This is a genomic window from Mycobacterium basiliense, from assembly GCF_900292015.1.
GTDB lineage: Bacteria > Actinomycetota > Actinomycetes > Mycobacteriales > Mycobacteriaceae > Mycobacterium > Mycobacterium basiliense.
In genome coordinates this window covers 5,234,986-5,292,656 of sequence record NZ_LR130759.1, presented here as the reverse complement: position 1 = coordinate 5,292,656, position 57,671 = coordinate 5,234,986, and the positions used below count along the sequence as shown (strand labels likewise).

At 67.8% G+C, this 57,671-nt stretch carries 47 protein-coding genes, 1 tRNA gene, 1 other RNA gene and 1 pseudogene (2 of these 50 only partly in view); 27 read left to right on the top strand and 23 right to left on the bottom strand.

Annotated elements, in window-relative coordinates; translation table 11 throughout:
- The 9 genes and pseudogenes from MB901379_RS22595 to MB901379_RS22560 all read right to left on the bottom strand — a co-directional run.
- On the bottom strand, nt 1-294 hold the beginning of the coding sequence (locus MB901379_RS22595) for a PPE family protein (RefSeq protein ID WP_158018636.1). It extends 888 nt beyond the left edge of the window; 294 of the gene's 1,182 nt are visible here — the first part of the coding sequence; it begins with the start codon at nt 292-294; the stop codon falls past the left edge of the window.
- A 75-nt stretch (nt 295-369) separates the two neighbouring features.
- Nucleotides 370-1,563 (bottom strand): PPE family protein, encoded by a 1,194-nt coding sequence (locus MB901379_RS22590; protein ID WP_158018635.1) that lies wholly within the window; start codon nt 1,561-1,563, stop codon nt 370-372.
- A 716-nt stretch (nt 1,564-2,279) separates the two neighbouring features.
- The gene (locus MB901379_RS25460) at nt 2,280-6,830 is read right to left on the bottom strand and encodes a PE family protein (RefSeq protein WP_456319955.1); all 4,551 of its coding nucleotides are present in this window, start codon (nt 6,828-6,830) and stop codon (nt 2,280-2,282) included.
- A 1,416-nt stretch (nt 6,831-8,246) separates the two neighbouring features.
- Nucleotides 8,247-11,825: pseudogene (locus tag MB901379_RS25455) on the bottom strand (PE family protein); the annotation flags it as partial.
- Between the two features lie 310 nt (nt 11,826-12,135).
- Nucleotides 12,136-13,284 carry a hypothetical protein gene (locus MB901379_RS22580; protein ID WP_158018633.1) on the bottom strand — a complete coding sequence of 383 codons (1,149 nt, stop codon included), beginning with the start codon at nt 13,282-13,284 and terminating at the stop codon, nt 12,136-12,138.
- The gene (locus MB901379_RS22575) at nt 13,281-14,636 is read right to left on the bottom strand and encodes a hypothetical protein (RefSeq protein WP_158018632.1); all 1,356 of its coding nucleotides are present in this window, start codon (nt 14,634-14,636) and stop codon (nt 13,281-13,283) included. Before MB901379_RS22575 ends, MB901379_RS22580 begins: the two co-directional genes overlap by 4 nt.
- 230 nt (nt 14,637-14,866) lie before the next feature.
- A complete protein-coding gene (locus MB901379_RS22570; protein ID WP_158018631.1) occupies nt 14,867-16,228 on the bottom strand; it encodes a CHAT domain-containing protein in 1,362 nt (453 codons plus the stop codon).
- Nucleotides 16,225-17,967, bottom strand: coding sequence for a hypothetical protein (locus tag MB901379_RS22565; protein ID WP_158018630.1), 1,743 nt, complete (start codon nt 17,965-17,967; stop codon nt 16,225-16,227). Before MB901379_RS22565 ends, MB901379_RS22570 begins: the two co-directional genes overlap by 4 nt.
- An 84-nt stretch (nt 17,968-18,051) precedes the next feature.
- Entirely contained in the window at nt 18,052-18,492 is a 441-nt protein-coding gene (locus MB901379_RS22560; protein ID WP_158018629.1) for a lipoprotein LpqH, read from the bottom strand.
- Between the two features lie 192 nt (nt 18,493-18,684).
- On the opposite strand from MB901379_RS22560, the gene MB901379_RS22555 reads away from it, so the two are divergent.
- A complete protein-coding gene (locus MB901379_RS22555) occupies nt 18,685-19,425 on the top strand; it encodes an enoyl-CoA hydratase/isomerase family protein (RefSeq protein WP_174237058.1) in 741 nt (246 codons plus the stop codon).
- A 32-nt stretch (nt 19,426-19,457) separates the two neighbouring features.
- Here the strand turns inward: MB901379_RS22555 and MB901379_RS22550 are convergent, their stop codons facing one another.
- Nucleotides 19,458-20,315 carry a hypothetical protein gene (locus MB901379_RS22550; RefSeq protein WP_158018628.1) on the bottom strand — a complete coding sequence of 286 codons (858 nt, stop codon included), beginning with the start codon at nt 20,313-20,315 and terminating at the stop codon, nt 19,458-19,460.
- 144 nt (nt 20,316-20,459) lie between these two features.
- Nucleotides 20,460-20,545, bottom strand: a tRNA-Ser gene (locus MB901379_RS22545).
- 80 nt (nt 20,546-20,625) lie between these two features.
- On the opposite strand from MB901379_RS22545, the gene ffs reads away from it, so the two are divergent.
- The 3 genes from ffs to MB901379_RS22530 all read left to right on the top strand — a co-directional run bounded on the left by ffs (nt 20,626) and on the right by MB901379_RS22530 (nt 23,951).
- An RNA gene (gene ffs, locus MB901379_RS22540) (signal recognition particle sRNA small type) lies at nt 20,626-20,720 on the top strand.
- A 72-nt stretch (nt 20,721-20,792) separates the two neighbouring features.
- Nucleotides 20,793-22,070, top strand: coding sequence for an aminotransferase class I/II-fold pyridoxal phosphate-dependent enzyme (locus MB901379_RS22535; protein ID WP_158018627.1), 1,278 nt, complete (start codon nt 20,793-20,795; stop codon nt 22,068-22,070).
- Between the two features lie 66 nt (nt 22,071-22,136).
- Nucleotides 22,137-23,951, top strand: a complete 1,815-nt coding sequence (locus MB901379_RS22530; protein ID WP_158018626.1) for a DNA polymerase III subunits gamma/tau — start codon at nt 22,137-22,139, stop codon at nt 23,949-23,951.
- Between the two features lie 27 nt (nt 23,952-23,978).
- Here MB901379_RS22530 and MB901379_RS22525 read toward each other — a convergent pair whose 3' ends face one another.
- Entirely contained in the window at nt 23,979-25,298 is a 1,320-nt protein-coding gene (locus MB901379_RS22525) for a class I SAM-dependent methyltransferase (RefSeq protein ID WP_197717842.1), read from the bottom strand.
- A complete protein-coding gene (locus MB901379_RS22520; protein WP_158018625.1) occupies nt 25,295-26,671 on the bottom strand; it encodes an FAD-binding oxidoreductase in 1,377 nt (458 codons plus the stop codon). The genes MB901379_RS22525 and MB901379_RS22520 overlap by 4 nt, the downstream gene beginning before the upstream one ends.
- An 81-nt stretch (nt 26,672-26,752) precedes the next feature.
- On the opposite strand from MB901379_RS22520, the gene MB901379_RS22515 reads away from it, so the two are divergent.
- Nucleotides 26,753-27,196, top strand: coding sequence for an SRPBCC family protein (locus tag MB901379_RS22515; protein WP_158018624.1), 444 nt, complete (start codon nt 26,753-26,755; stop codon nt 27,194-27,196).
- On the opposite strand, the gene MB901379_RS22510 is transcribed toward MB901379_RS22515, so the two are convergent.
- Nucleotides 27,189-27,950, bottom strand: coding sequence for an Rv3717 family N-acetylmuramoyl-L-alanine amidase (locus tag MB901379_RS22510; RefSeq protein ID WP_197717841.1), 762 nt, complete (start codon nt 27,948-27,950; stop codon nt 27,189-27,191). The two genes, MB901379_RS22515 and MB901379_RS22510, sit on opposite strands and share 8 nt — an antisense overlap.
- Nucleotides 27,951-28,048: 98 nt before the next feature.
- Between MB901379_RS22510 and MB901379_RS22505 the strand changes: the two genes are divergently transcribed.
- From MB901379_RS22505 to MB901379_RS22495, 3 genes are all read left to right on the top strand, one after another.
- Nucleotides 28,049-28,471: a YbaB/EbfC family nucleoid-associated protein gene (locus MB901379_RS22505; RefSeq protein WP_158018623.1), complete on the top strand. Its 423-nt coding sequence runs from the start codon at nt 28,049-28,051 to the stop codon at nt 28,469-28,471.
- A gap of 12 nt (nt 28,472-28,483) precedes the next feature.
- Entirely contained in the window at nt 28,484-29,095 is a 612-nt protein-coding gene (gene recR / locus MB901379_RS22500; protein WP_158018622.1) for a recombination mediator RecR, read from the top strand.
- A 95-nt stretch (nt 29,096-29,190) separates the two neighbouring features.
- Entirely contained in the window at nt 29,191-30,036 is an 846-nt protein-coding gene (locus MB901379_RS22495) for a hypothetical protein (protein WP_232022165.1), read from the top strand.
- Here the strand turns inward: MB901379_RS22495 and MB901379_RS22490 are convergent.
- Nucleotides 30,033-30,752 carry a type 1 glutamine amidotransferase gene (locus MB901379_RS22490; RefSeq protein WP_158018620.1) on the bottom strand — a complete coding sequence of 240 codons (720 nt, stop codon included), beginning with the start codon at nt 30,750-30,752 and terminating at the stop codon, nt 30,033-30,035. The two genes, MB901379_RS22495 and MB901379_RS22490, sit on opposite strands and share 4 nt — an antisense overlap.
- Complete coding sequence (locus MB901379_RS22485; RefSeq protein ID WP_158018619.1) at nt 30,745-31,986, bottom strand: Mur ligase family protein; 1,242 nt, start codon at nt 31,984-31,986, stop codon at nt 30,745-30,747. The genes MB901379_RS22490 and MB901379_RS22485 overlap by 8 nt, the downstream gene beginning before the upstream one ends.
- A gap of 98 nt (nt 31,987-32,084) precedes the next feature.
- Between MB901379_RS22485 and MB901379_RS22480 the strand changes: the two genes are divergently transcribed.
- From MB901379_RS22480 to MB901379_RS22470, 3 genes are read left to right on the top strand one after another with little or no spacing between them, the layout of a single operon-like run.
- Nucleotides 32,085-33,074 (top strand): DEDDh family exonuclease, encoded by a 990-nt coding sequence (locus tag MB901379_RS22480; RefSeq protein WP_158018618.1) that lies wholly within the window; start codon nt 32,085-32,087, stop codon nt 33,072-33,074.
- A 45-nt stretch (nt 33,075-33,119) separates the two neighbouring features.
- A complete protein-coding gene (locus MB901379_RS22475) occupies nt 33,120-33,572 on the top strand; it encodes a hypothetical protein (RefSeq protein WP_174237057.1) in 453 nt (150 codons plus the stop codon).
- Nucleotides 33,572-34,135 (top strand): TetR/AcrR family transcriptional regulator, encoded by a 564-nt coding sequence (locus tag MB901379_RS22470; protein ID WP_158018617.1) that lies wholly within the window; start codon nt 33,572-33,574, stop codon nt 34,133-34,135. Before MB901379_RS22475 ends, MB901379_RS22470 begins: the two co-directional genes overlap by 1 nt.
- On the opposite strand, the gene leuA is transcribed toward MB901379_RS22470, so the two are convergent.
- Nucleotides 34,132-35,943, bottom strand: a complete 1,812-nt coding sequence (gene leuA, locus MB901379_RS22465) for a 2-isopropylmalate synthase (protein WP_158018616.1) — start codon at nt 35,941-35,943, stop codon at nt 34,132-34,134. The genes MB901379_RS22470 and leuA overlap by 4 nt on opposite strands.
- 435 nt (nt 35,944-36,378) lie before the next feature.
- On the opposite strand from leuA, the gene MB901379_RS22460 reads away from it, so the two are divergent.
- From MB901379_RS22460 to egtE, 13 genes are all read left to right on the top strand, one after another.
- Nucleotides 36,379-37,644 (top strand): aspartate kinase, encoded by a 1,266-nt coding sequence (locus tag MB901379_RS22460; RefSeq protein ID WP_012396734.1) that lies wholly within the window; start codon nt 36,379-36,381, stop codon nt 37,642-37,644.
- A gap of 1 nt (nt 37,645) precedes the next feature.
- The gene (locus MB901379_RS22455) at nt 37,646-38,704 is read left to right on the top strand and encodes an aspartate-semialdehyde dehydrogenase (RefSeq protein ID WP_158018615.1); all 1,059 of its coding nucleotides are present in this window, start codon (nt 37,646-37,648) and stop codon (nt 38,702-38,704) included.
- A gap of 8 nt (nt 38,705-38,712) precedes the next feature.
- Nucleotides 38,713-39,855: a DUF4185 domain-containing protein gene (locus tag MB901379_RS22450; RefSeq protein WP_158019383.1), complete on the top strand. Its 1,143-nt coding sequence runs from the start codon at nt 38,713-38,715 to the stop codon at nt 39,853-39,855.
- Between the two features lie 61 nt (nt 39,856-39,916).
- Nucleotides 39,917-40,270, top strand: coding sequence for a hypothetical protein (locus MB901379_RS22445; protein ID WP_408632398.1), 354 nt, complete (start codon nt 39,917-39,919; stop codon nt 40,268-40,270).
- Nucleotides 40,271-40,384: 114 nt separating this feature from the next.
- Nucleotides 40,385-40,789: a hypothetical protein gene (locus MB901379_RS22440; protein WP_158018613.1), complete on the top strand. Its 405-nt coding sequence runs from the start codon at nt 40,385-40,387 to the stop codon at nt 40,787-40,789.
- 274 nt (nt 40,790-41,063) lie between these two features.
- Nucleotides 41,064-42,512, top strand: coding sequence for a catalase (locus MB901379_RS22435; RefSeq protein WP_158018612.1), 1,449 nt, complete (start codon nt 41,064-41,066; stop codon nt 42,510-42,512).
- An 82-nt stretch (nt 42,513-42,594) separates the two neighbouring features.
- Complete coding sequence (locus MB901379_RS22430; RefSeq protein ID WP_174237056.1) at nt 42,595-43,023, top strand: organic hydroperoxide resistance protein; 429 nt, start codon at nt 42,595-42,597, stop codon at nt 43,021-43,023.
- Between the two features lie 5 nt (nt 43,024-43,028).
- Nucleotides 43,029-43,676, top strand: coding sequence for a sensor domain-containing protein (locus MB901379_RS22425; protein ID WP_158018611.1), 648 nt, complete (start codon nt 43,029-43,031; stop codon nt 43,674-43,676).
- A 148-nt stretch (nt 43,677-43,824) separates the two neighbouring features.
- Nucleotides 43,825-45,114, top strand: coding sequence for an ergothioneine biosynthesis glutamate--cysteine ligase EgtA (gene egtA / locus MB901379_RS22420; protein ID WP_158018610.1), 1,290 nt, complete (start codon nt 43,825-43,827; stop codon nt 45,112-45,114).
- Nucleotides 45,111-46,409, top strand: coding sequence for an ergothioneine biosynthesis protein EgtB (gene egtB, locus MB901379_RS22415; RefSeq protein WP_158018609.1), 1,299 nt, complete (start codon nt 45,111-45,113; stop codon nt 46,407-46,409). Before egtA ends, egtB begins: the two co-directional genes overlap by 4 nt.
- Nucleotides 46,409-47,119 carry an ergothioneine biosynthesis protein EgtC gene (gene egtC / locus MB901379_RS22410; protein ID WP_158018608.1) on the top strand — a complete coding sequence of 237 codons (711 nt, stop codon included), beginning with the start codon at nt 46,409-46,411 and terminating at the stop codon, nt 47,117-47,119. Before egtB ends, egtC begins: the two co-directional genes overlap by 1 nt.
- Nucleotides 47,119-48,084 (top strand): L-histidine N(alpha)-methyltransferase, encoded by a 966-nt coding sequence (egtD, locus tag MB901379_RS22405; protein WP_158018607.1) that lies wholly within the window; start codon nt 47,119-47,121, stop codon nt 48,082-48,084. The genes egtC and egtD overlap by 1 nt, the downstream gene beginning before the upstream one ends.
- Nucleotides 48,081-49,220 carry an ergothioneine biosynthesis PLP-dependent enzyme EgtE gene (egtE, locus tag MB901379_RS22400; RefSeq protein ID WP_158018606.1) on the top strand — a complete coding sequence of 380 codons (1,140 nt, stop codon included), beginning with the start codon at nt 48,081-48,083 and terminating at the stop codon, nt 49,218-49,220. The genes egtD and egtE overlap by 4 nt, the downstream gene beginning before the upstream one ends.
- A gap of 18 nt (nt 49,221-49,238) precedes the next feature.
- Here the strand turns inward: egtE and MB901379_RS22395 are convergent, their stop codons facing one another.
- Both MB901379_RS22395 and MB901379_RS22390 read right to left on the bottom strand, forming a co-directional pair.
- Nucleotides 49,239-49,922, bottom strand: coding sequence for a class I SAM-dependent methyltransferase (locus MB901379_RS22395; RefSeq protein WP_158018605.1), 684 nt, complete (start codon nt 49,920-49,922; stop codon nt 49,239-49,241).
- A gap of 20 nt (nt 49,923-49,942) precedes the next feature.
- Nucleotides 49,943-51,427 carry a glutamate--cysteine ligase gene (locus MB901379_RS22390; RefSeq protein ID WP_158018604.1) on the bottom strand — a complete coding sequence of 495 codons (1,485 nt, stop codon included), beginning with the start codon at nt 51,425-51,427 and terminating at the stop codon, nt 49,943-49,945.
- A 70-nt stretch (nt 51,428-51,497) separates the two neighbouring features.
- On the opposite strand from MB901379_RS22390, the gene glpK reads away from it, so the two are divergent.
- Nucleotides 51,498-53,069 (top strand): glycerol kinase GlpK, encoded by a 1,572-nt coding sequence (glpK, locus tag MB901379_RS22385; RefSeq protein WP_162334493.1) that lies wholly within the window; start codon nt 51,498-51,500, stop codon nt 53,067-53,069.
- Nucleotides 53,070-53,095: 26 nt separating this feature from the next.
- Here glpK and MB901379_RS22380 read toward each other — a convergent pair whose 3' ends face one another.
- Nucleotides 53,096-53,788, bottom strand: coding sequence for a PadR family transcriptional regulator (locus MB901379_RS22380; protein ID WP_158018602.1), 693 nt, complete (start codon nt 53,786-53,788; stop codon nt 53,096-53,098).
- 146 nt (nt 53,789-53,934) lie between these two features.
- Here MB901379_RS22380 and MB901379_RS22375 point away from each other — a divergent pair, with 146 nt between their 5' ends.
- Complete coding sequence (locus MB901379_RS22375; RefSeq protein ID WP_158018601.1) at nt 53,935-54,276, top strand: hypothetical protein; 342 nt, start codon at nt 53,935-53,937, stop codon at nt 54,274-54,276.
- Here the strand turns inward: MB901379_RS22375 and MB901379_RS22370 are convergent, their stop codons facing one another.
- Nucleotides 54,277-55,143, bottom strand: coding sequence for an RDD family protein (locus tag MB901379_RS22370; RefSeq protein ID WP_158018600.1), 867 nt, complete (start codon nt 55,141-55,143; stop codon nt 54,277-54,279).
- Between the two features lie 63 nt (nt 55,144-55,206).
- Between MB901379_RS22370 and MB901379_RS22365 the strand changes: the two genes are divergently transcribed.
- Nucleotides 55,207-56,199, top strand: a complete 993-nt coding sequence (locus MB901379_RS22365) for a stage II sporulation protein M (RefSeq protein WP_158018599.1) — start codon at nt 55,207-55,209, stop codon at nt 56,197-56,199.
- Nucleotides 56,200-56,278: 79 nt separating this feature from the next.
- On the opposite strand, the gene MB901379_RS22360 is transcribed toward MB901379_RS22365, so the two are convergent.
- The gene (locus MB901379_RS22360; RefSeq protein WP_158018598.1) at nt 56,279-57,601 is read right to left on the bottom strand and encodes a DUF58 domain-containing protein; all 1,323 of its coding nucleotides are present in this window, start codon (nt 57,599-57,601) and stop codon (nt 56,279-56,281) included.
- Nucleotides 57,601-57,671 carry the 3' portion of an AAA family ATPase gene (locus tag MB901379_RS22355; RefSeq protein ID WP_158018597.1) on the bottom strand. Its footprint extends 907 nt past the window's final position, so the window shows 71 of its 978 coding nt (coding positions 908-978); its start codon lies off the right edge, out of view — the gene reads right to left on this strand; it ends in the stop codon at nt 57,601-57,603. Before MB901379_RS22355 ends, MB901379_RS22360 begins: the two co-directional genes overlap by 1 nt.

Sequence of the window (57,671 nt, the reverse complement as noted above, 5' to 3'; positions counted from 1 at the left end):
ATAGGCGGCTGCGGCCGCCCTCGCCTGACTTGCAGATTGCTCGGCCTGCATGGCGGTCGCAGTTGCCCAGGTGGCTTGCGGTGTCATGGCGTTGGACATAGCTATGGACGCTGCTCCGCTCCACGTCTGTCCCTGTAACGCCGACAGCACGGAATAGCACCCCGCGACATACCGCTCAAGTTGCGCGGCAAGCTCATCCCATGCCGTCGCCGCAGCCAACATGGGCGCTGAGCCGGGGCCGTAATACATTCTGGCCGAATTTATCTCAGGCGGTAGTAACCCGAAATCGTCCATCGGGCGGCCTTTCTCAATCTGAGCAACCTTCGCTCGTAACGATGTAGGACTTGACGTTGTGTGCCGAGACGGCCACTAGCCGCCGAAGGCGGGGCGCGGGATTTGGAACTTGCGTGGCGCCACACGCAGTGCGTTGCTGACCGTGGGACGCAGTGACGAGCCCGGCGAGCTCCCGACTCCGGTTGACGGCACACCGTGCCACACGTTGGGATCCGAGACTTCGTGCCAGGACGGGCCAGCCTCGCCGGCTGCCTCGGACAGCCAGTTCGGCTGGGTCGCAGAGCTGGCCGCTGATGCTGTCACTGCCCAACTCTGCGGGACAGACAACGCCCCAACGCTAGTCGCGCTACCGGTGGTGAGAAGCGCAGCACCGGGCGTGCTAGCTGAAGCGGCCGCAGTGCTGGCCGCTTTTGCGGCGCCTTGCGCAGCCGCAGCCGCGGTCCCGGCCGACTGGGCGCTGGATCGAAGAAGTGCGGACACGTAGCTTCCTGCTGACGTGTATGTACGACTGAGTCCGTCGGCGAGGTTGATTGGTCCGACAAATGTGTTGAAATCGCTGAATAGTTTGAGCAACAGCGATTCCAACTCCTGCCAAGGGGCGGAAGTGCTCGAAATTCCCGCACCGGCAAGCGCTTGTAGCTGCTGGGGTGCGCTTGCGGTCAGCTGAGCCAGGGTTGACTGAGTGAAGCCGGCGGTCGAACTGCTCACTGCGGCGCAGACCGCGGCGGATTGCCCGGCGGCGCTTGTGGTCTGTGGCGGGTCGCTGAACGGAGTCAGAGTAGCCGCGGCCGCCGAGGACGCGGCATATTGATACATCGCTGCGACGTCCTGAGCCCACATCTCCTGATATGCAGCCTCGGTAACCCCGATCATGGTCGTGTTCTGCCCGAATATGTTGGTCTCGACCAAAGTTGCCAATCGAGTCCGATTGGCCGTGACCAACGATGGCGGCACCATTGCACCGAGCGCCGCCTCGTACGCCGCCACAGCGGCCCGAATCCGCCTACCGGCATCCTCGGCTTGGGCCCTTGCCGTTGTCGCCCAGGCCGCATACGGAGCTACCGCGCCAGCCATGGCTTCTGCCGCGCTACCCGACCAACCCTCGCCGTGCAGCCGAGAGAGCAGTGAGCGGTAGCCGCGAGAGAAAGACTCCAACCCCGTGGCGAGTAGATCCCAGGCTGTGGCGGCCGCCAGCATCGACCCGGGTCCAGGGCCGGAATATATCCGGGCCGAGTTGATTTCTGGCGGCAGTAATCCGTAATCCAGCACCTCGACAATTCACCTTCTCTGGCCGATGTAATCCGACGGGCCGCTACGGTAAGTCGGTCGCCGAGTTTGGGTCAAAGTGCACCGGCGCAAAAGGCTTGACTGTCCCGTCGCCATGTCGGCGTAAAAACATCGACCGTGCTGATACCCAGGGGGCCCACGCGGTATCGGTCACATTGCCGCCGGCTTAGCCGTTCCGCAGGGCTGCATCGGCCGCGAGCATCGGCGACTCTATTGAGGATTATCACGAAAACCCAACGGTTACATTGCCATTGATCACCACGTTTCGCGGTACTGGCGGCTAGCCGGCTATCGACCCCGCGCGCGTGGGGCTGGTTCGCCGAACGTTCGTCGAGCCGGTACGGGCGTCCCCTTCGGGTGCGGCCCGTTTAGGTCTTCGGTTGGGGGATGGTATTTAAACACTCCTTGATCGGATATTCCCCTTCGCCAATTACCCGCCGGGTCACTACACATTCACTAAGTTCTGGGACTCGCGACAGCGGCACAAAGTTAGCCGACTGTCTTTATTGTCCGGGCTTCCGCCGCGGCGGCCTGCTTAGAGAATTCCATTGTGACGAGCCGAGGTCGACGCGACAAAGATTTGGCGACAACCTCGCGCATCGGATGCCCGGCGGAGATATCCGGGATCACAGCACGCTACGGCTGGCCTCCGCCGACAGTGAATTTGACGACGCGCCGCCGGTGGGGCGTTGCGGGATTCAGGGGAGGATGACCGGGTTCCCCGGGTCGCCGTCGCTGCCATCGCTGCCGTCGTTTCCGGCGTCGCCGTCGGGGGTGCCGCCGGCGCCGCCGCTACCCCCGCTGCCGAAGCCGCCGCCGGCGCCCGGAGGTGCGCCTTCGCCGCCGGTGCCGCCGTCGCCGCCGGTGCCGCCGTCGCCGCCGGTGCCGCCGGGCTCGCCGGGGGCCGTGCTGGTGCCGCCGGTGCCGCCGGTCCCCCCGTTGCCGCCTCCGCCGCCATCACCGCCGGCGCCGCTGCCGCCGCCATTGCCACCCAAACCGCCCCTGCCGCCGGTGCCGCCAACGCCGCCATCGGCGCCGATTCCGTCGCTGCTGACCCCGCCTTGGCCGCCTTGCCCGCCGTTGCCGCCGTTGCCGCCGTTGCCGCCGTCGAAGTCGGTATCGCCGGCCCCCCCGGTGCCGCCGTTGCCGCCGGTACCGCCGGTACCGCCCTCCCCGCCGGCGCCGGCCGCGCCGAGGCCAGAACCTGCGTTCCCACCGTCACCGCCCTTTCCGCCAACACCCCCGACACCGGCGTCTTGGCCATCGCCGCCGACGCCGGCGGCACCGAAGCGACCCTGCCCGCCGCGTCCGCCTTCGCCGCCTTGGCCTCCGTTGCCGTTGGTTCCACCGATGCCTGCGTCGCCGCCGTTTCCGCCGATCCCGCCGTCGCCGCCGGAAAGTCCTGGTAGCAAGGTGCTGGGGCTGGCGCTGCCGGTGCCGCCGCCGCCACCGGTGCCGCCGTCACCGCCGATGCCGGCGTCGCCGACGGCACCCCCATTGCCCCCGCCGCCGCCGGCGCCCGCGGCCCCGCCAGCACCGCCGTCGCCACCATCACCAGCAATGACAAGGCCGCTGCCGTGACTGCCTCTGCCGCCGTCTCCGCCGGTGCCGCCGTTGCCGCCGGTGCCACCGTCTGCGCTGATACCGTTGCTGCTCAGCCCGCCGAGGCCGCCTTGGCCGCCCTGGCCCCCGGCCCCACCGGTGCCACCCTTTTCGTTGGCACCGAGGCCCCCGAATGCGCCTGGACCGCCGTTGCCGCCATTGCCACCGGTACCGGCGGCGCCGCCGCTTCCGTCGGCCCCGATGCCGGTGCCCGCGTTACCGCCGTTGCCGCCCGTCCCGCCTGCACCGCCGGTGCCGGCGGCAGTAATGGAGGATCCCAAATCGCCGTCGCCGCCGTTCCCGCCGATGCCACCGGCCCCGCCGTTGCCATTGGTGCCGCCGGCGCCCGCGTTGCCGCCGTCGCCGCCGTCGCCGCCGGTGCCGCCCATGCCTCCGTCACGGCCGAGGGCGCCCCCGAACGGTTCGCCGGGTTTGCCGTCGCCCCCGTGGCCGCCTTGACCACCGTCGCCGCCGACGCCGGCGTTGCCCGCCATCCCGCCGTTGCCGGCCGCACCGCCCTCACCGGCATCGCCACCAGCACCGCCGACACCGCCGTTGCCTCCGGTGCCCACGGTGCTGTCACCGCCGGTGCCGCCCTTGCCGCCTTGCCCGCCATTGCCGCCTTGGCCGCCGTCGGCGTTGATGCCAGAGCTACTGGCGCCGCCGAGGCCGCCCTGGCCGCCCTGGCCGCCCTTGCCGCCCTGGCCGCCGTTGAAGTCGTCGCTGCCGGTGCCGCCGTCGCCGCCGGCTCCGCCATTGCCGCCGGTGCCCGCGGCACCGCCGTCGCCATCGGCGCCCAAACCGATCCCGGCGTTGCCGCCGTTTCCGCCGTCGCCGCCGGCTCCGCCGTCGCCGCCGGTGTCGCCGTCAGAGCCCTGGCCCGCGGCGCCGGAGCGCCCGTCGCCGCCGTCGCCGCCGCTGCCACCGGCACCGCCGGCGCCGTTGGTGCCCCCGGCACCTGCATCGCCGCCGGTGCCGCCGTCGCCACCGAGGCCGCCGGCAAACCCGGCGTCACCGGTATTGAGGCCGCTCCCGCCGTTGCCGCCGTCGCCGCCACGGCCGCCGTCGCCGCCGATGCCGGCGCTACCGGTGTTGCCGCCGTTGCCGCCGCCACCGCCCGCGCCCGCGGCGCCGCCGTCGCCGCCCCGACCACCGGAGCCGGCGTCGAAGCCGGTCCCGGCTCCGCCGTCGCCGCCCTGGCCGCCTTGGCCGCCGTCCCCGCCGGTACCGCCATCGGCGTTGATGCCGGCGGTGCTGGCGCCGCCGAAGCCGCCTTGACCGCCCTCACCACCGGAACCGCCGTGGCCACCGCTGAAGCCGCCGTCGCCGTTGCCCCCATTGCCGCCGTTGCCGCCGTTGCCGCCGGTGCCGGCCGCGCCGCCGTCGCCGTCGGCGCCTAAGCCGATACCGGCGTTGCCGCCGTTGCCCCCGGTCCCGCCGCTGCCGCCGTTCCCGCCGTTCCCGCCAGCGGCGAATTGACCGGCGCCGGAGGTGCCGACGCCGCCCGTCCCACCGGTCCCGCCGCTGCCTCCAGCGCCGCCGCTGCCGTTGGTGCCGCCCAGGCCGGCGTTGCCGCCGGCGCCACCGTCCCCGCCGGCCCCGCCGGTAAAGCCCGAGAATCCAGCGGCGATACCGTCGCCGCCGGTGCCGCCATCGCCGCCGCGGCCACCGTCACCGGCGATGCCGGCGTCGCCGGTGGTGCCGCCGTTGCCGCCGGCCCCGCCGGCTCCGGCGTCGCCGCCGTTGCCGCCGTTGCCGCCGCTTCCGCCGTCGCTGAAGTCAACGGCCCCGCCGGTGCCGCCTTGGCCGCCGGTGCCGCCGTTGCCGCCTTGGCCGCCGTCGGCGTTGATGCCGGCGGTGCTGGCGCCGCCTAGGCCGCCCTGTCCGCCCTGGCCGCCGGCGCCGCCCTGGCCGCCGGCCATGTCGTTGCCGCCGTTGCCGCCGGTGCCGCCGTTGCCGCCGTTGCCACCGGTGCCCGCCGCGCCGCCGTCGCCATCGGCCCCAGCGCCGATGCCGGCATTGCCGCCGTTGCCGCCGTTTCCGCCGGCGGCGCCGTTGCCGCCGTTGCCGCCGGTGTCGGCCACGCCTGGGGCTCCGATGCCGCCGTTTCCGCCGTTGCCGCCGTTTCCGCCGGCGCCGCCGCTGCCGTTGGTGCCGCCCAGGCCGGCGTTGCCGCCAGCGCCGCCGGAGCCGCCGTCACCGCCGTCGTACCCGATGCCGCCATCGCCGTCACCGGGCACGACCGCCGACACGCCGTCCTTACCGGCGCCGCCATCGCCGCCGCGGCCGCCGTCGCCAGCGATGCCGGCGTTGCCGTTGGTGCCGCCGTTGCCGCCGCCGCCGCCGGCTCCGGCGTCGCCGCCGTCGCCGCCGGAGCCGCCCATTCCGGCGGTAGCGCCCAGGGTGTCGGCGCCTTGGCCACCTTGGCCGCCGGTACCGCCGTTGCCGCCTTGGCCGCCGTCGGCGTTGATGCCGGCGGTGCTGGCGCCGCCGAAGCCGCCCTGGCCGCCTTGGCCGCCGGCGCCGCCCTGACCGCCGGTACCGGACGCGCTGAAGCCAGTGCCACCGGTGCCGCCGGTGCCGCCTTGGCCGCCGTTGCCGCCGGTGCCCGCCGCGCCGCCGGTGCCGTCGGCGCCTGCGCCGATGCCGGCGTTGCCGCCGTTGCCGCCGAGTCCGCCGGCTCCGCCGTTGCCGCCGTTTCCGCCGGTGTCGGCCAGACCGTTGGTGGCGTTGGCGCCGTTGCCGCCGCCACCGCCTTGTCCGCCGTTACCGCCGGCGCCGCCGCTGCCGTTGGTGCCGCCGAGGCCGGCGTTGCCGCCGTCGCCGCCGGAGCCGCCGGTCCCGCCGGCATACCCGATGCCGCCGTCGCCGTCACCGGGAAAGATTGGGGAAATTCCGCCGCCACCGATGCCGCCGCCACCGCCTTGGCCACCGTCACCGCCGATGCCGGCGTTGCCGGTGGCGCCGCCGTTGCCGCCGCCGCCGCCGGCCCCGGCGTCGCCGCCGTCGCCGCCGGTACCGCCCATTCCGGCGGAGGCACCGAGGCCTAAGCCGCCGTCACCGCCTTGGCCGCCGGTGCCGCCGTTGCCGCCTTGGCCGCCGTCGGCGTTGATGCCGGCGGTGCTGGCCCCTCCGAAGCCGCCCTGGCCGCCTTCGCCGCCGGCGCCGCCCTGACCGCCGGCGAGGTTGGTGTCACCCTTGCCGCCGGTGCCGCCTTGGCCGCCGGTGCCGCCGGCGCCGGCCGCACCGCCGTCGCCGTCGGCGCCTGCGCCGATGCCGGCGTTGCCGCCGTTGCCGCCGAGCCCGCCGGCTCCACCGTTGCCGCCGGTCCCACCGATATCGGCCAGGCCTTGGGCGCCGTTGCCGCCGTTGCCACCTTGGCCGCCGGTGCCCCCGGCGCCGCCGGAGCCGTTGGTGCCGCCCAGGCCGGCATTGCCGCCGGCGCCGCCGGCCCCGCCGTCACCGCCGTCATACCCGATGCCGCCATCGCCGTCACCGGGAAAGATCGCCGACAGACCGTCACTGCCGGTGCCGCCATCGCCGCCGCGACCGCCATCACCGGCGATGCCGGCGTTGCCGGTGGTGCCGCCGTTGCCGCCGCCGCCGCCGGCCCCGGCGTCGCCGCCGTCGCCGCCGGTACCGCCCATTCCGGCGGTAGCGCCCAGGCTGGCGCCGCCGTCACCGCCTTGGCCGCCGGTGCCGCCGTTGCCGCCTTGGCCGCCGTCGGCGTTGATGCCGGCGGTGCTGGCCCCGCCGAAGCCGCCCTGGCCGCCTTCGCCGCCGGCGCCGCCCTGACCGCCGGCGAGGTTGGTGCCACCGGTACCGCCGGTGCCGCCTTGGCCGCCGGTGCCGCCGGCGCCGGCCGCACCGCCGTCGCCGTCGGCGCCTGCGCCGATGCCGGCGTTGCCGCCGTTGCCGCCGAGTCCGCCGGCTCCACCGTTGCCGCCGGCCCCGCCGATATCGGCCAGGCCTTGGGCGCCGTTGCCGCCGTTGCCACCTTGGCCGCCGGTGCCCCCGGCGCCGCCGGAGCCGTTGGCGCCGCCCAGGCCGGCGTTGCCGCCGGCGCCGCCGGAGCCGCCGTCACCGCCGTCATACCCGATGCCGCCATCGCCGTCACCGGGAAAGATCGCCGACAGACCGTCACTGCCGGTGCCGCCATCGCCGCCGCGACCGCCATCACCGGCGATGCCGGCGTTGCCGGTGGTGCCGCCGTTGCCGCCGCCGCCGCCGGCTCCGGCGTCGCCGCCGTCGCCGCCGTCGCCGCCCATTCCGGCGGTAGCGCCCAGGCTGGCGCCGCCGTCACCGCCTTGGCCGCCGGTGCCGCCGTTGCCGCCTTGGCCGCCGTCGGCGTTGATGCCGGCGGTGCTGGCGCCGCCGAAGCCGCCCTGGCCGCCTTCGCCGCCGGCGCCGCCCTGACCGCCGGCGAGGTTGGTGTCACCCTTGCCGCCGGTGCCGCCTTGGCCGCCGGTGCCGCCGGTGCCCGCCGCGCCGCCGGTGCCGTCGGCGCCTGCGCCGATGCCGGCGTTGCCGCCGTTGCCGCCGAGTCCGCCGGCTCCGCCGTTGCCGCCGTTGCCGCCGATATCGGCCAGGCCTTGGGCGCCGTTGCCGCCGCCACCGCCTTGTCCGCCGTTACCGCCGGCGCCGCCGCTGCCGTTGGTGCCGCCGAGGCCGGCGTTGCCGCCGTCGCCGCCGGAGCCGCCGGTCCCGCCGGCATACCCGATGCCGCCGTCGCCGTCACCGGGAAAGATTGGGGAAATTCCGCCGCCACCGATGCCGCCGCCACCGCCTTGGCCACCGTCACCGCCGATGCCGGCGTTGCCGGTGGCGCCGCCGTTGCCGCCGCCGCCGCCGGCCCCGGCGTCGCCGCCGTCGCCGCCGGTACCGCCCATTCCGGCGGAGGCACCGAGGCCTAAGCCGCCGTCACCGCCTTGGCCGCCGGTGCCGCCGTTGCCGCCTTGGCCGCCGTCGGCGTTGATGCCGGCGGTGCTGGCCCCTCCGAAGCCGCCCTGGCCGCCTTCGCCGCCGGCGCCGCCCTGACCGCCGGCGAGGTTGGTGTCACCCTTGCCGCCGGTGCCGCCTTGGCCGCCGGTGCCGCCGGCGCCGGCCGCACCGCCGTCGCCGTCGGCGCCTGCGCCGATGCCGGCGTTGCCGCCGTTGCCGCCGAGTCCGCCGGCCCCGCCGTTGCCGCCGGTCCCACCGATATCGGCCAGGCCTTGGGCGCCGTTGCCGCCGTTGCCACCTTGGCCGCCGGTGCCGCCGGCGCCGCCGGAGCCGTTGGTGCCGCCCAGGCCGGCGTTGCCGCCGGCGCCGCCGGCCCCGCCGTCACCGCCGTCATACCCGATGCCGCCATCGCCGTCACCGGGAAAGATCGCCGACAGACCGTCACTGCCGGTGCCGCCATCGCCGCCGCGACCGCCATCACCGGCGATGCCGGCGTTGCCGGTGGTGCCGCCGTTGCCGCCGCCGCCGCCGGCCCCGGCGTCGCCGCCGTCGCCGCCGGTACCGCCCATTCCGGCGGTAGCGCCCAGGCTGGCGCCGCCGTCACCGCCTTGGCCGCCGGTGCCGCCGTTGCCGCCTTGGCCGCCGTCGGCGTTGATGCCGGCGGTGCTGGCCCCGCCGAAGCCGCCCTGGCCGCCTTCGCCGCCGGCGCCGCCCTGACCGCCGGCGAGGTTGGTGCCACCGGTACCGCCGGTGCCGCCTTGGCCGCCGGTGCCGCCGGCGCCGGCCGCACCGCCGTCGCCGTCGGCGCCTGCGCCGATGCCGGCGTTGCCGCCGTTGCCGCCGAGTCCGCCGGCTCCACCGTTGCCGCCGGCCCCGCCGATATCGGCCAGGCCTTGGGCGCCGTTGCCGCCGTTGCCACCTTGGCCGCCGGTGCCCCCGGCGCCGCCGCTGCCGTTGGTGCCGCCCAGGCCGGCGTTGCCGCCGGCGCCGCCGGCCCCGCCGTCACCGCCGTCATACCCGATGCCGCCATCGCCGTCACCGGGAAAGATCGCCGACAGACCGTCACTGCCGGTGCCGCCATCGCCGCCGCGACCGCCATCACCGCCGATGCCGGCGTTTCCGGTGGTGCCGACCGTCCCGCCGGTGCCTCCGGTGCCGGCCGCTCCACCGGCTCCGCCGGCGCCCGCGTCGCCACCGGCGCCGCCTTGGCCGCCGTCTTGGCCTATGCCGTTGGGGTTGTCGGCGCCGGAGCCGCCGGTGCCGCCTATGCCGCCTTGTCCGCCGGTGCCGCCAGCGCCGCCGGAACCGTTGGTGCCACCGGTGCCGCTGTTGCCGCCGGTGCCGCCGGCGCCGCCCTGACCTCCGGCGAACCCGGCGGTTCCGGTGGCGCCGCTGCCGGCGGCCGCGTCTTGGCCGTTGCCGCCGAGCCCGCCTGCTCCGCCCTGGCCTCCGGTGCCGCCGATGCCGGCGTTTCCGGTGGTGCCGACCGTCCCGCCGGTGCCTCCGGTGCCGGCCGCTCCACCGGCTCCGCCGGCGCCCGCGTCGCCACCGGCGCCGCCTTGGCCGCCGTCTTGGCCGATGCCGTTGGGGTTGTCGGCGCCGGAGCCGCCGGTGCCGCCTATGCCGCCTTGTCCGCCGGTGCCGCCAGCGCCGCCGGAACCGTTGGTGCCACCGGTGCCGCTGTTGCCGCCGGTGCCGCCGGCGCCGCCCTGACCTCCGGCGAACCCGGCGGTTCCGGTGGCGCCGCTGCCGGCGGCCGCGTCTTGGCCGTTGCCGCCGAGCCCGCCTGCTCCGCCCTGGCCTCCGGTGCCGCCGATGCCGGCGTTTCCGGTGGTGCCGACCGTCCCGCCGGTGCCTCCGGTGCCGGCCGCTCCACCGGCTCCGCCGGCGCCCGCGTCGCCACCGGCGCCGCCTTGGCCGCCGTCTTGGCCGATGCCGTTGGGGTTGTCGGCGCCGGAGCCGCCGGTGCCGCCTATGCCGCCTTGTCCGCCGGTGCCGCCAGCGCCGCCGGAACCGTTGGTGCCACCGGTGCCGCTGTTGCCGCCGGTGCCGCCGGCGCCGCCCTGACCTCCGGCGAACCCGGCGGTTCCGGTGGCGCCGCTGCCGGCGGCCGCGTCTTGGCCGTTGCCGCCGAGCCCGCCTGCTCCGCCCTGGCCTCCGGTGCCGCCGATGCCGGCGTTTCCGGTGGTGCCGACCGTCCCGCCGGTGCCTCCGGTGCCGGCCGCTCCACCGGCTCCGCCGGCGCCCGCGTCGCCACCGGCGCCGCCTTGGCCGCCGTCTTGGCCGATGCCGTTGGGGTTGTCGGCGCCGGAGCCGCCGGTGCCGCCTATGCCGCCTTGTCCGCCGGTGCCGCCAGCGCCGCCGGAACCGTTGATGCCACCGGCAACAGCATTGCCGCCCTGACCGCCGCTACCGCCGGCGCCGCCGGCGAACCCGGAACCACCCATCGCAGCGCTGCCGCTCGCCGCGTTAGCACCCGCAGCGCCCGTACCGCCCATGCCTCCTTGCCCGCCGGTGCCGCCGACGCCCGCGCTACCCGCCGCGCCGCCAGCGCTAAAGAGCAGGCCGGCTTCACCGCCGGCCCCGCCCTGGCCGGCGCCGCCGCCGATACCGCCGTTGCCGCCGGTGCCCCCGATGCCGCCCATGCCGACCGCGGCGCCATCGCCGCCGGTCCCGCCCACACCGCCCACGCCACCGGATCCACCGGCGCCACCGACGCCGCCGGTGCCGAACAGCAGTGCCCCGCGGCCGCCGACCCCGCCGTCGCCGCCGACACCGCCGTTCCCGCCGGTACCTCCGATAGCGCCGCCGTCGCTGCCCACGCCGCCGGCACCCCCGGCACCACCGGCGCCACCGGCACCACCGCCGGCCAACCATCCGCCTCCGCCGCCGGCGCCGCCTCGGCCGCCGGTGCCGCCCATACCGGCGGGACCGCCATCGGTCCCCGCCCCGCCGGCCCCGCCGACACCGCCAGAACCAAGCAGCATCGACGCCTGGCCGCCGGCCCCGCCGGCGCCGCCGCCATAACCCCCGGTGCCACCGGCCCCGCCCCCGCCAAACAACAACCCACCAGGCCCACCGGCCCCACCAGTCCCGCCACCACTGCCGCCGACGCCGCCGGTCCCGCCCGCACCGGTTAGCCAGCCACCGGAGCCACCGGCTCCGCCGGTCGCCCCGAGCCCGCCAGCTCCGCCGGCCCCGCCGTTACCGATCAGGCCCGCGGACCCGCCGGCGCCGCCGGCCGCACCGGGGGTGGTGCTGGCCCCACCGCTACCGCCATTGCCGAACAGCAGCCCACCGGCTCCACCGGGTTGGCCCACACCACCGACCGTTCCACCGTTGGCGCCGTCGCCGACCAACGGCCGCCCCAGCAGCGTCTGGGTAGGCGCGTTGATCAGGTTCAGCAAAAGCTGCTCGACGCTGGTGGCTTCGGCCGATGCGTATGAGGATGTCCCCACCCGCAGCATCTGTACGAACTGGTCGTGATAGGCCGTCACCTGCGCACTGATGGCCTGGTATTCCTGACCGTATCCGCTGAATAACGCCGCAATCCGGGTCGAAACCTCGTCGGCGCCTGCGGCCAGCATCTCGGTCGTCGAGGCCGTCGCCGCCGCGTTGGCTGCGTTGATGGACGAGCCCACTCGCGCCAAATCTCCCGCAGCTGCCGTTACAAGTTCCGGCGATATCGACACGAACGACATCGGCTGGCTCCTCACCGCTGCCGCACTCATACAATTGCTGCAGCAAATAATTTACGCAGTGGTGAATGCGGAGTTTATTCACCGCCGGCAGATATGTCCGCGTTTTCGGGCAGTCGCATATCGAACGCACGGCCCCTGGGAATCGGCGCCGGGTGCGCTCGTCGGGCGTGGTTCGCTAGGCCCCGTCCAGGTCTAGCGCTCGCCGGTGCGCCGTTGTTGATTCCTGACGAGTGGGTCGCTGCGCCCGCCGGCATCGGCGTGTTGGGATAAAGACCCGCTTGACCAGGTCGACGGCGCTAGCGACCGTGGATTAGTACGCGGACTCACTGGCCAGGATCTCGGCCAGGAAGGCGTCCTCGGGGGGTTGGTCCAACCGCGACCGGACCCAACGCCGGACCCGTTCCCGGGTTTGGCGAGATTCCGCCGTACTTGAGATGCGCGCTCCGATGACCACTGACGTCGTCGGCCAAGGGTGGTTCCAGGCGACATGTTCGGCCAGCGCGCGCCGCTGCGCGTCAAGCAAGGGGACCGTCGCGCGGCCGCCGGCATCGAGGGCGCCGGTGCCGTGCACGTCGCCGGACCGAACTTGCACCGGGATGTCGGTGGCCGGGCGCGGCCCGATGACCGCTGCATGCACTATGGCAACCACCGCCGGGCCGGTCTGCTCGACGCTCCATTCGACGGTGTCCTCGGCCGCGTCGAATATCCCGGGCGGCACCGCGCTCCAGATGATCGATGCAATGCCCCCGCCAATCGGGGACGCGGGCCCCGGACCGGTACCAGGACCGGCCGCCAGTGCGTAATCATCGCGACGTCGGCTCGGCATGGTCAGGATCACCGGGGAGCCGTCCACCGCAGCCGACAGATCGACCCATCGGGCGCCGTCGAGGCCCACCTCTTCGGCGAGCCGAGTGCCGGTTTGCACCATGTCGCGGATACGGGGATCGTCGGTCCGCGCGTGCGGCAACAGATCGGCGGCATGTGGCGCCAACAGCCCGGCAACATCCGAATCCAGGGTCTCGTCGGTGAAAAAGCCTTGCGCCTCGAGTGTGAGCAGCGCGACCTCGACGTCGAGCAGGGCCCGATCAAGTTCGGCGATGCCGTCCCGCTGACTGGTCGGCCACCAGCGCCGCATCCAATGGCCCAGGGCCAGTCGCCGCAACCCGGCCACTGACCTCGGCGCAATGTCGACCTCACTGAGTTCGAAGTCGCCGGCGGTGCGTTCGGCCAACGCGGATGCGAGAGCCACGTGCCCTGACTCACCGACCACACGCCAAAGCCAGTCCGCGCGGGACACATCGGTGAAGGTTATTTGGGTCGCGGCGTCGGCAGCCGGGTCGTCGATGGTCCAGGAAAACACCGCGCCACTCACCTCGAGCACCGCCGCCAGCGGTGACGTCGGCTGTGCTGGAAGGGAAGTAGCGGTGGTCCATAAGCCCGACTCGGCAACCAATCTCATCTGGCCACCTGCATTTCCAGCTGCAGTTCCAGCATGGCCTTGATCCGTTGCCGGTGGTCGAGGCTCACCGATCGGGCGACACCGTCGAGCAGCGTTCGGACGTCGTCGGGGTCGTTGCACGGCTCCTGCCAGACGTCGCGTCCGTGCAGCCGTGCCCACAGCCTGCTGAGGTACGGCTGTGCGAATCCAGCGAGCTCGTCGACCACCTGTTGTTGGCGCGGATGGATCGGGCCACCCTCGGCCAGGTAGCGCCTGGCATGCAGGACGTATGCCTCCTTGCGCAGCCGAGCCTGAATCTGCGCGGCCAGTGCATAACGGCCGGTCGCGGATCGGTCCAGGGGTGCCAGCTCGACCGCCACCTCAATGCCGGCCACCAAGGTTGTCTGCTTGTCCTCGCCCAGCAGTCCCCACGGCGCGCACGCCCGGTCGACCTCCTCGGCGCACAACAGCGGGACATCGGGCAATGCGTCCCGGTCGAGGGCGCGGCGCAGGGTAGCGCGCACCCGGTCTACCACGGTCCGATCCAGCGGGCGGTCACCGTCGGAGTCACCCTGAACTTTTGGCGGCCTTTGTGGCGCAACCGAACTCAATCCCAGTTCGACAATCGACCACGGCAGCTCCGCGGCGGCCACCCGGATCAGCGCACCCAGATCGTGCGGCGTCGTTTCGGCTATCAGGACGGCCCACCCACGCCGGCGAGCCGCTGCGGCCCCATGGTTGTCGGGCTGCCGGTTGGCCGGTCCCAATACGGTGCCGAGCTTGGTCCGGAATGGACCAATCGCGCTGGCCGCGTCGATTTTCGGGGCTGGGACATCACGCCAGCTGCGCTCGAGTTGGGCGGAAAGTTCGGCGATGACCTCGGAATCTGCCACGTAGTGTCGCAGCACCTCGATCGCGGTGCGGTCCCGACCCTGATGGACCTCGCGGAGCACCGTCGCCGCAGTGGCGTGGTCATCCGGCGCGGGTGGACCTTTCGTCACCGCCAGCTCGAAACAGACCGGGAAGTACAACTCCTGGGCATTGCCGCTACGAATCCGTTGCCGGCGCCGCTCAATCTTGAGCATCTCGAACCAGGCTGCCGTGAACCGCAATTGCGGACCGCTATCAACGATCAGGTCATGCATTGCCGCGGCGATTTCGGCGGCAACCACCGGTGCGGAATATTGGGGGTTGGAGCGCAACCGCAGCACCAGTGGATCGATGATGCGTTTGATGGTGCGACTCAGTGGCGCCCCGTCGTCGCCACTGAGGACTTCTACGCCGGTGCCGATCTCGCGCCATGCGTGTTCGATCACCGCCCGGCGAGGATGACTCACCGCTGCGGCCGCTGTCGGCTGCGGATCCGCATGCATGTCAACAGGATAGAGGCACCGTCGGCGATATCGATATCCCAATAGTTGGGTTCGGTAGCCGGTTGTGGGACTGCTGGCGGGTTGGTGCGCGATGATCAAGGTCGGGGCGTACCCATGTTGCGCCTTAGCCTTGTCCCGCCGTTCTCGTTTGATTCCGCTGGCCCCGAACATCTTTAACCTCCCGACGACAAGTTTGTCGCGCACGCCCGCGGTCTGCTGGTGCTGGACCACTAGCGCGCCCCGTCAACGGCGAACGTGACCAAGGCGCCCCAATACAGCGGGTTGGCGTCAACGTTTCCGTCTCGCCAGCGCCGCATTTGTGCACGCTGCCAGCGATTTACCGCGCATCCGGAATCCGCGGATTGGTGAGCGAGGTCAACCGCGGTGACCACCTCGGCCATCGGATCGATCAGATCGGCATCGCCGTCGGTGAATTGTCGATAGGCTGCCGTGGTAGGAAGTGACCACAGCGTGGCGGTCACCAGTTGAGCGCCGCACAGAATCATCGCAGAAACCAGACCGGTGGCTTCGTCGAATTGGTAGTCACCTCCGGACGCACACGCCAGCAGCGCCACTCGTGGCGGCATCGGCGGCCGCAGCTTGATCAGATCCGACGCGGTAAGCGGCCGGTGGTCGCCAATGGCGGAGCCGTCTCCGGTGATCGCTGCCGCACAGGCCAGGTGCAGCGACGCGCGGTCGGCGTGACCCAGATCGCCATCCGCCGAACTCGCGTGGCCGACGTACAATATTCGACTCGGGTTCTGCGTCAACTGCTTCGATAGCCACCGGCGGTCGGCGTCTTGACGGCGGAACAGCTCTGCCACGTTATCCACCGGGGGGAGCACGGCGCGGCGTTGCATCAGTTCCGCGAAATGCCTCGCTACCGGGGTACGGTCGGATGGCCTGCCCAACACCGAACCAAGCGGTGAATCGGGCCGCTGCCCCGGCACCCGAGGATCCAAGACAAGTAGGGGAGGATCATCTTGCCTGCTGGCCCAGCTCGCCGGTGTGCGTGGTGCGTGCACGATGTTCTGCGGTACCGCGATCAGCACGTCAACCAACTCCATCAGTCGAAAACCGTCGGTGTGCTCTGCGATATCGGCTAGCTGCCAAGGGATTTGCGCCGCGGTCCGTCCGCTTCCGGTAATGGCCGGCTGGCGGGCACGCACCAATTCTTCCCGGCTCGGTCCCGATTTCGGCACCGCGAGCAAGCCCCAGGGAACACGCGCAAGGCGGGCGCTGGGCGAGATGAACAGAACGGGGCGCGGTGATGCCACGCAGTCGGCCAACAGCCGCCATCCGGGTGGACCGATCAGCAGGACCCCTAGGATGAACGCGACCGTTAGCTCAGTATCCGGGGCCGCGAACGGCCCTCGGGTCAGCGCACGCTCAATGGCATCGCGCCGGCTCTCCGAGCCATACGGCTCGGGCAATGCGTCGATGAGTTCTTGCAAGGCCGCCAGCAGGATCGGTTCGTCCACTACCCAGTTGGCAGTTCTCGATGGTTGGCCGACTATTCGCAAACTGGCGTACGTAGCGATGCCGACATCGGCGTATCGCAGGACCAGTGTCGGTCGGTCCGAATGGTTCATGGCCAGGTAGACCAGGTGGCTTCGGCCGCAGTGACGGCGCGACCGTAGCGTTGCAACGCCAGGGCCCGATAGTGGCTCAGGATCGCCCCGCCGTCAGGGTGCATCTGCAGAGGTGGCAGCGGGCCCAGCCGGGTCAGCGAATTCCGTATCGGCGATGACGGCCCCGATGCCGCCTGGGCCGGCTGCGGCGCCAGGTCCTCATCGGGAGGGGCGATCGCTGGTGTCGTTGCGGTGGAAGCCCACTCGTCGATTGCCCTCCGTTGCGGTACCGCGTTGAAAGTTCCGCGAGCACTGTGATATTCGATCAGCTCGCTGACCAACTCGGTGTTCTCCCATTCCCACGCGACAGCGAAGGCGCCTGCCAGAATAGGTGCCGAAACATGATTCGCCCAGCGTGATCTCGCATCCGCGTCGGCGATCGAATAGCGCACCGAGTCGACGGCTAGCGCCGCTGGGATTTTGAGATCGGCTGACTGTTCAAGCTTGGCCATCGCGCGCAAGTATTGCCCAGTACCAACCTCCCCGCGTAGCACGCCCAATGACTCGACCTGCCGCGCCTCGGTTTCCCGCACGGTTTCGTCCGGATCACCGGAACCGTCGAACCCCAAGTCCGCCAGCGCATCCGCACGCCACACGGTTCCTAGTTGATTGTCAAGCAGGGCATACTGCAGCCAGCTGCTGCGCGGTGAGGAGTCGAGCAGATCCCGCGCCTGAGCGATCATCTCGACGGCTTCAGCGAATCGGCTCCGGAATATTGCTATCCAGCTGCGTTGCAACAAAATGCGATGAAGGTGCAATGGCTTTCCCAGCTCACGCCAATGGCGCTCGGCATGCTCCCAGCATTCGTCGGCGGCTGCTAACGCGCCGGCGGCCAGCCTGGTGAGGCCGAGGTAGAGCCAACAGCGCGAGACGTCGTGGGCCCGCGCATGTCGGGCGACTACTGGGTAGGCATCCGACACCAGTTGCTCGGTGGCACTTTGGTCGCCGACTAGCCAGCTCGCCGCGGCGCGTTCCAATTGCGTTCTGGCAAATGCTAATTCCCAGCTATTTGACTGTGCCCGGGCGCCGGCGCGACGCAGCCAGGGTTCTGCTTCCGTCAGCCGGCCGGTCTCGACGCAGAATCTGCCGTAGGCAGTGGCGCCGAAAGTCAAAAGGTAGTCACCGTATTCGGTGTTGGAACCAAGCAGTCGGTTCAGGGCATCGATTACGCGTTCCCATAACGGTAGGGCTCGAGCATGCAGGTCGTCATCGCATAACGCGCTCGCACAGATGATTTGCGCGTGGGTGACCAAGTTGGCGTGCTCGTCGACGTGATCGGGAAGGCTTGTGTCCGAACGAGCCAATTCATCAAGCGCGATCTGGGCAAGCTCATGGTTACCCTGCGCTGCGGCCAGACCGGTTTGCAGAAGCTGGGCGCGACGCGAATAGCGGCTGATCATGTGCGCAATCTGGGCATCGGAGAGCTGTACTTGACCGGCTGCCTTCGGGTTCTTGCCGCCAAGAATTGCCGAATAGATCGCCAAGCAGTCACGAATGCGCCGCATGCACTCCCGCACCCCGTCGCTGGCTCCGCGGGCAAGATAAACCTCGCCGAGTTGAGCGAACACTTCGAGGAGCAAGTCGTCGCGATCGGCCCGCTCGATGTGCGGTACGAGGGAGATCAGCAGATCTCGGGCTCCGTCCTCGTCGGCCGCGAAGGCCAGCCCGCGCGCGCGTTCGAGTTCGTGTGAGATCGACACGGCTGCATCATAAGTCCGCTGGGGTGCCGGATATCCCTGACCGGCGGACATGCATCGCATGCCCGCCGGGTGGGATCCCTTGCACTAGCCGCACGTCACCGTGATGCTGAAGTCCTTGGTGATCATGCCGGCCATCGGGTTCTTCAGGTCGGCTCCTTGCGCCTGACCGGTGATGGTGTAGGTCTTGCCCTCCACTGCGACCTTGGCCGAGCCGACCTTGGCGCCCATGTTGTCGCTAACCGACAACGCGTTGCCGTCGACCACCAGTGCGAGGGACTCGACTCGCGGAGTGGCCTCGTCGGTCATCACCACGGCCAGCGCCTGCTGCTGTCCGCCCGTGGAGCCACTACCGATGTCGATCTTGCCGGCCTGCCTGACGCACGTCACCGACTCCGGGTTTAGGCCCGGAAGGTCAGTGCCGGCCACTTTGACCTGGGGGCCGCCACCACCGACGGAGACGCTTGACGCCGGGCTGGCCGTGTGGCCGCTGCTGGAGCAACCGACCAGCACTGAGGCGCAGCCCATGGTTCCGATCGCAGCCGCGATGACACGTTTCACTGGATTTCCTTCCCTCATGCGCCGCCCCGCTGGCGTCGTCATGCGAGCAAGTACAGAACGTCCGAGTCGCTACCGATCCCAACTATTCGCAACCATCGTCGCGGGGCCTGCGCGCCGCCGGTGGTGGCGTCCGGTCGTTTGGTGGTGGACTGTGTCACTGTGATCGAGATTGAGACCATCGATGCGGTGCGAGTGCTGACTCTGTCGTCGGGTCGGGTGAACGCCCTCGACGTCGAGTTGCTGAATGAGCTGTCCGACGCGCTGCGCGAGTTGCAGCGGTCGGGCGTGGGTGCGCTGGTGGTCACCGGCGCCGGTCGGGTGTTTTGCGCCGGGGTGGACCTCAACCGCGTTGTGCAGGGCTCGACCGGCTACACCGATCGGCTGATCCCCGCCTTGTCCGATGCGTTTGTCGCGCTGTTCAGCTACCCGGGGCCGACGGTGGCGGCGGTCAACGGCGCCGCCATTGCCGGTGGGTGTGTGTTGGCGTGCGCCTGCGACCGGCGGCTTGTCAGTCCCGACGCGGGGATAGGTGCGACCGAGGTGCATGTCGGGGTTCCGTTTCCGGCTGCCGCGCTGGAGGTCATGCGCTACGCATGCGCAGACCGGGCCGAGGACGTGGTGCTCGGTGGCCGCACGCACAGGGGGGAGGAGGCTATCGCCAACGGACTGGCGCACCGCGTCGTCGCCGAGGATCTGATGGGGGCGGCCGTTGCGGAGGCGTCAGAGCTTGGTGGCATCCCGGCCGAGGCCTATCGCCACACCAAAGCTCAGTTGCGTGCTCCGACGCTGGCGCGAATCCGCGAGGCCGGTGATGTCGATCACGAAGTCCGCGAGATGTGGGGCGCGGACCAAACTCAGCGACGCATCGCTGCCTATGTGGAGCGTCTTCGGCGGCGCTGATGTTGCTGCGCTGCTTCGGCTGCAGGGTCTGGCTATTCTTCGACCGCAACCCCGCGCCGCGTCCGTCTGCGGCGATGTGAGGTCTTGCCGGTCGGCCGGCGATTTCGTAGTCCGCCCCGAGCTTGCTCGTCCCCGGTGGTGCCGTTGGTCGCGCCGGGAGTTCGGACGGGAGCTTCCTCGTCGTCCGTTGGTTCAGGTTCGGTCTCGGGGCTCTCTGCGGGGGCCTCGACCGATTCCGCTTCCGCTTGCACGTCCGGTTCGGCGTCTTCGTGGGTTTCTTCTTGGGCTTCGTCCGCCTCGTCGGCGGGCACAGGGTCGCCGTCCTCAGCTTCGGTGTCTTCGGCGTCCTGGGCGTCTTGGGCGTCTTGGGCGTCTTCGGTGTCGTGGGTGTCGGCGTCGGTGCCTTTCTTGCGCTTACGACGTCGCTGTTTGGGCTCTTTCGACTTGAGCGGTTTCGGCGGTGGTGGCGGCAATTCTGCGATGAATGACAGATAGAACGCGAAGAAGCCGAGCACCGCGATGGCTGCCGCGGCGCCGTAGATCGCGAACAACCACGGTCCGACGGAGTCCAGGCTAAGCCAGATCTCGCTGATCGCGGTGCCGACGATGAGCACCCCGGCCAGCACGTGTGCCACGATCGACCAGATCCGTAGCGACAACGCGAGTTGTGGGGTGCCGAGTTCCGGCTTGCGGCTGCGTAACAGGGTGAATACCACCGGCAGCGCGGTCAGGCCGATCAGTGTGCCGGTCACGATGCGCAACGCGGTGCCCCAGGAGTGTGGGACATCGCCCATCAGCTCGTGCCAGCGGGGCAATACAAAATAGAAGTAGAGGACGCCGGCGCCAACCGAGAACAACAGGTGCCACAGCATGGCGACTTTGCGTCCCATACCCCTCCTCATGCTGGTGGGTTCGAGTCAGCCCCGAGCCGTCCTGCCAGCCGTCCTGCCAGCCGTCCTGCCAGCCGTCCTGCCAGCCTAGGTGATCGAAGTCACAACCCGGTGTGGCCGCGCCTCGAATGGTGCGTCCAATTGCGGAGGATGCGGGATTTGAACCCGCGAGGGCTATTAACCCAACCCGCGTTCCAGGCGAGCGCCATAGGCCACTAGGCGAATCCTCCGCCGCTATGGTAGCCGCTGATTGGGGCCGTGTGTCCCGCGGTCGCGGTCGAACGTTTCAGCTCAGGTATTAGACTCGCCCGAAGGACCCCGCGCGGCGTCTATCCTGTGAACTCCCCCAGGGCCGGAAGGCAGCAAGGGTCAATGGGCTCTGTCGGGTGCGCGGGGTCCCCTTCGGTCAGGGGCAGCGCAACCGCTCGAGCCCCATACGCGTGATCCATTGGTGTTCGACGGTGAAAGGGCCGCCCGGTGTCGTTCGATTCCCTCAGCCCTGAAGAGCTAGCTGCTCTGCACGCTCGCCACCAGCGGGATTACGCAGAGCTCACCGCAAAGAAGCTGGCCCTGGACCTCACCCGTGGCAAGCCGTCCCCAGAGCAGCTCGATCTGTCCAACGGGCTGCTGAGTTTGCCCGGAGACGACTACCGAGACTCGGAGGGTGTTGATACCCGAAACTACGGGGGCTTGCACGGCCTGCCGGCACTGCGCGCCATCTTCGGGGAGCTGCTCGGTATTCCGGTGCCGAATCTGATCGCGGGAAACAACTCCAGCCTGGAGTTGATGCACGACGTGGTGGCCTTCTCGATGCTGTATGGCGGTGTGGATTCGGTGCGGCCGTGGAAGGACGAACCCAGCGTCAAGTTCCTCTGTCCGGTCCCGGGCTATGACCGTCACTTCGCTATCACCGAAACGATGGGCGTCGAGATGATTTCGATCCCGATGCTTGCCGACGGTCCCGACGTCGATTTGATCGAAGAACTGGTCGCCGCCGACCCGGCGATCAAAGGGATGTGGACCGTCCCGGTGTTCGGCAACCCGACCGGGGTCACCTATTCGTGGGAGACGGTGCGCCGGCTGGTGCTGATGAAGACGGCGGCGCCCGACTTCCGGTTGTTCTGGGACAACGCCTACATGGTGCACACGCTGACCCATGACTTCATGCGCCAGGTCGACGTGCTGGGGTTGGCTGCCAAGGCCGGCAACCCGAACCGGCCGTACGTCTTCGCTTCCACCTCGAAGATCAGTTTCGCCGGCGCGGGCGTCAGCTTTCTGGGCGGATCGCTGGGCAACATCGCGTGGTATCTGCAATACGCGGGCAAGAAGTCGATCGGTCCGGACAAGGTCAACCAACTACGGCACGTGCGGTTCTTCGGCGATGCCGACGGTGTACGCCTGCATATGCAGCGTCACCAGCAGATACTGGCGCCCAAATTCGCGTTGGCGCTCGAGATTCTGGATCGGCGGCTCAGCGATTCCAAGATCGCCTCCTGGACGGAGCCAAAGGGGGGTTACTTCATCAGCCTCGATGTGATGCCGGGGACGGCTCGGCGCACGGTGGCCCTTGCCAAGGACGCCGGTATTGCGGTTACCGATGCGGGTGCGTCGTTCCCTTATCGAAAGGATCCGGAGGACAAAAACATCCGGATCGCCCCCTCGTTTCCGTCGATACCGGACCTGCGCGACGCCGTCGACGGCCTTTCGACCTGTGCCCTGCTGGCGGGTACCGAGGCACTGCTGGGTGGGGCTTAGTGGCTTCGGTGGTTCGCGGAGCACTGGGTTCCGCACTAGTCCGCCAGCCTGAGTAGCCTGCTGACCGTGGCCCTCTACCGCAAATATCGTCCGGCAACCTTCGCGGAGGTGGTGGGACAGGAGCACGTCACCGAGCCGCTGTCCGTCGCCCTGGAATCGGGCCGGATCAACCATGCGTACCTGTTCTCCGGGCCCCGCGGCTGCGGGAAGACGTCGTCGGCGCGCATTTTGGCGCGGTCGTTGAACTGCGTGCAGGGCCCCACGGCCGCGCCGTGTGGGGAATGTGAATCGTGCACGGCGCTGGCGCCCAATGCGCCCGGCAGCATCGACGTGGTGGAGCTGGATGCCGCCAGCCACGGTGGCGTGGACGATACCCGCGAACTGCGGGATCGCGCGTTCTACGCGCCCGCGCAATCACGCTACCGGGTGTTCATCATCGACGAGGCGCACATGGTGACCACCGCCGGCTTCAACGCGTTGCTCAAGATCGTCGAAGAACCGCCCGAACATCTCATCTTTATCTTTGCCACCACCGAACCGGAAAAGGTGCTGCCCACGATTCGGTCGCGCACCCATCACTACCCATTTCGGCTGTTGCCGCCGCGCACCATGCGAGGGTTGATCGGGCGGATCTGTGAGCAGGAGGGCGTCGTCGTTGACGACGCGGTGTATCCATTGGTGATCCGCGCTGGCGGCGGTTCGCCCCGCGACACACTATCGGTGCTGGACCAGCTGGTCGCTGGAGCCGAAGGCAATCACGTGACCTACCAGCGCGCGCTGGGTCTGCTGGGCGCCACCGACGTGGCATTGATCGATGACGCAGTCGACGCGCTCGGTGCTGGGGATGCCGCGGCTTTGTTCGGGGCGGTCGAATCGGTGATCGACGCAGGGCACGATCCACGGCGTTTCGCGACCGATCTGCTGGAACGATTCCGCGATCTCATCGTCTTGCAGGCGGTTCCGGACGCGGTGTCTCGTGGAGTGGTGGATGGCCCCGAGGACGTGCTGGAGCGGATGCGTGAGCAAGCGGCGCATCTGGGGTCGGGGACCCTGACCCGCTACGCCGAGGTCGTTCAGGCCGGGCTGGGCGAGATGCGCGGTGCAACGGCGCCCCGCTTGCTGCTGGAAGTGGTGTGTGCCCGGCTGCTGTTGCCCTCGGCCAGTGACGCCGAATCGGCGTTGCTGCAACGTGTCGAGCGAATCGAGACCCGCCTGGCCATGTCGATCCCCACTGCCGGGCAGGCGCCGGCGGGTGAGGCACCGCCGCGGGTGACTCCCGTGCGGTCGGAAACTCGGCCGGCGGACAAGCCGGCGTCGGCACCCGAGCCCGCTCCGGCACCCGAGCCCGCCCCGGTCCCCGAATCGGCCTCGGTACCCGAATCGGTCCCCGCATCCGAACCCGGCTCGCCTCCGGGTGAACTCAATGCGGCGGCGGTTCGCACCATGTGGCCGACCGTGCGCGACAAGGTACGCCAGCGCAGCCGGACCACCGAGGTGATGCTGGCGGGCGCCACCGTTCGCGGGTTGGAAGACAACACGCTGATCCTTACCCACGATTCGGCGCCACTGGCCCGGCGGTTGTGCGAGCAACGCAACGCCGATGTCATCGCCGAGGCGCTCAAAGACGCGTTGGGGGTCAACTGGCGGGTGCGGTGCGAGGTTGGCGCTGTGGAACCTGCCAGAAGCAATGCGGCGGTAGCTAAAACGCCCGCCCCGGCGGCCGACCCCGTCGTGGTGGATTCCGCTCAGCGTGAGGAAGAGGAAAGCATGCTGGCCGAAGCCGGCCGCACCGACCCGTCGGCTCCGCGACGCGACCCCGAGGAGGTCGCGCTGGAGCTGCTGCGCAGCGAGCTGGGGGCCCGGCGCATCGACAACGCGTGAGGCGTTGAAGTGGGGTGGATCCGGCTTTTAGCCCGCCCACCACGGCCGCAGCGGCAGGTCGTCGTCTCCCCAGGTGTCGACGTTGGCGGCCAGCACGTGATGTAACTGGATGTTGTTGCGTTCGAAGGCCACTCGGGATGCGGCCATGTATAGCCCCCACACTTTGGCGACGGGCAGTCCGACCTCTTCGACCGCTTCATCCCAATGGTCGACCAGGTTGCGGCACCAGTCGCGCAGGGTCATCGCGTAGTGGTGTCGGAGATTTTCCTCGTGCAACACCTCGAGACCGACCTCTTGCATCTCGGTGATGATGCGCCCCGAGCCGGTCAGCTCACCGTCCGGGAAGACGTAGCGATCGGTGAATCCGCCCGCAAAGGATGTCGACCGGTTGTCGTGTCGGGTAATGCAGTGATTGAGCAGCAGTCCACCGGTCCGCAACTTGGATTTGAGGAACCCGAAGTAAGCGGGGTAATTCTTGACGCCGATGTGCTCGGTGAGACCGATCGAGGAGACCGCGTCGAACCCCGTCTCGGTCACATCGCGGTAGTCGGAGTGGCGCACCTCGGCCAGGTCAGCCAGCCCTTCGTCCGCGATCGCCCGTTGCGCCCAGCTGGCTTGTTCGGCTGACAGCGTTGCGCCGATGACCCGGACCCCATGTCGGGCGGCGTAACGCACCATGCCGCCCCAGCCGCAGCCGACGTCGAGCAGGCGATCGCCCGGTTGTAGCCGCAGCTTCTCGAAGATGAGCCGGTACTTGTTTTCCTGAGCTTCTTCCAGAGTCGCATCGGCGTTCGGATAGACCGCGCAGGTGTAGGTCATCGACGGCCCCAGCACCCATTCGTAGAAGGTGTTGGAAACGTCGTAGTGGTGGTGGATGGCCTCGGCATCGCGGGCTTTGCTGTGCATGAGGCCCTCGGCGATGCGGCGCCAGCGGGGTGGCGTTTCCTGCGGGGGCGGTGCGACGGGTAGCAGATTCTCCACGCCGATCGAGCGCACCACATTGGCCAGCACCCGCGCGGACGGCCGTTTGAACTTGACCCGGTCGGTTAGCGTGATGAGCAGCTCGTATGGATCGCCGGGATGTACGCCGTGGGTCTGCAGGTCACCCGAGACGTACGCGCGAGCCAGACCCAATTCGCCAGGAGCCGTGGCCAGGTAGGTCGCGCCGCGTGGTGAGGTGAGTTCCAAGCCCATTTCCGCGTCGTCACTGCCGGCAGTGCTGCCGTCGTAGGCAATGAACTTCAACGGCTGCCGCCCGCTTGCCGCAAAAATGGCCAGGATTTCGGCCATGCTCAGTTTGCCCGCTGGTAGGCGGGTGGGCGGGTTGGTTTCCTTGGTCGCTGTCATCGTCGTTGTACCGCCTTTGCGTAGAGATCTAGCAGACGCGAGTCGGGATCATAGATCTTCTTCACCGTGTTGTAAGACTCCCCACCGTAGAGCCCGTCAAACTCCTCGCGGCCGTAATAGCTGTCCGAATACAGCGACTTGTGACCAAAGAGCGCGCTCACCTTAGCCTCGATCGCCCGGTTGGTTGCGCCCTCGGTGTGGCCCGCAGGCACCGACGACCAGAACCCGATGTTGACGTAGCTGCGATCCGGCCGGATCGGGTAGAGTGGCCAGCCGTGGTGGTCACGTAATCTTAACGGGCACAACCAAATTGGGGAAATGGGTACATTGTCCAGAAACCACTCCAAAAACTCGCGGGTCCGCTCGATGGGCAGCTCGACATCCTGGACCACGCGTTCGCGAGCCGGACGCCCATTGTGCTTTTCGATCCGATCGGCAACGCCAAAGCGCTGATCGAGCCCCACCAGCTTCCAGTAGAAACTGCTACGTCGGTAGCGCCGCGGCCACCAGCGCCGCAGCCGCGGGTTCTGCGCGCCAAAGGCGCGCGAACACCAGAACCAGTCGGTGTCCCAGCGCCAGAAGTAGTCGTGGATGGTCAAGCGGTCGTCCTTGATGCCGCTCTCATGTTGGATGGACCGGTAGTAGATGTCGTTTCCGGTGTAGTCGCTGACGGGCCCCGGAGTTGTGGTTCTGGTGCCCACGCACAGATAACTCTCTTCGGCGCTGAACACCACTCCGTCGAGGTAATCCACCGCGGCCCCGTCCAGTCCCGCGGTGTCGATGATGCGTTCCATCGCCGCGATCATCTCGCTCAACGAGTGAAATCTGATGTGCCGCAACGCTACAAACGGGTGTACCGGCTCAAGCTGAATTCGCAGTCTAGTCGAATATCCCAACGTCCCATATGAATTCGGGAAGGCTCGGTAAAGGTCGGCATGCTGCTCTGGCGTCGCGGTGAGCAATTCGCCGGAGCCGGTGAGAATGTCCATCTCCAGCACCGACTCGTGTGGCAGGCCGTTACGAAACGACGCCGATTCGATGCCCAAGCCGGTGACCGCGCCGCCGAGGGTGATGGTCTTCAGTTGCGGAACCACCAGTGGCGACAGGCCGTAACGCAATGTGGTTGCTACCAGCTCCTCGTAGGTGCACATGCCGGCAACGTCGGCGGTGCGGGCGTCGGGATCGACGCTGATGACTCCGGTCAGCCCGGATGTGTCCAAACCCGGAGCATCGCGTTTGGTCCGTGCGCGGAACAAGTTTGAGGTGGGCTTGGCTAACCGCACGGTTGCGGTCGCGGGAATGGATCGGTAGCTGGCCAGCAAGCGCTCGACGCCCGCTGTGTGGGTTGATAGTGCAGATCCGGAGACGGACATCACCTATATCGTAGTCACCGACCACAGCCCCTGCATCCGCGTGCGGGCTGCACCGCAATCACAATGGAGGAGTTGCGCCTGATGGCACAGGTGAGCGCAGCCAGCACGATCTTGATCAATGTCGACCCCGCGACCGCATTCGATGCGGTGGCCGACTACCAGAACATCCGTCCGAAGATCCTTTCCCCTCAATACAGCGAATACCAGGTGCTCGAGGGCGGCCAGGGGCAGGGCACCGTGGCCAAATGGCGGTTGCAGGCGACCAAGTCACGGGTGCGCCAGTTGGAGGTCACCGTGGATGTCGCCGGCCACACGGTGATCGAGAAGGACGCCAATTCGTCCATGATCGTCAACTGGACGGTCGCTCCCGCCGGACCCGGTTGCAGCGTCACCGTCAAGACCACGTGGAACGGCGCCGGTGGTGTCAAAGGGTTCTTCGAGAAGACGTTTGCGCCGCTGGGCCTGAAGAGGATTCAGGGTGAGGTGTTGGCCAACCTCAAAAACGAGCTGGAAAGCGCTACCTAACCTGGCCCTGGGTGGCCAGGAAGCCGGCGACGCCACGTACCAGTGCGTTGGCGTATTTCTGCCTGCCCTCCGCGGACTCGATCAGCGAGCAGTCCGCGGGATTTTTCATGTTGCCCAGCTCGACCAGGATCGACGGATACTGCGCCAGGTTGAGGCCCGCGAGATCCGAACGCCCGTACAGGCCGTCCTGGCCGATGTAGTTGGCCGGCGGAATGCCCGACGCCCGTAGTTGGTCCCGCATGACGCGCGCGAACTGCACCGACGGGCCGGCCTGGGCCGCGTTGAGCGGTGGCGAGGAGTAGTTGACATGAAAGCCGCGGCCGGTGGCTGGTCCGCCGTCCGCGTGCAGGCTGACCACCGCGTTGGGGTGCAACGCGTTGGCCATGTTGGCGCGTTCATCGATGCACGGTCCCAGCGCGTTGTCGTTGCCGCGGGACAGCGCGGTTCGCACTCCCAGCGCGTTGAGCGCTGCGCGCAGCCGCAGCGCGGTGTCCCAAGTGAAGGTGTGTTCCGGGTAGCCGCTGTTGCTCGAGGTTCCGCTGGCTTGGCAGTTCTTGGTGCCGCCGCGACCGGTGGGCACCTGGCGTCCGATGGACGAGTCGTTGGCCCCGTTGTGGCCAGGGTCGATGAATACGACCATGCCCGCGATATTGGACGGGGTTGCGGTCGCGGTCGGGATCAGCGGCGCAGAGGTAGCGACGAGCGCCCCGATGACCACGGTGATCCCGACACGCAGGCCAACTCGTACGTCCACTGCGCCAAGGTAACGCGGCGCGGTCTACGCTGGGTATTTCGAATCGCCGGACAACCGCAGGCGAAACCAACTCGAGACCAAGATGCGAGGGGACTGTCATGCAACCCGGACCCGGAGGCGATATGTCGGCACTGCTCGCCCAGGCGCAGCAGATGCAGCAGAAGCTACTGGAGGCCCAACAGCAGCTGGCCAACTCTGAGGTGCACGGTCAGGCCGGTGGGGGCTTGGTCAAGGTTCGCGTCAAGGGCAGCGGCGAGGTGATCGGAGTGACGATCGACCCCAAGGTTGTTGACCCCGGTGACGTCGAAACCTTGCAGGACTTGATCGTCGGCGCCATGCGTGACGCGTCCCAGCAGGTGACCAAGATGGCGCAGGAGCGGCTGGGAGCGTTGGCCGGTGCGATGCGCCCGCCGGCCCCGCCAGGAGCACCCGGAGCACCGGGTATGCCAGGAGCGCCGGGTATGCCGGGAGCGCCAGGAGCACCCGGTATGCCGGGCGCACCGGGTGCGCCAGGGGTCTGACCCTGCACGGACATGTTTGAAGGACCCGTCCAGGATCTGATCGACGAGCTCGGCAGGTTGCCGGGCATCGGCCCCAAGAGCGCGCAACGCATTGCGTTTCACCTCTTGTCAGTCGAGCCGCCGGATATCGACCGGCTGACTGCGGTGCTGGCCAGGGTCCGGGACGGCGTGCGGTTTTGTGCCGTCTGCGGCAACGTCTCCGATGAGGAGCGCTGCCGGATCTGTTCCGACCCCCGTCGGGATGGCTCGCTGGTGTGTGTCGTTGAGGAGCCCAAGGACATCCAAGCCGTGGAACGTACCCGGGAATTCCGCGGCCGCTACCACGTTCTGGGCGGTGCGTTGGACCCGCTTTCTGGGATCGGTCCTGAACAGTTGCGGATCCGTGAGCTGCTGACCCGCATCGGTGAGCGGGTTGATGACGTCGATATCACCGAGGTGATCATCGCCACCGACCCCAACACCGAAGGCGAGGCGACGGCCACTTACCTGGTGCGGATGTTGCGCGACATCCCTGGTCTGACGGTGACCCGAATCGCGTCGGGGTTGCCGATGGGTGGGGATCTGGAGTTCGCCGACGAGCTGACCCTCGGCCGCGCGCTCACCGGCCGTCGCGCAATGGTCTGATTCACCGAGATCGACGTTTTGCAGGTCGCCTCTCGTACTTTTTCTGCAAAACGTTGATCTCGCGGATGTCGGTGGCCGGTGTCAGCATGTCGGGCATGGCGGACGTCTTCGTCGGTAGTGCGGCGGTGGCCGCCGGTCGGCTGACCAGACACGAGCTGCGCCGTTGGTATCGGCCGATCTATCGAGGTGTGTACCTGCCGAAGGGTGCGCCACCGACACTGCGTGATCGCACGGTCGGCGCGTGGCTGGCCTCGCGTCGTCAGGCGGTCATAGCTGGTGTTGCCGCCGCTGCGCTGCATGGTGCGCAGTGGGTGGACGACGACGCGGTGGTCGAGCTGATTTCACCCGCCGGCCGGCCGCAGCGCGGGCTTGTCGTGCGTCATGAAACCTTGGGCGATGACGAGATCACCCGCGTCGCAGGTCTGCCGGTGACCACGACGGCCCGCACCGCGTATGACCTGGCTCGGCGACTACCGCGCGGGCACGCCGTGATGCGCCTGGACGCGCTGATGCGGGCAAACCCTTTCTCCACCGAGGAGGTGCTGCTGCTCGCAAAGCGGTACGCGGGTGCGCGCGGCCTACGGCGCCTGCGGGAGGTGTTGCCCCTGGTCGATGCCGGCGCGGCGTCGCCCAAGGAGAGCTGGCTGCGGCTGCAACTGGTGGACGCGGGGTTGCCGGCGCCCACCACGCAGATCCCGGTGGTCCACCGGTGGCGCACCCTGGCCGTGCTCGACATGGGCTGGGAAACGTATCAGGTGGCTGTCGAGTACGACGGTGATCACCATCGCAGCAATCGCGGCCAGTATGTACGGGATCAGTGGCGGCTTCGCCGGCTCGCGGACCTGGGCTGGATCGTCATTCGGGTGATCTCCGAGGATCGGCCCGACGAAGTGCTGGCCCGCGTGCGGGATGCGTTGTGCGCCCGGGGATGGCGACCCTAGCGGGCCGCTAGACGCTCGCGACGGAGCAGGTCTACCTCGGGCAGTTCCAACGGCGCCAGCTCGCCGACCACCTTGCTCAACAGCAGGTCGGCCAGCTCGGGGTTGCGGGCCAGACACGGCCCGTGCATGTAGGTGGCAATCACGCTGCCCTGAACCGCGCCGTCACGACCGTCGCCGACCCGGTTGCCGGCGCCCTTGACGACCGCACCCAACGGCGACGCCGCGGGTCCCAGCAGGGTGCCGCCACGGTGGTTTTCGAAACCGGTGAGCCGCTGGGTCAACCCGGCCAACGAGGGCTTGGTTACCAGCTCGCCGATGGTGCGGCTAGGTTGCGGCGAGGTGGTCGCATCCAGCAGGCCGACACCGTCGACTCGTTCCCCCGACGAGGTTTCATACCAATGCCCCAACACCTGAACGGCGGCGCAGATCGCCAACACGGGTGCGCCCCGATCGGCCGCGCGTTGCAGACCCGGGTACCGCAGCAGGTGCCTGGTGGCCAGTCGCTGCGCGTAGTCTTCGGCCCCGCCCAGCGTGTATAGGTCCAAGGACTCCGGCACCGGATCTGCCAGCGTGATCTCGACGATTTCGGCGGCGATGCCCCGCAACAGCAACCGCTGCCGCAAGACCACGGCGTTGCCGCCGTCACCGTAGGTACCCATCACGTCGGGCAGCACCAGACCGATCCGCACTGTTGAAGCCGATGCCGTATCAGCCATGACGTGCCAATGCTCGCTGCAACGCAAGGAACGCGGTGTAGTTGGCGACGACCTCTACCCGCCCGGGTGGGCATGACGCGATCGCCGCGACGGTGTCGTGCACCAGGCTATGCGGCACGCCCGCGTATCCCAGGCGCACCGCCAGGTCGGTGCCGCGTTCGCCGGCCGCTACTACCGGGGTGCACTCGAAGTGCTCGAAGCGCACGTCCCATAGCCAAGACAGGTCTTCACCGTCGGGCACCTGTCCGTTGACCGAGATGACCACGCCGGCCGCGTGCTTATCCACCATTGACAGCGCTTCCTGCCAGCCGGCCGGGTTCTTGGCCAGCAGGATCCGAGCTTGGTGGCGGCCGACATCGATGGTCCGGTAACGTCCGGCGACCTCATCGACCCCGGACACGGCGGCAACGGCCAACGCCGGGTCGGCGCCCAACGCGGCGGCGGCGGCGACGGCCTGGGCGGCGTTGCCGCGGTTCACCGCGCCGGGCAGCGCCAGTTGCATCGGCAGCGTCAGCCGGTCCGGCCCGTAGAGGGTGCTGAACAGGGAATTGTCGTCGAACCACCAGTGTGGGGTGGGGCGCTTGAATTCGGCGCCGGTGGAGTACCAGTGCCCCTGTTCGCGGACGATGATCTCCCCGCTACGAGGGCAGCTGACCGAGTCGTTCGACCAGGAGCCGCCTGCGGCCACCCACACGACGTTTCTGCTGTCATAGGCGGCCGAGGTCATCAGCACGTCGTCACAGTTTGCGACCACGACGGCATTGGGGTGTCGCGCCAGGCCGGCCCGTAGCGTGCGCTCGATCACGTTGATCTCCCCGACGCGGTCCAGCTGATCGCGCGAGAGGTTGAGCAGGACGATAACGGCCGGCTCGACGGCGTCGGACACGTGCGGCACGTGCATCTCGTCGACCTCGAGCGCCGCCAGTCCGGCATGGCGGTCCGCGGCCAGGGCGGCCACCAAGCCGGCGTCCATGTTGGCGCCCTCGGCATTGGTGGCGACCACACCGAGGGTGCCCAGCGCGGCCGCGGTCATCCGGGTGGTCGTCGATTTGCCATTGGTACCGGTGATGACGACTGTGCGCCGACCCACGGCGAGCTGTCGCAGCACCGAGCGGTCCAGGGTCATCGCCACCAGGCCGCCGATCATCGCACCGGCCCCGCGTCCGGTCACCCGCGACGCCCACCGCGCGCTCGCGCCGGCGGCGAGGGCTAGGCGTGCCCGGGTAGTGACCACCCGGGCAGTTTAAGGTTGATTGCTTTCCGGTTGCTTTTCAGTGCCGACACGACTCCCAGTCGCCCGGCGATGTCGGTCTAACGTGCCATCCTCAACGTGTGAGCCACACCTGGGGACGGCCGGCCAGCCACCCGATTGGGGGCTGGGCCGTCATCGACGTCGAGACCTCAGGCTTTCGTCCGGGGCTGGCCCGGATCATCAGCATCGCTGCGCTCGGCGTCGACGCCACCGGCACGTTGGAGCAATCTGTGGTCAGCCTGCTCAATCCCGGAGTGGACCCGGGACCCACCCACATCCACGGGCTGACTGCCGCGATGCTCGAAGACCAGCCGCAATTTGCGGACATTATCGGTGACGTGGTGCAGGTGCTGCGAGGCCGCACGCTGGTAGCGCATAATGTCGCGTTCGACTATGCCTTCCTGGCCGCCGAGGCCGAGATGGCTGCGGTGGAGCTTCCCGTCGACACCGTGATGTGCACGGTGGAGCTGGCCCGGCGCCTGGATCTTGGCATCGACAATCTTCGGTTGGAGACGCTCGCCGCGCACTGGGGGGTGATCCAGGAACGGCCGCACGACGCTTTCGACGATGCCCGGGTGTTAACCGGCGTGTTGGCCGCCGCACTGGGCCGGGCGCGTGAACGAGACGTCTGGCTACCGGTCCATCCGGTGACCCGGCGCCGCTGGCCCAACGGCCGGGTGACTCACGATGAGCTACGACCGCTTAAGGCGTTGGCCTCCCGGATGCCCTGCCCGTATCTCAATCCGGGTCGTTACGTCACCGGTCGGCCGATGATCCAGGGCATGCGGGTGGCGTTGGCGGCCGAGGTCGGACGGACCCACGAGGAGCTGGTCGAGCGCATACTGCATGCCGGGTTGGCCTACAGCGACGACGTGGATCGGGAGACGTCGTTGGTGGTCTGCAATGAATCGGTTCCCCAGCAGGGCAAGGGCTACCACGCCCAGCAGTTAGGGGTCCCGGTGATCTCCGACGCGCAGTTCATGCGCGGCGTTGATTCCGTCATCGGCGGCACCAGCATGGAGGAATTCGCCGACTACACCGCGGTAAACGAGCAGTTCGCGCTCTTCTAGTCGGCCACCTTGTACCACTACGTCCGTAGTGGTAGCCTCGTCGGCATGAGTACCACTACGGATGTAGTACACCGCACCATTTGGTGGAATGCCTACCGCCGGCACGGCTACTATTTCCGGCCGGCTGCCATGCTCACCATTGCACTCGGCGTCCTCTTGCACCTGTACCGGGTGATCTTCGGCGACGACCTGACCCTGCATTACGTCGCGACCGTGACCACGGACCGGATCCTGCTCGTTCCCATGACGTATTCGGCCATTACCGGCATCCTGGTCTGGCATCGCGTACGTTTCGCCAACACGCGGCACCGGGTCCTGTTCACCGCATCGGTCGTCTACATCGCCGCCAGCGTGCCGCTCCACATTTACCTGTCGTACCTGGTCATGGACCTGTCTGCGGTCATCACCTGGTTTCCGATGTGGTTCAGCTACCTGTTGCTGATCGTGATATATCCGGCGTTTCTGACGATGTTCTGGCGGCTGCGCTACCAAAGCTGATGCCACCAAACCCGGAGCGCCGCACTCAGATCCTCGATGCCGCCATCGGCATCCTCGCCGACGTCGGCATCGGAGGCCTGACCCATCGCCAGGTCGACGACCGAGCGGGTCTGCCCGCCGGCACCACCTCCAACTACTTCCGCACCCGGCAGGCCCTGCTCGAAGCGACGGCCGCACGCACCGCCGATCTACATTGGCAGCGGGTGGAGGCCCTGCGGGCCGCTCTCGGGTCACTCACCCGCGACGGTGTTAGGGCGCTGATGACCCAGATGCTCACCGACTCCGACGAACAGTTCCACCGCTACACCCTGGCCAGATTCGAGCTATTCATGGAGGGCACCCGGCGGCCGGAGCTGCGGCCATTCCTCACGCAGCTGCAGGCCGCCGCCGTGAAGTCCGCCACGGTGATCTTCGAGGCGGCGGGGTTGTATCCAACGGTCCAACACATGGACGAACTGAGCCGGCTACTCAACGGCTACGCGTTCAGCACGCTCACCATACCCGGCGCCGGGAATCCGGCCGGAGTCGTCGACCGACTGCTGCGCGCGTTCTTCGAGGCTTAGCGCGATGCGCGATTGACCGCCGACACCACGGCCCGCAACGACGCGGTGGTGATTGATGGCGCGATGCCGACGCCCCACACGGTGCGCCCACCCATCGAGGCCTCGACATAGGCGGCGGCCTGAGCGTCGTCGCCGGCGCTCATCGCGTGTTCCGAGTAGTCCAGCACCGCCACGTCGAACCCGACGTCGCCCAGTGCGTGGACGAACGCGGCCAAGGGGCCGGTACCGGTGCCGGTGATCTCGGTCTCCACCCCGTTGATCTTGACGGTGGCGGTGATGGTCGTCGTTCCGCTGTCTTCCTCCACGACATCGATGTGTTGCTTGATCCGTTCCAAAGGCCGGACCGGGGCCAGGTATTCCTCGGCGAACACGTCCCACATCTCTTTGGGCGAGACCTCTCCGCCCTCGCCCGCCGTGCCCTCGGCGACCTTCTGGACCGCCTGGGAGAACTCGATTTGTAGCCGCCGTGGCAGGGACAGGCCGTGGTCGGCCTTCATGATGTAGGCCACGCCGCCCTTGCCGGATTGCGAGTTGACCCGGATCACCGCCTCGTAGGTGCGCCCGACATCCTTGGGGTCGATCGGCAGATACGGGACCTGCCAGAGTATGTCCTCGACGTCGGAGTCTGCGGCATCCGCGTCCACCTTCATCTGGTCGAGGCCCTTGTTGATGGCGTCCTGGTGGCTGCCGGAGAATGCGGTGTAGACCAGGTCCCCACCGTAGGGGTGACGCTCGGACACCGGCAGCTGGTTGCAGTACTCCACCGTGCGGCGGATCTCGTCGATGTTGGAGAAGTCGATCTGCGGGTCCACGCCGCGGGAGAACAAGTTGAGCCCCAACGTCACCAGGCACACGTTGCCGGTGCGCTCGCCGTTGCCGAACAGACAGCCCTCGATCCGGTCGGCACCGGCTTGGTAGCCCAGTTCGGCTGCGGCGACGGCGGTGCCGCGGTCGTTGTGCGGATGCAGGCTCAGGATGATCGATTCCCGGTTGGCCAGATTGCGGCTCATCCACTCGATCGAGTCGGCGTAGACGTTCGGGGTGGCCATTTCGACGGTGGCGGGCAGGTTGAAGATGATCGGGTTGTCGGGGGTCGGTTGGACGATTTCGGCAACGGCGTCACACACCTGTTTGGCGTATTCCAGCTCGGTTCCGGTGTAAGACTCCGGTGAGTACTCGAAGCGCCACTGGGTCCCCGGGTATTTGGCGGCCTCTTCGACACATTTTCGGGCGCCGTCGGTCGCGATTGCCTGGACCGCGGCGCGATCGGCGCGAAAGACCACGCGGCGCTGCAGGATCGACGTCGAGTTGTAGAAGTGCACGATGGCTTTCCGAGCGCCCTGGCATGCCTCGAAGGTGCGCTCGATGAGCTCCGGTCGGCATTGCGTCAGTACCTGGATGGTGACGTCGTCGGGGATGGCGCCTTCGGTGATGATTTCCCGGACGAAGTCGAAGTCGGTCTGGCTCGCCGACGGGAACCCGACCTCGATCTCCTTGTAGCCCATGCGAACCAGCAGATCGAACATCCGGCGTTTGCGGGCCGGACTCATCGGGTCGATCAGCGCCTGGTTGCCGTCTCGCAGGTCCACCGCGCACCACAGTGGAGCGCGATCGATGACGTGGTCGGGCCAGGTGCGATCGGCGACCCTGATGGGTTCGACCTCGTTCGCGAAGGATCGGTACCGGTGGACCGGCATCGACGAGCCTCGCTGGGGATTCCACGAGGGCTGGCCGGGCTCGGGTTGGCCGGCGGGCTTGACGATGGTGCGGGCCGACTTGTAGGCGTCTGGTGAATCAGGAGTAGTCACGGTAGTTGCTCCGGGGATGCGAGAAGGAACCTCAGACCGGCGGCTCACGAACATCCCGCGACGGGAAGCCGGTCTGGATCAGACCCCGTCGCGGCGTCCGAGGAGGAGCACCCGCTGCACGTCTTGAACTCTACCGCGATCGGCGCTTCGAACAAAAAGCCGCCAAAACGTCGGTCGCGCGGCGACGCAGCGCATCACGATCGGCGCTGGCCACGATCTTGTCCGCCTGGGCGGCCAAACCGGCCCTTGGTCATCGGGGGCCAGCGCCCCGGCGGCCCGGTTCTGGGTCGTCGGACATGCACTCGATTCCGGGGACATCCACGGACATCGATTCTGTTCAGTGCGCTCCTGGCATCGAAATTAATCGAGATGCGCCGGCACGTATCCTGTTGTGGACTTATACCCAGCGGGGAAAGGGAACGGGGAAGGGAAGACGTGGCGCTCGTCGTGCAGAAGTACGGCGGATCCTCGGTGGGCAATGCCGAACGGATTCGCCGCGTCGCCGAACGCATTGTCGAAACCAAGAAGCAGGGCAACGATGTCGTCGTTGTGGTCTCTGCGATGGGCGACACCACCGACGACCTGATGGACCTGGCGCTGCAGGTGTGTCCGGTACCGCCGCCGCGTGAGCTCGACATGCTGCTGACCGCGGGTGAGCGCATCTCCAACGCACTCGTGGCGATGGCGATCGAATCACTGGGTGCGCATGCACGGTCCTTCACGGGTTCACAAGCCGGCGTGATCACCACCGGTACGCACGGCAACGCGAAGATTATCGAGGTCACGCCGGGACGGCTGCAGGCCGCGCTCGACGAAGGCCGGATCGTGCTGGTTGCCGGCTTCCAGGGGGTGAGCCAAGACAGCAAGGACGTCACCACCCTGGGCCGCGGCGGATCGGACACCACCGCGGTCGCGCTGGCCGCCGCGCTGGGCGCTGACGTCTGTGAGATCTACACCGACGTGGACGGCATCTTCAGCGCGGACCCGCGCATCGTGCACAACGCCCGCAAGCTGGACACCGTCACGTTCGAGGAAATGCTCGAGATGGCGGCCTGCGGCGCCAAGGTGTTGATGCTGCGCTGTGTGGAATACGCGCGCCGGCACAACATTCCGGTGCACGTCCGCTCTTCTTATTCGGACAAACCGGGCACCCTCGTTGTCGGATCGATCAAGGACATAGCTATGGAAGACCCCATCCTGACCGGCGTCGCGCACGACCGCAGCGAGGCCAAGGTGACCATCGTCGGGATACCCGACATCCCGGGCTATGCGGCCAAGGTCTTCCGGGCCGTCGCCGAGGCCGACGTGAACATCGACATGGTGTTGCAGAACGTGTCCAAGGTCGAGGACGGCAGGACGGACATCACCTTCACCTGTTCGCGAGACAGTGGCCCCACGGCGGTGGCCAAGCTGGACTTGCTCAAAGACGAAGTCGGCTTCACTCAGCTGCTCTACGACGACCACATCGGCAAGCTGTCGCTGATCGGTGCGGGAATGCGCAGCCATCCCGGTGTCACCGCGACGTTCTGTGAAGCGCTGGCGGCGGTCGGGGTCAACATCGAACTGATCTCCACCTCCGAGATCCGGATCTCGGTGCTGTGCCGGGACACCGAGCTGGACAAGGCGGTTGTCGCCCTGCATGAGGCGTTCGGTCTCGGCGGGGAGGAGACGGCGACGGTGTACGCGGGGACGGGGCGCTGAGATGGGGGCCGCCGGCTTGTCGATCGGGATAGTGGGAGCTACCGGCCAGGTGGGCCAGGTCATGCGCGCGCTGCTCGAGGAGCGTGACTTTCCGGCGACCTCCGTGCGGTTCTTCGCATCCGCTCGGTCGCAGGGCCGCAAGCTACCCTTCCGCGGGCAAGAGATCGAGGTCGAAGACGCCGAGACCGCCGACCCCAGCGGGCTGGACATCGCGCTGTTCTCCGCCGGTGGGGCCATGTCCAAGGTGCAGGCACCACGGTTTGCCGCCGCCGGAGTGACCGTGATCGACAACTCGTCGGCCTGGCGCAAAGACCCCGAGGTGCCGTTGGTGGTGTCCGAGGTGAACTTCGCTCGTGACGCCGCCCAGCGTTCCAAGGGCATTATCGCCAACCCGAACTGCACGACCATGGCCGCGATGCCGGTGCTCACGGTGCTGCACGAGGAAGCCCAGCTGGTTCGGCTGGTCGTCTCCAGCTATCAGGCGGTCTCCGGCAGCGGCCTGGCCGGCGTTGCCGAACTGGCCACTCAGGCGCGCGCGGTCATCGACGATGCCGAGCGATTGGTGCATGACGGGGCCGCCCTGGACTTCCCGGCGCCGGTGAAATATGTCGCGCCGATCGCCTTCAACGTGGTGCCGTTGGCCGGATCGTTGGTGGACGACGGTTCCGGGGAGACCGACGAGGACCAGAAGCTGCGCTTCGAGAGCCGCAAGATCCTGGGCATACCCGACTTGCTGGTTAGCGGCACGTGTGTGCGGGTGCCGGTGTTTACCGGTCACTGCTTGTCGATCAACGCCGAGTTCGCCCGCCCGCTCGGGCCGCAGCGGGCTCGCGAGCTGCTGGACGGAGCACCGGGCGTGAAGCTGGTCGACGTGCCTACGCCGTTGGCGGCTGCCGGTGTGGACGAGTCGCTGGTGGGCCGCATCCGGCAAGATCCTGGTGTGCCGGACGGGCGAGGTCTGGCGCTGTTTGTCGCCGGCGACAACCTGCGCAAGGGGGCGGCGCTGAACACCATCCAGATCGCCGAACTGCTGGCCGCTGAATTGTCGTCTGGGTTGTGAACCCGGCGGTGCGCGCCGCACGGGTGGCGCGGTGCTCGCTGTTGATCGCGTTGGTGTTGGGTTTAGTTGTCCCGCAACTGGTTTGGAACGCGCACGCCGATCCGCCGGCACCGCTGCCCAGGCCGATCCTGCCGCCGCTGGCGCCGGGTCAAGTGCTGCGTGTAGGTCCGACGGCCGGCACCGGAACACCTACCGGGGATTACGGGATCGGGGCCACCGACCTTTGTGAATTTGTGGAGTTCCCCACCCAGTTGTTGCAGGTTTGCGGGGATAGTTTCGCCGGTCAGGGCGTCGGGTTCGGTGGCTGGTACTCGCCGATCGCACTGCACGTCGACACGGCGTCGGTGGACGATCCCGCGGGGGTGCGCTACACCGGCGTCACCGGTGTCGGCAAACCACTGCTGGCCGATCCGACGCCGCCGGGGATGTCGCAGCTGCCGGCCGGGGTGGTGCAGATCAACCGGCGCAACTATTTGATGGTGGCCACCACCAAAGATCTGGAGCCACAGACCTCGCGGCTGGTCAAAGCCGAGCCGGCGCGCGGGAACTGGCAAACCGTTCCGGGATCTCGGCGGGATGCTTCCTTTCAAACCGGCTGGCAGACGCAGATTAGCGGGTACTACGACCCCATCCCCGCCCCCGACTCGCCGACCGGGTGGGTGTACATCGTGGCCAACAGCTTCACTCGGCGGCTACCGGTGGTGTTGTATCGGGCCGCTCCAGAGGCGTTCACTGACCGGTCGCGGTGGCAGGGCTGGGCATCCGGACCCGGCGGGGGCTGGAACAAGCCGCCGACGCCGCTGTGGCCCGACCAGGTAGGCGAGTTGAGCATCAGGCAGATCGATGGCATGACCGTGTTGTCCTATTTCAACGCCAGCACCGGCGACATGGAAGTGCGGGTGGCGGCCGACCCGACCTCGCTGGGCGACGCCCCGGTGACCACCGTGGTGCGACACGACGAATGGCCCGAGCCGGCGGAAAGTCTGCCCCCGCCGTTCGACAATCGGCTGGCGCAACCCTATGGCGGCTATATCTCGCCCGGGTCCACCCTGGATGAGCTGCGGATCTTTGTCAGCCAGTGGGATACTCGCGCACGGACGAGCGCGCCGTACCGGGTGATCCAGTTCGCGGTGAACCCGTTCAAGCCCTGAGGGCGGCTCATAGCTGCTACATAAGTGGCGCATAGCCGGCACTACTGTTTCCTTAGGCATTATTCGTCTCATGAGTGAAACGTCTGCAACCCCAACAGCGCCGACTGCTACCGCAGTGGCACCGCCGCCCCCACCGCCACACCAGACCCCCAAGGTCTTCAAGGCCGCGGCATGGGTGGCCATCGTCGCCGGCATTGTGTTCATCGTCTCGGTCATTTTCTTCACCGGGTTCCGCCTAGGTATGCACAGTGGTCACGGCGGCTACCACCACCGTCATCACCATAAACACCCCGCGATGATGATCCGTCCGGCCATGCCCAACGGCGGCGCCCCGGCGGTGAGCCCGGGCACCGGCCCCGGCGGGCCCAGCCAGGTACCCAGCTCGGTCGCTCCCAGCACGACACCCGGCCGATAACACGCCCACTCCAGTCAGCCCGGCGCTTACCCGAGCGCCGGGCTACGTCAATTCATTACAAGTTTGTGGCCGCAACTCTTTACGGTTGCTGCAGCTCCGAGCAATATTCGAAGCATGAGCGAAACACCCGAACCCGCAACCCCGCCGCCCGTCGTCGCGACCGCGCCGCTACCGCCGCCCCCGCCGCAGGACAAGACGCCGAAGCTGTACCGGGCGGCGGCGTGGGTGGTGATCGTCGCCGGAGTCATTTTCATCGCGTCGACCATCTTCTTTGCCGGTGCCCTGGTTTTGGGGCACGGCAGGTGCCATCACCATCGACATCACCACCACGGCGTGTTCATGCCCGGCCCGGGTGGGCCCGCCGGTCCCGGGCCGGGTTGGCAGTTCAGGTTCCCCGGGGCGCCTCCACCCGGTGTGGGTCCCGGAGTGCCCGGCGGCCCGATGGGTGGTCCGCCTGGTGCCGGCCCGTCGCAGACACCGAGCGCTCCGTCTCCCGGTACTGCGCCGGCGCGGCCCTAGCGGTCGGCCGAATCCACCTTTTGTCGCATTAACCCGTCTCGCGGAAAAGCGCATACTGGGATTCGTGGTCGCTGTGTCGCGTGCCTACCAGCCTGACATCTCGTCGCGGGACGTCAGGCTGAGCCGCGGCAGGATGAAAGTCCTTTGCGTCCACTATCTTTCGGCGGCCAAGCTCGAGCCTCGGCCATTCTGCGGCGGCACGTGATGAGGCCGAATTACCCTGTGGTACAGGGGTTTTCGAAAGAGTCAGCCCAGTTAGCGAGGAGATAGCGAAATGACAAAGCGCTACACCACCACCGACGCCGGCAATCCCGCGCCCAGTGACGAGCAGTCGTTGACCGTCGGACCCGACGGCCCGATCCTGCTGCAGGATCACTATCTGATCGAACAAATGGCGATGTTTAACCGCGAACGTATCCCGGAACGCCAGCCACACGCCAAGGGGGGCGGCGCCTTCGGTCATTTCGAGGTGACTAATGATGTCAGCGAGTACACCAGGGCGGCGGTGTTCCAGCCCGGGACCAAGACCGACATGCTGGCCCGGTTCTCCACCGTCGCCGGCGAGCGTGGCAGCCCAGACACCTGGCGTGATCCGCGCGGGTTCGCGCTGAAGTTCTACACGACCGAGGGCAACTTTGACATGGTCGGCAACAACACGCCGATCTTCTTCATGCGTGACCCGCTGAAGTTCCAGCACTTCATCCGATCGCAAAAGCGGCTGCAGGCCAGCAACGTGCGCGATCACAACATGCAGTGGGACTTCTGGAGTCTCTCGCCGGAGTCGGCGCATCAAGTGACCTGGCTGATGGGCGATCGCGGGATTCCCAAGAGCTGGCGGCAGATGAACGGCTACAGCAGCCACACCTACAGCTGGATCAACGCCGCCGGCGAGATCTTTTGGGTGAAGTACCACTTTGTCACCGACCAGGGCATCGATTTCCTCACCCAGGAGGACGCCGACCGGCTGGCTGGTGAAGACGGCGACTACCACCAGCGCGATCTGTACGAGGCGATCGAGCGCGGCGAGTACCCCAGCTGGACGCTGAAGATGCAGATCATGCCGTTCGAGGACGCCAAGACCTATCGGTTCAACCCGTTCGACCTGACCAAGGTGTGGCCGCACGGGGACTACCCGTTGATCGACGTCGGCACGATGACGCTGGACCGCAACGTCACCGACTACCACACCGAGATCGAGCAGGCCGCTTTCGAGCCAAACAACATCGTGCCCGGCACCGGGTTGAGCCCGGACAAAATGCTGTTGGCCCGCGGGTTCTCCTACGCCGATGCGCACCGTGCCCGGTTGGGCACCAACTACCGGCAGATTCCCGTCAATTCACCGAAAGTTGACGTCAATAGCTACTCCAAGGATGGCGCGATGCGCGTGCAGAACGCATCGGATCCGGTGTATGCGCCCAATTCCTACGGCGGGCCCCGGGCCGATCCGGCACGCGCCGCCGAAGTGCGCTGGCACGCCGACGGGCAGATGATCCGCGCGGCCTACACCCTGCACCCGGAGGATGACGACTGGGGTCAGGCCGGCACCATGGTCCGCGATGTTCTCGACGATGCCGCTCGGGAACGGCTGGCCCACAACATCATTGGCCATGTCAGCAAGGGTGTGCGGGAGCCAGTGTTGTCGCGGGTGTTCGATTACTGGCGCAACGTGGACCCCGATCTCGGCAAGGCCGTGGAAGAGGGCGTGCGCGCCAACGCTAGCTAGGCATCCGACGTCGAGGTGTCGGGTTTTTCTCCCGTTTCGGCCCGACACCTCGACGTTGGCCGGGCCTGGCATGATCGGCACCATGACCATTGAAGTCGTTTGCACCGCGGAGTCCACGGCAACCGGTGGTGGACGCGACGGGCATGTGAAATCCGACGATGGCCGGGTCGACCTGGAAACCAGCCCACCCACGGCGATGGGCGGCAATGGTGGGGGGACCAACCCCGAGCAGCTGTTCGCGGCCGGCTACGCCGCCTGCTTCCTGGGTGCTCTGCGGCTGGTGGGGGGTAAGTCAGAGGTCGTCCTCGACGACGTAACCACGCTGAGGGCCCGGATCGGTTTCGGCAAGGACTCGGCGGGCGGATTCGGGCTCACCGCCAAGATCGTTAGCTACCTGCCGGGTGTGGAGCAAGGCATCGCCGACGGTTTGGTGCAGCAGGCGCACCAGGTGTGCCCGTACTCCAAGGCCACCCGCGGCGATATCGACGTCGACGTATCGGCCAAGGTCTAGCCGGCATGCGGGTCGCCGTTGCGGCGGTGAGCCTCGGGCTGGGCATCGCCGGTCCGTTGGCGGCCCCCGCTGCGGAGGCGCATCCGTCGGAGCCGGGGGTGGTGTCCTACGCGGTCCTCGGCAAGGGGTCGGTCGGAAATATCGTCGGCGCGCCGATGGGTTGGGAGTCGGTGTTCACCCAGCCGTTCCAGGCATACTCGGTCGACCTTCCGGCCTGCAACAACTGGGCCGACATCGGGCTACCCGAGGTGTACGACGACCCCGATCTGGCCTCGTTCAACGGCGCCACCACGCAGACCTCTGCCACCGACCAAACGCACTACGTCAAGCAGGCGGTCGGGGTGTTCGCGACCAACGACGCCGCGGATCGGGCCTTCCATCGATTGGTTGACCGCACCGTGGGTTGCTCGGGACAGACCACCGCGATGCATTTGGAAAACGGAACCACGCAGGTATGGTCATTCGACGGCGGTCCACCCGGCGCACGTGATGCTGCGTGGACCAAGCAGGAAGCGGGCACCGATCGGCGGTGTTTCAATCAAACCCGGCTGCGTGAAAATGTGTTGCTGCAGGCCAAGGTCTGCCAGTCTGGCAACGGCGGCCCCGCCGTTAATGTGCTGGTTGGCGCGATGGAGAACACGCTCGGCCAGTAACGCTCAGAAATGTGGGTACTTGTCTGACCTGTGCAACCAAGACTGGCGGGAATATGTCGGGACGGTCTGGTAGATGACCTGGAAGATGACATGTGGCGGCTATCGTTGCCGGTAGCTGCGCAAGGTCCGGCCCCGGAGGGATCGTGATATGACGTTCGCCCCCAGTACTGCGGCGGCGTCGCAGCTGAATAACGCCCGCACGGCAGCCATCGAGATCGCCGGCTCGGAGGTTGCCGCCGGATATATCGCAGACGGCTGCCTCACCGACGGACCGTTGGGCCGGGTTGGTCTGGAGATCGAAGCGCATTGCTACGACCCGTCGGATCCTCTTCGCCGGCCGAGTTGGGACGAGATCAGCGGTGTTCTGCAGTTGCTGGGCCCGCTGCCCGGCGGGAGCGCGGTCAGTGTGGAGCCTGGTGGCGCGGTGGAACTGTCCGGCCCGCCGTGCGATGGGATCGCGGCCGCCATCGACGCGATGGCCCGCGATCAGACCGTGCTGCGGTCCACGTTCGCCGACGCCGAGCTGGGCTTGGTCTTTCTCGGCGCCGACCCGATACGACCGACCATGCGGATCAACCCGGGCGCGCGTTATCGAGCCATGGAACAGTTCTTCACCGCCAGCCAGAACGGGATGGCCGGCGCGGCGATGATGACGTCGACCGCCTCGATACAGGTCAATGTCGACGCCGGGCCGCAGGCGGGCTGGGTGGCCCGGGTACGACTGGCGCACGCCCTGGGGCCCACGATGATTGCCATCGCCGCCAATTCCCCAATGTTGGAGGGCAGCTTCTCCGGGTGGCGGTGCACCCGGCAGCGGGTCTGGGGACAGATGGATGACGCTCGGTGTGGGCCAATCCTGGGGGCCAGTGCTGAGGACCCCGTCACCGATTGGGCGCGCTACGCGCTGAAAGCCCCGGTAATGCTGGTGCACAATCCGGACGCGGTGGCGGTTACCCACCACGTGCCTTTCATGGATTGGGCGGACGGTCGGGTCCTGCTGGGCGATCGGCGCCCGACCATCGCCGATCTCGATTACCACCTCACCACGCTGTTCCCGCCGGTGCGCCCCCGGCAGTGGCTGGAAATTCGGTACCTGGACAGCGTCCCCGATGCATTCTGGCCCGCCGTGGTGTTCACGCTGGTGACGTTGCTCGATGACCCGGCCGCGGCGGATATGGCGGCCGAGATCGTCGAGCCGGTCGCCACCGAGTGGGACGCGGCCGCGCGCGACGGTCTCGCCGATCCCAGGCTGCATGCGGCGGCCAACCGATGTCTGGCCGTCGCTGCCGAACGAGCACCGGCCGATTTGGTTCCCACGATGCAGGCATTGATGTCCAACGTGGAGCGGGGTCGCTGTCCCGGCGACGACTTCGGCGACCTGGTGATCGAGCACGGTATCGCGCCGACGGTGGCGCGGTTGGCACGAGGGGAATTGTGACCTCACGGGAAAGACTGGCCGGCGACCTGGAACGGGCCCGGACGCGTACGCTGCGGCTGGTCGATTTCGATGACGCCGAGCTGTGTCGGCAGTACGACCCGTTGATGAGCCCGCTGGTGTGGGATTTGGCACATATCGGTCAGCAGGAGGAGTTGTGGCTGCTGCGCGGCGGTAACCCGGATCGGCCCGGGATGTTGCCGGCGGCCATCGAGAGACTCTACGACGCATTCGAGCACTCGCGCGCCAGCCGTGTCGATCTCCCGCTATTGTCCCCGCAGCAGGCGCGATCGTTTTGCCGCACGGTTCGGTCGGCCGCGCTGGATGCCCTCGATGCGCTGCCCGACGATCGTCCCGACGACCCGGCCAGTTTCGCGTTCGGGCTGGTGCTCAGCCACGAGTATCAGCACACCGAAACCATGCTGCAGGCGTTGAATCTGCGCACCGGCGCGCCCCTTCTGGGCGAGCCTGCCCGGCTGCCTCCGGGTCGGCCGGGGGTGGCAGGAACGTCGGTGCTTGTCCCGGGCGGCCCCTTTGTGCTGGGGGTGGACGGCGCCAGCGAGCCTTACTCGTTGGACAACGAGCGCCCGGCGCACGTCGTCGACGTGCCGGCGTTTCGGATCGGGCGGGTTCCGGTGACCAACGGTGAATGGCAACACTTCATCGACGATGGTGGCTATGCGGAACCTCGGTTCTGGTCCGCCCGTGGCTGGCAGCATCGGCAGCGCGCCGATCTGACCGCGCCACGCTTCTGGAATTCCGATACCGCGCACACCAGATTCGGCTACGTGGAAGACATTCGGGCCGATGAGCCGGTGCAACATGTCTCCTACTTCGAAGCGGAGGCGTACGCGGCATGGGCCGGCGCCCGCCTCCCCACCGAAATCGAGTGGGAGAAGGCCTGCGCGTGGGATCCGGCGACGAACTCGCGCCGCCGATTCCCGTGGGGTAACGAGGAGCCGTCGGATGGGCACGCCAACCTGGGGGCGGCGGCGCTGCGCCCAGCTCCCGCCGGTGCCTACCCGGCTGGCGCTTCGGCGTACGGGGCCGAGCAGCTGCTCGGTGATGTCTGGGAGTGGACCTCCTCTGCCCTGCATCCCTGGCCGGGTTTCGTTCCGATGATCTATGAGCGCTACTCCCAGCCGTTTTTCGACGGCGACTATCGGGTGCTGCGCGGTGGCTCGTGGGCGGTCGATCCGGCGATCCTGCGGCCCAGTTTCCGCAACTGGGATCACCCGTACCGTCGCCAGATCTTCAGTGGGGTTCGGCTGGCGTGGTCGATCGAGGATCCGGCCTGATGTGTCGTCATCTGGGTTGGCTCGGCGGGCAGGTCACGTTGTCCTCGTTGGTGTTGGATCCGCCGTACGGGCTGCGGGTGCAGTCCTATGCGCCGCGCCGGCAAAAGCATTGCCTGCTGAACGCCGATGGTTGGGGCGTTGGCTTTTTCGATAGCGCTTCGCAGGACGGTACCCCCCGGCGCTGGCGTAGTCCGGCCCCGCTGTGGGGGGACACCTCGTTCGATTCGGTCGCACCCGCGCTGCGCAGCAATTGTGTGGTTGCCGCGGTGCGCTCGGCAACCGTGGGCATGCCGATTGACGTCAGCGCGACAGCACCGTTCACCGACGGCCGGTGGCTGTTGTCGCACAACGGGATCGTTGACCGAGCCGTGTTGCCTCTCAGCGCGAAGGCCGAATCGGTCTGTGACAGCGCCATACTCGCGGCGATGATTTTCGAACGCGGGCTGGACGCACTTGGTGACACAATCCAAGAGATCGGCGCGGCTGACCCGAAGGCCCGGCTGAATATATTAGCCGCCAACGGGTCTCGTTTGCTGGCCACGACCTGGCACGACACTCTGTCCATTCTGCGCCGGCCCGATGGGGTGGTGCTGGCCAGCGAACCTTATGACAACGACTCCGATTGGGAAGACGTGCCAGATCATCACCTGGTGGAGGTCACCGCGGATCGGGTCACGTTGACAGCATTGGATGCAACGGAGGGGCCTTGATGACACTGTCGCTGTCGAACCATCTAGCCGAGGACTCGGCCTACCTTGCATTGCGCCGAGACGTTTTCGACGGCTTGCAGAGGTCGCCGAAATCGTTGCCGCCCAAGTGGTTCTATGATTCGATCGGTAGTGAGCTGTTTGATCAGATCACTCGGTTGCCGGAGTATTACCCGACCCGTGCTGAGGCGGGCATCCTGCGCCGCCGCGCGGCCGAAATCGCGGCCGACAGCAGGGCCGACACCCTGGTCGAACTGGGCAGCGGGACTTCGGAGAAAACGCGGCTGCTGTTGAACGCGTTGCGGGACCGCGGACTGCTGCGCAGATTCGTGCCGTTCGACGTTGACGCCAGCGTGCTATCTGCGGCGGCGAACGCCATCCGAGGTGAATATCAGGGAATCGAGATCCAAGCGGTCTGTGGCGATTTCGAGGAGCACCTGTCCGAAATCCCTGGCGGAGGCCGACGGCTGTTCGTGTTTCTGGGATCGACGATCGGCAACCTCACACCGGAGCCGCGGGCGGAATTCCTCGCCGCGTTGGCCGGGGTGATGAGGCGGGGCGACAGCCTCCTGCTGGGCACCGACCTGGTCAAAGACACTGATCGCTTGATTCGCGCCTACGACGATGCCTCAGGGGTAACCGCACGGTTCAACCGAAACGTGCTCGCGGTGATCAACCGCGAACTCGACGCGGATTTCGAGGTGGAGGCCTACCAGCACGTCGCCCGGTGGAACAGTGCGGAGGAACGGATCGAGATGTGGTTGCGGTCCGATCGCCGGCAGCGAGTGCGAGTGGGTGCCTTGGAGTTGACCGTCGACTTCAGTCCCGGTGAGGAGATGCTCACCGAAGTATCGTGCAAGTTTCGGCCAGATGGGGTCCGCGCTGAACTGGCCGCGGTGGGCTTGCGTCGCACCCAGTGGTGGACCGACCACGCCAATGACTTCGGCATGTCACTGGCCCACAAGTGAGCGAAGCGACTCCTCTGGCCGACCGGTGGCGGGCGGCCCGCCCCCCGGTTGCCGGACTGCATTTGGACAATGCGGCCTGCTCACGCCAAAGTTTCGCGGTGCTTCAGGCCGCCGCCCAGCACGCGCTACACGAGGCTGAGGTCGGCGGCTACGTTGCGGCCGAAGCCGCCGCGCCGGTGCTTGATGCGGGTCGCGCCGCCGTCGCGACATTGTGCGGCTCGCCTGACGCCGAGGTGGTGTTCACTACCGGTTCCCTGCACGCCTTGGATTTGCTGTTGGGCAGTTGGCCGGGCGAGCGTCGGAGGCTGGCCTGCCTGCCCGGTGAGTACGGCCCGAATCTGGCTGTGATGGCCGCGCATGGATTCGACGTGCGTCTGCTGCCGACTCTGGATGACGGCAGGCTGGCGCTGGACGATGCGGCGTTCCAGCTGGAGGAGGACCCGCCCGACTTGGTTCACCTGACTCCCGTGGCCAGCCACCGGGGCACCGTGCAGCCGCTGCCAATGATGGCGAAGCTGTGCGCTGAGCTGGGGCTGCCGCTGGTTGTTGATGCCGCTCAGGCGCTTGGGCAGGTGGACTGCGCCGTAGCTGCCGACGTCACCTATTCGTCGTCGCGCAAATGGATCGCGGGACCACGCGGTGTCGGGGTGTTGGCCGTGCGGCCCGAGCTGATGGAACGGCTGACACCGCGGCTGCCGCCGCCGGGCTGGGCGCCGACGCTGTCGGTGGCTGAACGGCTACAGTTCGGGGAGGCCAATATTGCTGCGCGCGTGGGTTTTTCACTGGCCGTGGGGGAGCATTTGGCGTGTGGGCCGAAACTGATCCGGGCCCGCCTGGCGGAGTTGGGCGGCATCACCCGGACCCTGCTGGCCGATGTCGATGGCTGGTTCGTCGCCGAAGAGGTAGACGAGCCCAGCGCCATCACGACGCTGGTCGCGGCCGACGGCGTCGACGCCGCGGCGGTGCGGGCCTGGTTGCTCACGGAGCGTCGAATCGTAACGACCTACGCCAGTGTGGAGCGTGCTCCGCACGAGTTGGCGGCGCCGGTGCTGCGGATTTCACCGCACGTCGATACCACCGCCGAAGAGTTGGAGGTATTCGCCGAGGCGCTGATCGCCGCGACCGCCGCGAGCTGACATCAACGCCGAGTGCCGCTAGGCCTTGTGCGCGGTGAGTAGGTAGGCGGGGAACTTTACCCGGCCCTTCTCGTCGCGGTCATGCGGCGGAAACTCGATCGGTGGTGCGGGCAGCTGCGGCATCGGGGGGACATTGGCATGGATGTACGCGGGCCGGATCTCGTCGATCTCCCAGTACTTGCTGACCGCGGCCCGCAACTCACCCTCGTCGACTTCGTTGGGCTTGGTCTCCAATTCGGCCGGAAAGGCGCCCCTGGCGAATACCAACACGTAGTAGTCGGCTCCCGGGGCCGCCGCACGGTGTATCGCGCTTAGGTAGCCGTCGCGGCCCTCTACTGGCAACGAGTGAAATAGCGTGCTGTCGATCACCGTCGAAAAGCGGCCGTCATAGCCGGTGAACGACGTGATGTCGGCTTGTTGGAAGCTCGCCGTGGTCAACTCGCGTTCCTGGGCCGCCTTGGTGGCGGCCTCGATGGCCGCCTGTGTGATATCGATGCCGACCACCGTGTAACCCTCGGCGGCCAGCGTCAACGATAGTTCGGCATACCCGCATCCGGCGTCGAGCACGTCGCTGCGCACCTTTCCGGACGCGATCAACGCCGCCAGCTCCGGCTGCGGCTCACCGATATTCCAGGGCGGTGGGCCGTCGAACGCTCCCTGCTCGCGGTAGGCGCCCTCCCAGTCGATCAAGCCTGAAGTCATGGCTTCCAACCTACGCGTGGTTACTGAGGCCAGGTATGGACCGGCTCGTTGGCGTGCATGTGTTTGCAGTATCGGCGCAGCATCTCGGCCAATGCCTCGCGGCGACTCATCCCCTGGCCCTGCAACGCGTCAACGGTCGTCACCTGCCAGCTAGCGCCGTTGCGGCCGGTCTTGGCACGGCCCTCGATAACACCCAGGAACCGCTCACGCACGACAGCGTCGACACCCCACCGTCGCAGGCCCTCGTGGGCCATCGGCAGCAAGGTATCCAACACCAACTCCGGTGCGGTCACCTCGCCCAGGCCCGGCCAGTGCAGCCGGGCGTCGAGGCCTTGTCGGGCCGCTGCGAGGAAATTCGATTGTGCCGCAGAGAATGCCATCGTCGACCACAGCGGCCGATCCGCTTCGGACAGACTCCGGAGCGTGCCGTAGTAGAAGGCGGAATTCGCCAACATGTCGATGACGGTGGGTCCGGCAGGCAGCACGCGGTTCTCCAACCGGAGATGCGGCCGCCGGACCCCGTCCACGTCCACGATGTCGTACACCGGCCGGTTCCACCGGTACACCGTGCCGTTGTGCAACCGCAGTTCGGCGAGTTCGGGGATTTTCCCAGCGGCAAGCTCGGCGACCGGGTCCTCCTCGGACACTTCGGGAAGCAGCGACGGAAAGTAGCGGATGTTCTCCTTGAACAGGTCGAGGATGGAGGTGATCCACTGCTCACCGAACCACACCCGGGGTCGCACCCCCTGGGTCTTCAGCTCTTCGGGGCGGGTGTCGGTGGATTGGGTGAACAGTTCGATCCGAGTCTCCGGCCAGAGTCGGTGGCCAAAGAAGTAGGGCGAATTGGCGCCCAACGCGAGCTGTGGGCCGGCCAGCATCTGGGCCGCGTTCCAGTTGGCGGCAAAATCTGCCGGTGCGACTTGCAGATGCAATTGCATACTGGTGCAAGCTGATTCGGGTGCAATGGAGGCGGCTTGCCAGCGCAATGGCTCCGGACCTGAAATGTTGATCGGGATGTCCTCGCCGCGGGCGTCGAAGATCGAGTCATTCAGCGCGCTGTAGCGCGTCGATTCGCTCATCCAGCCATCGGCTAGGTGTTCGGGCATCAGGGTGGGCAGGATGCCGATCATGACGATGTGGGCGCCACCGGAGCTGGCCTTCTGCTCGGCATCGTTGAGGCTGGCTCGCACCTCTTTTTCCAGGTCCAGGCCGGTGTGGCCGGGGAGCGGGCGGGGCGGGACGTTGAGTTCGATGTTGAACGCGCCCAATTCGGTCTGGTAGGCCGGATCCGCGATCGCGTCCAACACGGAGCGATTCGACATGGCGGGCTGGTACTGGCCGTCGACCAGGTTGCATTCGATCTCCATGCCGGTGAGCGGGCGGTCGGAATCGAAGCGGCACCGATGCAGCATCGTTTCGAAGACGTCCACACAAAGTTGGACTTTGCGCCGGTATTCCCGCCGGTGTGCGCGGTCATACGTAGTGCGCTCGACCTCTTCGCCCACAACGCCGATGCAACCGGTTTGCCGGCCGGTGCGCAAGTATCACCCCGGTACCGCCCAAGCGCCGACCCGCATAGACCATCATGGACGATTACATCCAGTCTTCGATGTCACCCGAGGAGAGCAGTTGGCCGACTTCGTAGCCTCCATCGATCAGGGCACCACCAGCACCCGCTGCATGATCTTCGATCACCAAGGCGCCGAGGTGGCCCGCCACCAGCTCGAGCATGAACAGATCCTGCCCCGCGCCGGCTGGGTCGAACACAATCCGGTGGAGATCTGGGAGCGTACCGCGTCCGTATTGATGTCGGTGCTCAACGCGACCGATTTGTCGCCGAAAGACCTTGCTGCGCTAGGCATTACCAACCAGCGCGAGACCACCCTGGTATGGAACAAGAAGACCGGCCGGCCCTACTACAACGCGATCGTCTGGCAGGACACTCGCACCGACCGTATCGCGTCGGCCCTGGACCGCGATGGCCGCGGGGACGTGATCCGACGCAAGGCGGGGTTGCCCCCGGCCACCTACTTCTCCGGTGGGAAGTTGCAGTGGATCCTGGAGAACGTCGACGGGGTACGTGCCGCCGCCGAACGCGGCGATGCGCTGTTCGGGACGCCGGACACCTGGGTGTTGTGGAATCTGACCGGCGGGCCGCGTGGTGGCGTACACGCGACCGACGTGACCAACGCCAGCCGGACCATGCTGATGGATTTGGAAACGCTGGACTGGGACGACGAGCTGCTGTCGTTCTTCGCCATCCCCCGCGCGATGCTGCCCACGATCGAGCCGTCCTCACCGCTGCAGCCCTACGGTGTCACGCTGGATTCCGGGCCGCTCGGGGGCGAGGTGCCAGTCACCGGAGTGGTCGGCGATCAGCACGCGGCGATGGTTGGCCAGGTGTGTCTGAGCGCTGGGGAAGCAAAGAATACCTATGGCACCGGCAACTTTCTGTTGCTGAACACCGGTGAGACGATCGTGCGATCGAACAACGGCTTGCTGACCACCGTGTGCTACCAGTTCGGGGATGCCAAACCCGTATACGCCCTTGAGGGTTCGATCGCGGTGACCGGTTCGGCCGTGCAGTGGTTGCGTGACCAGCTGGGCATCATCAGTGGTGCCTCGCAAAGCGAGGCTCTGGCACGGCAGGTCGCCGACAACGGTGGGGTGTATTTCGTGCCAGCGTTTTCGGGGTTGTTCGCCCCGTATTGGCGCTCCGATGCGCGCGGCGCGATCGTGGGACTGTCCCGATTCAACACCAACGCACATCTGGCCCGGGCGACGCTGGAAGCCATCTGCTACCAAAGCCGCGATGTGGTGGACGCCATGGAAGCCGATTCCGGAGTGCGCCTTGAGGTGTTGAAGGTCGACGGCGGCATCACCACCAATGACCTGTGCATGCAAATCCAGGCCGACGTGCTGGGTGTGGACGTGGTGCGGCCGGTGGTTGCCGAAACCACCGCCCTGGGTGCGGCCTATGCCGCGGGTTTGGCCGTCGGCTTCTGGGCGGACCCGTCTGACCTGCGGGCCAATTGGCAAGAGGACAAACGCTGGACGCCGCAGTGGACCGACGAGGAACGCGCCACGGGGTATGCGGGCTGGCGCAAGGCGGTGCAGCGGACCCTGGATTGGGTTGACGTGTCGTAATGAACGTGCCGGCCGGCGACCGGAGTTCAGTCCTCGCCCAGGATGCCGTAGATCTCGCGTCGGGCGTTGTTGATGATGTCGACAATGCGCTGCTGTTGCTCGGCGCTTGCGGTGTGGGCCGATTGCATGACCGCGCCGATCAGCTGGCGCATGGCCGTCCGCAAGTTGATGTGACCGGGGTCGACGCCTTCGGCGATCTCATCCCACGGTGGCGTCTGCACCTTATCGGCGGCCGCACGGCCGTCATCGGTCAGTTCGAAAAGCTTTTTGCTGCCGTCGGGCGCGCTGGCGGTGATCAGTCCCTCGTCATCGAGTAGCTGCAGCGTGGGATAGACCGAACCGGGGCTGGGCCGCCACAACCCGTTGCTGCGTTCGGCGATCTGCTGGATCATCTCGTAGCCGTGCATCGGTTGTTCGCTCAGCAGCACCAGGATGGCCGCCCGGACATCGCCGCGTCGTCCCCGGCCTGGTCCACCACGGCGCCAGCCGCCTCGTGGGCTGCCGGGGCCGAAGCCGAAGCCGAAGCCCGGAGCAAAGCCCGGGCCGAACCCCAAGGGTCCGTCGTGGCCGCCGTCGTGGTCGCGGAGGTGTTCGAAGAATTCACGCCGGGCATGCCGTCGAGCGCTGTGCAGCGCGCGCCGCTGTGCCGGCCCGGGACCGAAGCCGAATCCCGGACGGGCACCGAACGGCCCGCCGGGAGGGGTGAAGAGGTTGTTCATGTCGATATTCCTAGAGGTCTGCGGGGCACCAGTCGTGCCTCCGATGTATCAAGTGAATATCACGATATATCGTTAACGATCGCGATGCAACGATTGGCCAGCTTCGTCCCGTTTGTGCCTGGCAAGGGTCGGGTAGCAGGTGAGTGATGACGAGCAATGGTCGACGCGGCGGTCGGGGCGACGGCAGGGCCCGGTCGCGGGTCAACTGGGTGCTGGCGGTAGCCACTGTGCCGGGTGCGACGATCGTGATGCTGTTCGCGCTGGGCGCGGTGATGAGTACCGCATCCTGCGGTGCCAGCGGGTGCTCCAACCTGGGCGTTGGTATCGACTTCGGCTTCTTGTTCTATGGCGCACCCGTGGTGGCCGTGGTGGCGATAGCCGTCTCGGCGTTCACCGCCAAGCGCCGTGGCGGCATTGCGGTTCCGCTGATCGGGATCGCGCTGTTGGTTGCCGACGTGGTGCTGCTTGCGGTGGCCGTGGCGCAGTAGCTAGGTCGGGGGCGAGAAGCCGCCGGGATCGGCATTCTGCTGTCGCGGGGCGGGCGGCCAGCCCGGGTATTGCGGGGCGGTCGGTGTCCAGGGCGCCGGTGCCGTGTGCGGCATCGTGGGGGGTCCCATGGGGCGCAGACGTGCCAGTTCTCGGCGGTGCCGTTCGGCGAGTACGGCCGCGAGAACCAGCTGCGGCGGTGTGCCCGGCGGGGGTGGTGGAGCGATCTGGGACAGCACATCGCCGGCGATCCGATACGCCATCTGATCCCGCAACCTGGGATCGAGTTGTGTGGCACGGGAAAGGAATTGGCGTGCAACCTCGGCCTGGCCGGGAGTGAGCCCGGCGAGTTGCAACGACGACGCCCACCAGGCCAGCGCCGGCGGCATCGCCGGTGTTGGCGCCAACCGGGGACCGCGCTCGCTCACGACGATGGTGCCGGCGAATATGTCGCCGACGCGTTTGGCCTTCGACGAAAGCATGCTGCAGATCACGGCAGGGCTGCCCAGCAGCATCCAGATCTCGACGATCGACGACAGCGCGCGAAACAGCGCTTGGCGGAAGCGTTCTGGACCGCCGTCGTCGGACACCACGCGCAGACCCATCGCAAGCTTGCCCACCGAGCGGCCCCGGGTGGCGGTTTCTATGGCCACTGGATAACCGACCAGCACCAGTACCGTGAAGATGATGAGAAACGCGACGGTCAACGCGTCATCGAACTCACTCAGGGTTGCCGCCCACAACGTCATGCCGAGGATGTAGCCGGTGAGCATCACAACGATGTCAATGATCGCGCCGACCGCGCGCACCGGTAGCTGCGCGACCTGGACGTCGAGCACTACGGCGTCCCCGGTTACCACCTCCGACATAACAGGGAACGGTACAGGCTTGCGAACGGTTATCCGCCGGGCTCGGTTGGGTAGGCTGCGCAGGTGGATGTCGACGCGTTCTTGCTGACCCACCGCCCTACCTGGGATCGGCTTGATCAGTTGGTCAAGAAGCGTCGCTCGCTGACCGGTGTCGAAATCGACGAGCTCGTCGAGCTCTACCAGCGGGTATCCACCCATCTGTCGATGCTGCGGTCGGTGTCGTCGGATTCGGCGGTCACCGGCCGACTTTCGAGCCTGGTCGCCCGCGCGCGTGCCGCGGTTACCGGTGCGCATGCCCCGCTGACGAGTACGTTCGTTCGCTTCTGGACGGTTTCCTTCCCCGTGGTGGCCTACCGCACCTGGCGCTGGTGGCTGGCAACCGCGGTGGCCTTCTTCGCTGTCGCGGCACTCATCGCTTTCTGGGTAGCGGGCAGCGCCGAGGTGCAATCCATCATCGGAACCCCCACTGAGATCGACGAATTGGTCAGTCATGACGTCGAGTCGTATTACAGCGCGCACCCCGCAACGTCGTTTGCACTGCAGGTCTGGGTGAACAATTCCTGGGTTGCGGCCAAGTGCATCGCGATGTCGGTGGTGCTGGGGCTGCCGATACCGCTGGTGCTCTTCCAGAACGCGGCAAACGTGGGAGTGATCGCCGGGCTGATGTTCCACGCCGGCAAGGGCGGCCTGCTGCTCGGGCTGCTCATTCCACATGGGCTGCTCGAGCTGACAGCGGTCTTCCTAGCGGCCGCAACCGGAATGCGGCTGGGGTGGTCGGTCATCTCGCCGGGCGACCGGCCACGTGGACAGGTGCTGGCCGAACAAGGTCGCGGGGTGGTGTCGGTTGCCGTGGGTCTGGTGGGGGTGCTGCTAGTTTCCGGGTTGATCGAAGCGTTGGTGACACCATCGCCGGTGCCGACATTCGTCAGGATCGCCATTGGCGCCAGTGCTGAGGCGGCGTTCTTGTTCTACATCGTCTACTTCGGACGGCGCGCGGCCCAAGCCGGTGAGACCGGCGACATCGAGGACGCACCCGACGTGGTCCCCACCGGCTGACGCTCAACGAGTGTGAATGCCACGACGCGACACGCCGTGGGAGCGTCGCGTCGTTCGCACTCGCGGCCGCCGGCGACGGCTAGAGCCGGCCCGTCGCCTTCATCGCCAGGTACCGGTCCGCGAGCGCGGGTGCGATGTCGGTCGGGGGCGCATCGACGACCTCCACTCCCTTCTGGTGCAAGCGCGACGCGATTGTTCGGCGCTCAGTGCGGGAGCGCTCTGCGGCCGCCGCGTCGTACACGGCCGCCGCGTCGGAGCGTGCGATGGCCAGCTGGTCGACGCGGGGGTCTGCCACCGCGGCGACCACTACGTGATGTTTTGCCGACAACTGCGGCAGTACCGGTAAGAGTCCCTCGTCGAGGGCGGTGGCGTTGAGGTCCGTCAGCAGAACCACCAGCGAGCGCCGGCGGGTGCGCCGGGTAATGGTGGCAACCATTGTCCGCCAATCGGATTCAACGAGCGCCGGCTGCAGCGGCGCCATCGCCGCCACGAGCTGGGCCAGCAGTTCGGTGCGCGACGCGCCGAACACCGCCGCTCGGCTCACCCGGTCGTGGGCCAGGAAATCGACGTGATCGCCGGCCCGCGACGCCAGCGCTGCCAGCAGCAGCGCGGCGTCCATCGACCAGTCCAGCCGGGGCCACCCGGCCGGATCGGCGGCGGTGGGATCGACACCGACCCGTCCTGCCGCCATACGCCCGGTGTCGAGCACGATGACAACGCGCCGGTCGCGCTCGGGGCGCCACGTGCGGACCATCACATCGGCCCGGCGTGCGCTCGCGCGCCAGTCGATCGAGCGGACATCGTCGCCGACGACGTACTCACGAAGCGAGTCGAATTCGGTGCCCTGCCCTCGTATCAGGGTGGGCAATAGCCCGTCGATTTCTCGCAGCTTGGCCAGTCGTGACGGCAGGTGTTTGCGGGATAGGAATGGCGGCAGCACCCGGACCTGTCCCGGCACCGACTGCGAACTCTGTCGTCCAGCCAAGCCAAGGGGGCCGATCGATCGCGCCGTGACCAGGGCCGCGCGTTGGTCGCCGCGGCGGACGGGCCGCAGCTGGGTGTCCACGCGCTGGCGGTCTCCGGCCGCGATGTTGACCCGGTGGGTGCGTGGTTCAGCGCGTGCACTGGGCGGCCAGGCGTCGCGAACCAGGCCCCGGAAGCGGCGCCGGCCGTCGTTTTGGATCAGCAGGCCGGCATCCACCGGCTGGCCCAACCGGGCCGAACCGTCCGGCGAACGGGTAAAACGCATCCGTCGCGTGCTGGCCGCCAGCACGATATCGGTGGCCACCGCGATCGCCAGCGCCGCCAGCAGTATTGCGAAGGCTCTCGCCGGCCAGGGCGACACCGCGATCGGCAGGACGCAGACGAGCGCCAGCAGGCCGGTTCGTCCGGTCAGGACCACTAGCGGGGCACCGCGACGGAGGCCAGTATGCCGTCCAGTACGCCGTCGGGCGTGGCGCCCTCCAGCTCGG

Bases quoted from the DNA above. Each gene is read 5' to 3' on its own strand.
- MB901379_RS22370 (WP_158018600.1), bottom strand. From the start codon at position 55,143: ATGTCGGAGGTGGTAACCGGGGACGCCGTAGTGCTCGACGTCCAGGTC.
- MB901379_RS22495 (WP_232022165.1), top strand. From the start codon at position 29,191: ATGGCGGACGTCTTCGTCGGTAGTGCGGCGGTGGCCGCCGGTCGGCTG.
- MB901379_RS22475 (WP_174237057.1), top strand. From the start codon at position 33,120: ATGAGTACCACTACGGATGTAGTACACCGCACCATTTGGTGGAATGCC.
- MB901379_RS22375 (WP_158018601.1), top strand. From the start codon at position 53,935: ATGACGAGCAATGGTCGACGCGGCGGTCGGGGCGACGGCAGGGCCCGG.
- MB901379_RS22470 (WP_158018617.1), top strand. From the start codon at position 33,572: ATGCCACCAAACCCGGAGCGCCGCACTCAGATCCTCGATGCCGCCATC.
- recR (WP_158018622.1), top strand. From the start codon at position 28,484: ATGTTTGAAGGACCCGTCCAGGATCTGATCGACGAGCTCGGCAGGTTG.
- MB901379_RS22505 (WP_158018623.1), top strand. From the start codon at position 28,049: ATGCAACCCGGACCCGGAGGCGATATGTCGGCACTGCTCGCCCAGGCG.
- MB901379_RS22430 (WP_174237056.1), top strand. From the start codon at position 42,595: ATGACCATTGAAGTCGTTTGCACCGCGGAGTCCACGGCAACCGGTGGT.
- MB901379_RS22490 (WP_158018620.1), bottom strand. From the start codon at position 30,752: ATGGCTGATACGGCATCGGCTTCAACAGTGCGGATCGGTCTGGTGCTG.
- egtC (WP_158018608.1), top strand. From the start codon at position 46,409: ATGTGTCGTCATCTGGGTTGGCTCGGCGGGCAGGTCACGTTGTCCTCG.
- MB901379_RS22435 (WP_158018612.1), top strand. From the start codon at position 41,064: ATGACAAAGCGCTACACCACCACCGACGCCGGCAATCCCGCGCCCAGT.
- MB901379_RS22395 (WP_158018605.1), bottom strand. From the start codon at position 49,922: ATGACTTCAGGCTTGATCGACTGGGAGGGCGCCTACCGCGAGCAGGGA.
- MB901379_RS22380 (WP_158018602.1), bottom strand. From the start codon at position 53,788: ATGAACAACCTCTTCACCCCTCCCGGCGGGCCGTTCGGTGCCCGTCCG.
- MB901379_RS22515 (WP_158018624.1), top strand. From the start codon at position 26,753: ATGGCACAGGTGAGCGCAGCCAGCACGATCTTGATCAATGTCGACCCC.
- MB901379_RS25460 (WP_456319955.1), bottom strand. From the start codon at position 6,830: ATGGGCGGTACCGGCGGCGACGGCGGCGACGCCGGGGCCGGCGGCGGC.
- MB901379_RS22520 (WP_158018625.1), bottom strand. From the start codon at position 26,671: ATGTCCGTCTCCGGATCTGCACTATCAACCCACACAGCGGGCGTCGAG.
- MB901379_RS22425 (WP_158018611.1), top strand. From the start codon at position 43,029: ATGCGGGTCGCCGTTGCGGCGGTGAGCCTCGGGCTGGGCATCGCCGGT.
- MB901379_RS22440 (WP_158018613.1), top strand. From the start codon at position 40,385: ATGAGCGAAACACCCGAACCCGCAACCCCGCCGCCCGTCGTCGCGACC.
- MB901379_RS22560 (WP_158018629.1), bottom strand. From the start codon at position 18,492: ATGGGCTGCGCCTCAGTGCTGGTCGGTTGCTCCAGCAGCGGCCACACG.
- MB901379_RS22455 (WP_158018615.1), top strand. From the start codon at position 37,646: ATGGGGGCCGCCGGCTTGTCGATCGGGATAGTGGGAGCTACCGGCCAG.
- MB901379_RS22580 (WP_158018633.1), bottom strand. From the start codon at position 13,284: ATGAGATTGGTTGCCGAGTCGGGCTTATGGACCACCGCTACTTCCCTT.
- egtD (WP_158018607.1), top strand. From the start codon at position 47,119: ATGACACTGTCGCTGTCGAACCATCTAGCCGAGGACTCGGCCTACCTT.
- MB901379_RS22575 (WP_158018632.1), bottom strand. From the start codon at position 14,636: ATGCATGCGGATCCGCAGCCGACAGCGGCCGCAGCGGTGAGTCATCCT.
- MB901379_RS22550 (WP_158018628.1), bottom strand. From the start codon at position 20,315: ATGGGACGCAAAGTCGCCATGCTGTGGCACCTGTTGTTCTCGGTTGGC.
- MB901379_RS22525 (WP_197717842.1), bottom strand. From the start codon at position 25,298: ATGACAGCGACCAAGGAAACCAACCCGCCCACCCGCCTACCAGCGGGC.
- egtA (WP_158018610.1), top strand. From the start codon at position 43,825: ATGACGTTCGCCCCCAGTACTGCGGCGGCGTCGCAGCTGAATAACGCC.
- MB901379_RS22570 (WP_158018631.1), bottom strand. From the start codon at position 16,228: ATGAACCATTCGGACCGACCGACACTGGTCCTGCGATACGCCGATGTC.